Source organism: Corynebacterium sp. LK26 (genome assembly GCF_014335085.1).
GTDB lineage: Bacteria > Actinomycetota > Actinomycetes > Mycobacteriales > Mycobacteriaceae > Corynebacterium > Corynebacterium jeikeium_D.
This window is the reverse complement of sequence record NZ_PDHB01000013.1, coordinates 1-56,910: the sequence shown is the minus strand read 5'-3', so window position 1 is coordinate 56,910 and position 56,910 is coordinate 1. Positions and strand designations below refer to the sequence as shown.

General features: G+C 59.1%; 55 protein-coding genes and 1 riboswitch (1 of these 56 only partly in view). Of the genes, 25 read left to right on the top strand and 30 right to left on the bottom strand.

What is annotated here, in order from left to right:
• The 3 genes from pstC to mshD all read right to left on the bottom strand — a co-directional run.
• A protein-coding gene (pstC, locus tag CRD13_RS08155) for a phosphate ABC transporter permease subunit PstC (RefSeq protein WP_049173061.1) crosses the window boundary here: on the bottom strand, positions 1-311 show its 5' portion. It extends 733 nt beyond the left edge of the window; only the first 311 of its 1,044 coding nucleotides appear in the window; its start codon is at positions 309-311; the stop codon falls past the left edge of the window.
• Between the two features lie 237 nt (positions 312-548).
• Positions 549-1,646 (bottom strand): phosphate ABC transporter substrate-binding protein PstS, encoded by a 1,098-nt coding sequence (gene pstS, locus CRD13_RS08150; RefSeq protein ID WP_016421383.1) that lies wholly within the window; start codon positions 1,644-1,646, stop codon positions 549-551.
• 341 nt (positions 1,647-1,987) lie between these two features.
• Positions 1,988-2,896, bottom strand: a complete 909-nt coding sequence (gene mshD, locus CRD13_RS08145; protein ID WP_088611732.1) for a mycothiol synthase — start codon at positions 2,894-2,896, stop codon at positions 1,988-1,990.
• A gap of 81 nt (positions 2,897-2,977) precedes the next feature.
• On the opposite strand from mshD, the gene CRD13_RS08140 reads away from it, so the two are divergent.
• A complete protein-coding gene (locus CRD13_RS08140; RefSeq protein ID WP_088611733.1) occupies positions 2,978-3,835 on the top strand; it encodes a DUF2993 domain-containing protein in 858 nt (285 codons plus the stop codon).
• Positions 3,836-3,936: 101 nt separating this feature from the next.
• A complete protein-coding gene (locus CRD13_RS08135) occupies positions 3,937-4,617 on the top strand; it encodes an FABP family protein (RefSeq protein ID WP_048732117.1) in 681 nt (226 codons plus the stop codon).
• 77 nt (positions 4,618-4,694) lie between these two features.
• Here the strand turns inward: CRD13_RS08135 and CRD13_RS08130 are convergent, their stop codons facing one another.
• A complete protein-coding gene (locus CRD13_RS08130; RefSeq protein WP_187401508.1) occupies positions 4,695-5,582 on the bottom strand; it encodes an aminodeoxychorismate lyase in 888 nt (295 codons plus the stop codon).
• Between the two features lie 80 nt (positions 5,583-5,662).
• Between CRD13_RS08130 and CRD13_RS08125 the strand changes: the two genes are divergently transcribed.
• Positions 5,663-6,817, top strand: coding sequence for a folate-binding protein YgfZ (locus CRD13_RS08125; RefSeq protein WP_049173066.1), 1,155 nt, complete (start codon positions 5,663-5,665; stop codon positions 6,815-6,817).
• 260 nt (positions 6,818-7,077) lie between these two features.
• Entirely contained in the window at positions 7,078-7,260 is a 183-nt protein-coding gene (locus CRD13_RS08120; protein ID WP_005511943.1) for a DUF3073 domain-containing protein, read from the top strand.
• Between the two features lie 370 nt (positions 7,261-7,630).
• Here the strand turns inward: CRD13_RS08120 and purM are convergent, their stop codons facing one another.
• The 3 genes from purM to CRD13_RS08105 all read right to left on the bottom strand — a co-directional run bounded on the left by purM (position 7,631) and on the right by CRD13_RS08105 (position 10,913).
• Positions 7,631-8,695 (bottom strand): phosphoribosylformylglycinamidine cyclo-ligase, encoded by a 1,065-nt coding sequence (gene purM / locus CRD13_RS08115; RefSeq protein ID WP_016421389.1) that lies wholly within the window; start codon positions 8,693-8,695, stop codon positions 7,631-7,633.
• A gap of 158 nt (positions 8,696-8,853) precedes the next feature.
• On the bottom strand, positions 8,854-10,422 hold the full coding sequence (purF, locus tag CRD13_RS08110) for an amidophosphoribosyltransferase (RefSeq protein WP_370549712.1): 1,569 nt from the start codon (positions 10,420-10,422) through the stop codon (positions 8,854-8,856).
• Positions 10,423-10,472: 50 nt separating this feature from the next.
• Complete coding sequence (locus CRD13_RS08105; RefSeq protein ID WP_070856377.1) at positions 10,473-10,913, bottom strand: sterol carrier family protein; 441 nt, start codon at positions 10,911-10,913, stop codon at positions 10,473-10,475.
• 29 nt (positions 10,914-10,942) lie between these two features.
• On the opposite strand from CRD13_RS08105, the gene CRD13_RS08100 reads away from it, so the two are divergent.
• Complete coding sequence (locus CRD13_RS08100; protein WP_038626488.1) at positions 10,943-11,950, top strand: acyl-CoA thioesterase; 1,008 nt, start codon at positions 10,943-10,945, stop codon at positions 11,948-11,950.
• Here CRD13_RS08100 and CRD13_RS08095 read toward each other — a convergent pair.
• Positions 11,947-12,654 carry a hypothetical protein gene (locus CRD13_RS08095; RefSeq protein ID WP_187401507.1) on the bottom strand — a complete coding sequence of 236 codons (708 nt, stop codon included), beginning with the start codon at positions 12,652-12,654 and terminating at the stop codon, positions 11,947-11,949. The genes CRD13_RS08100 and CRD13_RS08095 overlap by 4 nt on opposite strands.
• A gap of 119 nt (positions 12,655-12,773) precedes the next feature.
• Here CRD13_RS08095 and CRD13_RS08090 point away from each other — a divergent pair, with 119 nt between their 5' ends.
• Positions 12,774-13,787 carry a hypothetical protein gene (locus CRD13_RS08090; RefSeq protein ID WP_187401506.1) on the top strand — a complete coding sequence of 338 codons (1,014 nt, stop codon included), beginning with the start codon at positions 12,774-12,776 and terminating at the stop codon, positions 13,785-13,787.
• 6 nt (positions 13,788-13,793) lie between these two features.
• Here the strand turns inward: CRD13_RS08090 and CRD13_RS08085 are convergent, their stop codons facing one another.
• From CRD13_RS08085 to CRD13_RS08065, 5 genes are all read right to left on the bottom strand, one after another.
• Positions 13,794-14,285 (bottom strand): glutathione peroxidase, encoded by a 492-nt coding sequence (locus CRD13_RS08085; protein WP_187401505.1) that lies wholly within the window; start codon positions 14,283-14,285, stop codon positions 13,794-13,796.
• Between the two features lie 46 nt (positions 14,286-14,331).
• On the bottom strand, positions 14,332-15,141 hold the full coding sequence (locus tag CRD13_RS08080; protein ID WP_222866696.1) for a polysaccharide deacetylase family protein: 810 nt from the start codon (positions 15,139-15,141) through the stop codon (positions 14,332-14,334).
• 132 nt (positions 15,142-15,273) lie between these two features.
• Positions 15,274-15,945: a 5,6-dimethylbenzimidazole synthase gene (bluB, locus tag CRD13_RS08075; protein ID WP_187401504.1), complete on the bottom strand. Its 672-nt coding sequence runs from the start codon at positions 15,943-15,945 to the stop codon at positions 15,274-15,276.
• A gap of 4 nt (positions 15,946-15,949) precedes the next feature.
• Positions 15,950-18,169: a S9 family peptidase gene (locus CRD13_RS08070; RefSeq protein ID WP_370549722.1), complete on the bottom strand. Its 2,220-nt coding sequence runs from the start codon at positions 18,167-18,169 to the stop codon at positions 15,950-15,952.
• Between the two features lie 5 nt (positions 18,170-18,174).
• Positions 18,175-19,068: a phosphoribosylaminoimidazolesuccinocarboxamide synthase gene (locus CRD13_RS08065; protein WP_016421399.1), complete on the bottom strand. Its 894-nt coding sequence runs from the start codon at positions 19,066-19,068 to the stop codon at positions 18,175-18,177.
• Positions 19,069-19,364: 296 nt separating this feature from the next.
• On the opposite strand from CRD13_RS08065, the gene CRD13_RS08060 reads away from it, so the two are divergent.
• From CRD13_RS08060 to CRD13_RS08030, 7 genes are all read left to right on the top strand, one after another.
• The gene (locus tag CRD13_RS08060) at positions 19,365-20,687 is read left to right on the top strand and encodes an acetyl-CoA C-acetyltransferase (RefSeq protein WP_016421400.1); all 1,323 of its coding nucleotides are present in this window, start codon (positions 19,365-19,367) and stop codon (positions 20,685-20,687) included.
• A gap of 47 nt (positions 20,688-20,734) precedes the next feature.
• Positions 20,735-22,093 carry a 3-oxoacyl-ACP reductase gene (locus tag CRD13_RS08055; protein ID WP_049173074.1) on the top strand — a complete coding sequence of 453 codons (1,359 nt, stop codon included), beginning with the start codon at positions 20,735-20,737 and terminating at the stop codon, positions 22,091-22,093.
• Between the two features lie 53 nt (positions 22,094-22,146).
• A complete protein-coding gene (locus tag CRD13_RS08050; protein WP_016421402.1) occupies positions 22,147-23,109 on the top strand; it encodes a MaoC/PaaZ C-terminal domain-containing protein in 963 nt (320 codons plus the stop codon).
• 351 nt (positions 23,110-23,460) lie between these two features.
• Positions 23,461-23,925, top strand: coding sequence for a class Ib ribonucleoside-diphosphate reductase assembly flavoprotein NrdI (gene nrdI / locus CRD13_RS08045; RefSeq protein WP_080971522.1), 465 nt, complete (start codon positions 23,461-23,463; stop codon positions 23,923-23,925).
• Positions 23,922-24,926, top strand: coding sequence for a class 1b ribonucleoside-diphosphate reductase subunit beta (nrdF, locus tag CRD13_RS08040; RefSeq protein ID WP_080971523.1), 1,005 nt, complete (start codon positions 23,922-23,924; stop codon positions 24,924-24,926). Before nrdI ends, nrdF begins: the two co-directional genes overlap by 4 nt.
• Positions 24,927-24,968: 42 nt before the next feature.
• The gene (locus CRD13_RS08035; protein ID WP_016421405.1) at positions 24,969-25,544 is read left to right on the top strand and encodes an NADPH-dependent FMN reductase; all 576 of its coding nucleotides are present in this window, start codon (positions 24,969-24,971) and stop codon (positions 25,542-25,544) included.
• Between the two features lie 120 nt (positions 25,545-25,664).
• A complete protein-coding gene (locus CRD13_RS08030) occupies positions 25,665-26,360 on the top strand; it encodes a VOC family protein (RefSeq protein WP_049173075.1) in 696 nt (231 codons plus the stop codon).
• Positions 26,361-26,362: 2 nt separating this feature from the next.
• Here the strand turns inward: CRD13_RS08030 and CRD13_RS08025 are convergent, their stop codons facing one another.
• The 4 genes from CRD13_RS08025 to CRD13_RS08010 all read right to left on the bottom strand — a co-directional run bounded on the left by CRD13_RS08025 (position 26,363) and on the right by CRD13_RS08010 (position 31,706).
• On the bottom strand, positions 26,363-28,339 hold the full coding sequence (locus CRD13_RS08025; RefSeq protein WP_016421407.1) for a VWA domain-containing protein: 1,977 nt from the start codon (positions 28,337-28,339) through the stop codon (positions 26,363-26,365).
• A 337-nt stretch (positions 28,340-28,676) separates the two neighbouring features.
• On the bottom strand, positions 28,677-29,606 hold the full coding sequence (locus tag CRD13_RS08020; RefSeq protein WP_049193820.1) for an alpha/beta fold hydrolase: 930 nt from the start codon (positions 29,604-29,606) through the stop codon (positions 28,677-28,679).
• Positions 29,607-29,791: 185 nt separating this feature from the next.
• Complete coding sequence (purB, locus tag CRD13_RS08015; protein ID WP_069359129.1) at positions 29,792-31,222, bottom strand: adenylosuccinate lyase; 1,431 nt, start codon at positions 31,220-31,222, stop codon at positions 29,792-29,794.
• A 34-nt stretch (positions 31,223-31,256) separates the two neighbouring features.
• Positions 31,257-31,706 (bottom strand): MarR family winged helix-turn-helix transcriptional regulator, encoded by a 450-nt coding sequence (locus CRD13_RS08010; RefSeq protein ID WP_049172172.1) that lies wholly within the window; start codon positions 31,704-31,706, stop codon positions 31,257-31,259.
• 259 nt (positions 31,707-31,965) lie between these two features.
• Here CRD13_RS08010 and CRD13_RS08005 point away from each other — a divergent pair, with 259 nt between their 5' ends.
• Together CRD13_RS08005 and CRD13_RS08000 are read left to right on the top strand one after the other, a co-directional pair.
• Entirely contained in the window at positions 31,966-33,246 is a 1,281-nt protein-coding gene (locus CRD13_RS08005; protein ID WP_070429294.1) for an MFS transporter, read from the top strand.
• A gap of 120 nt (positions 33,247-33,366) precedes the next feature.
• Positions 33,367-34,095 carry an amino acid ABC transporter ATP-binding protein gene (locus tag CRD13_RS08000; protein WP_042388208.1) on the top strand — a complete coding sequence of 243 codons (729 nt, stop codon included), beginning with the start codon at positions 33,367-33,369 and terminating at the stop codon, positions 34,093-34,095.
• A gap of 30 nt (positions 34,096-34,125) precedes the next feature.
• Here CRD13_RS08000 and CRD13_RS11155 read toward each other — a convergent pair whose 3' ends face one another.
• Positions 34,126-34,284, bottom strand: a complete 159-nt coding sequence (locus CRD13_RS11155; protein ID WP_370545917.1) for a hypothetical protein — start codon at positions 34,282-34,284, stop codon at positions 34,126-34,128.
• Between CRD13_RS11155 and CRD13_RS07995 the strand changes: the two genes are divergently transcribed.
• The 3 genes from CRD13_RS07995 to CRD13_RS07985 are packed head-to-tail and all read left to right on the top strand — an operon-like array spanning position 34,219 to position 36,696.
• Positions 34,219-35,052, top strand: a complete 834-nt coding sequence (locus CRD13_RS07995) for a glutamate ABC transporter substrate-binding protein (RefSeq protein WP_370549719.1) — start codon at positions 34,219-34,221, stop codon at positions 35,050-35,052. The two genes, CRD13_RS11155 and CRD13_RS07995, sit on opposite strands and share 66 nt — an antisense overlap.
• A 19-nt stretch (positions 35,053-35,071) precedes the next feature.
• Entirely contained in the window at positions 35,072-35,758 is a 687-nt protein-coding gene (locus tag CRD13_RS07990) for an amino acid ABC transporter permease (protein WP_042388211.1), read from the top strand.
• Positions 35,758-36,696: an amino acid ABC transporter permease gene (locus CRD13_RS07985; RefSeq protein ID WP_016421416.1), complete on the top strand. Its 939-nt coding sequence runs from the start codon at positions 35,758-35,760 to the stop codon at positions 36,694-36,696. Before CRD13_RS07990 ends, CRD13_RS07985 begins: the two co-directional genes overlap by 1 nt.
• Before the next feature lie 216 nt (positions 36,697-36,912).
• On the opposite strand, the gene CRD13_RS07980 is transcribed toward CRD13_RS07985, so the two are convergent.
• Complete coding sequence (locus tag CRD13_RS07980) at positions 36,913-38,724, bottom strand: BCCT family transporter (protein ID WP_083327222.1); 1,812 nt, start codon at positions 38,722-38,724, stop codon at positions 36,913-36,915.
• 209 nt (positions 38,725-38,933) lie between these two features.
• Here CRD13_RS07980 and CRD13_RS07975 point away from each other — a divergent pair, with 209 nt between their 5' ends.
• On the top strand, positions 38,934-40,520 hold the full coding sequence (locus CRD13_RS07975; protein WP_187401511.1) for an alkaline phosphatase: 1,587 nt from the start codon (positions 38,934-38,936) through the stop codon (positions 40,518-40,520).
• Positions 40,521-40,556: 36 nt separating this feature from the next.
• On the opposite strand, the gene CRD13_RS07970 is transcribed toward CRD13_RS07975, so the two are convergent.
• From CRD13_RS07970 to thiO, 4 genes are read right to left on the bottom strand one after another with little or no spacing between them, the layout of a single operon-like run.
• Positions 40,557-41,756 carry a ThiF family adenylyltransferase gene (locus CRD13_RS07970; protein WP_070653383.1) on the bottom strand — a complete coding sequence of 400 codons (1,200 nt, stop codon included), beginning with the start codon at positions 41,754-41,756 and terminating at the stop codon, positions 40,557-40,559.
• Positions 41,756-42,601 carry a thiazole synthase gene (locus CRD13_RS07965; protein ID WP_049172170.1) on the bottom strand — a complete coding sequence of 282 codons (846 nt, stop codon included), beginning with the start codon at positions 42,599-42,601 and terminating at the stop codon, positions 41,756-41,758. Before CRD13_RS07965 ends, CRD13_RS07970 begins: the two co-directional genes overlap by 1 nt.
• Before the next feature lie 29 nt (positions 42,602-42,630).
• Positions 42,631-42,864, bottom strand: a complete 234-nt coding sequence (gene thiS / locus CRD13_RS07960) for a sulfur carrier protein ThiS (protein WP_049172154.1) — start codon at positions 42,862-42,864, stop codon at positions 42,631-42,633.
• 13 nt (positions 42,865-42,877) lie between these two features.
• A complete protein-coding gene (thiO, locus tag CRD13_RS07955) occupies positions 42,878-44,053 on the bottom strand; it encodes a glycine oxidase ThiO (protein ID WP_070854097.1) in 1,176 nt (391 codons plus the stop codon).
• 7 nt (positions 44,054-44,060) lie between these two features.
• A riboswitch (TPP riboswitch) is annotated at positions 44,061-44,183 on the bottom strand.
• A 70-nt stretch (positions 44,184-44,253) separates the two neighbouring features.
• Here thiO and CRD13_RS07950 point away from each other — a divergent pair.
• Together CRD13_RS07950 and CRD13_RS07945 are read left to right on the top strand one after the other, a co-directional pair.
• Positions 44,254-45,012, top strand: coding sequence for a thiamine phosphate synthase (locus tag CRD13_RS07950; RefSeq protein ID WP_187401503.1), 759 nt, complete (start codon positions 44,254-44,256; stop codon positions 45,010-45,012).
• 6 nt (positions 45,013-45,018) lie between these two features.
• Positions 45,019-45,360, top strand: a complete 342-nt coding sequence (locus CRD13_RS07945) for a cupin (RefSeq protein ID WP_049189687.1) — start codon at positions 45,019-45,021, stop codon at positions 45,358-45,360.
• Positions 45,361-45,370: 10 nt separating this feature from the next.
• Here the strand turns inward: CRD13_RS07945 and CRD13_RS07940 are convergent, their stop codons facing one another.
• Positions 45,371-46,072, bottom strand: coding sequence for a TrkA family potassium uptake protein (locus tag CRD13_RS07940; RefSeq protein ID WP_016421425.1), 702 nt, complete (start codon positions 46,070-46,072; stop codon positions 45,371-45,373).
• On the bottom strand, positions 46,065-47,495 hold the full coding sequence (locus tag CRD13_RS07935) for a TrkH family potassium uptake protein (RefSeq protein ID WP_070560513.1): 1,431 nt from the start codon (positions 47,493-47,495) through the stop codon (positions 46,065-46,067). Before CRD13_RS07935 ends, CRD13_RS07940 begins: the two co-directional genes overlap by 8 nt.
• A 418-nt stretch (positions 47,496-47,913) precedes the next feature.
• Here CRD13_RS07935 and trpB point away from each other — a divergent pair, with 418 nt between their 5' ends.
• The gene (gene trpB, locus CRD13_RS07930) at positions 47,914-49,239 is read left to right on the top strand and encodes a tryptophan synthase subunit beta (protein ID WP_101739082.1); all 1,326 of its coding nucleotides are present in this window, start codon (positions 47,914-47,916) and stop codon (positions 49,237-49,239) included.
• A gap of 66 nt (positions 49,240-49,305) precedes the next feature.
• Here trpB and CRD13_RS07925 read toward each other — a convergent pair whose 3' ends face one another.
• The 3 genes from CRD13_RS07925 to purD form a co-directional block, all read right to left on the bottom strand.
• The gene (locus CRD13_RS07925) at positions 49,306-49,461 is read right to left on the bottom strand and encodes a hypothetical protein (protein WP_016421428.1); all 156 of its coding nucleotides are present in this window, start codon (positions 49,459-49,461) and stop codon (positions 49,306-49,308) included.
• Between the two features lie 816 nt (positions 49,462-50,277).
• Positions 50,278-51,405, bottom strand: coding sequence for an aminotransferase class I/II-fold pyridoxal phosphate-dependent enzyme (locus CRD13_RS07920; protein ID WP_049172167.1), 1,128 nt, complete (start codon positions 51,403-51,405; stop codon positions 50,278-50,280).
• A gap of 239 nt (positions 51,406-51,644) precedes the next feature.
• Entirely contained in the window at positions 51,645-52,919 is a 1,275-nt protein-coding gene (purD, locus tag CRD13_RS07915) for a phosphoribosylamine--glycine ligase (RefSeq protein ID WP_049172166.1), read from the bottom strand.
• A gap of 80 nt (positions 52,920-52,999) precedes the next feature.
• Between purD and CRD13_RS07910 the strand changes: the two genes are divergently transcribed.
• From CRD13_RS07910 to CRD13_RS07900, 3 genes are all read left to right on the top strand, one after another.
• Complete coding sequence (locus tag CRD13_RS07910) at positions 53,000-53,422, top strand: HIT family protein (protein WP_187401502.1); 423 nt, start codon at positions 53,000-53,002, stop codon at positions 53,420-53,422.
• A gap of 122 nt (positions 53,423-53,544) precedes the next feature.
• Entirely contained in the window at positions 53,545-54,312 is a 768-nt protein-coding gene (locus tag CRD13_RS07905; protein WP_370549716.1) for an esterase/lipase family protein, read from the top strand.
• Positions 54,302-55,075, top strand: a complete 774-nt coding sequence (locus CRD13_RS07900) for an alpha/beta fold hydrolase (RefSeq protein WP_076772748.1) — start codon at positions 54,302-54,304, stop codon at positions 55,073-55,075. The genes CRD13_RS07905 and CRD13_RS07900 overlap by 11 nt, the downstream gene beginning before the upstream one ends.
• Before the next feature lie 9 nt (positions 55,076-55,084).
• Here the strand turns inward: CRD13_RS07900 and CRD13_RS07895 are convergent, their stop codons facing one another.
• Together CRD13_RS07895 and CRD13_RS07890 are read right to left on the bottom strand one after the other, a co-directional pair.
• Positions 55,085-55,927 (bottom strand): PaaI family thioesterase, encoded by an 843-nt coding sequence (locus tag CRD13_RS07895; RefSeq protein WP_187401501.1) that lies wholly within the window; start codon positions 55,925-55,927, stop codon positions 55,085-55,087.
• Between the two features lie 126 nt (positions 55,928-56,053).
• Entirely contained in the window at positions 56,054-56,428 is a 375-nt protein-coding gene (locus tag CRD13_RS07890) for a hypothetical protein (RefSeq protein WP_141698013.1), read from the bottom strand.
• Positions 56,429-56,910: the final 482 nt, after the last annotated feature.

The following is a 56,910-nucleotide window of genomic DNA, read 5'->3' as shown; positions in this document are numbered from 1 at the left end:
TACATGGCGGAGGTATCCGCCAGGTTCCATCGTTCGGTGTAGGTGAAGAAGTTCGCTTCGTTACGGGACATTGCCGGAACTGCGCGCAGGAGCAGGAACACTGCAATTGCGATGATGGCAGCAGTCACCAATGCGGAAGATCCTACCGCCAGAATCTTGAAGATTCGGTCACCAGGACGAACAACGCCGGTCTGAATGGCTTGCTCTTCCGAGCTCTCGTCGCCGGAGGAATCCACCTGCGGTGCTGAGGACTGCAACAGACTGCTGTCTACAGCCTCCTGCTTCCCTTCAATGGGAGTCGAGGAACTCATGATCTCATTTCCTAAGTAGAAGTGATTTGTGCTTCAACGCACATGAAGACCGATTGGCCTCAGTACCCCTCTACGAGCGGTACCCAATCAACTGAGGTGTCGATATATAAAGCCAACCGGTCTACGTCAGGTTTTCGGCCTACAGCTCAAATCTGCGTGGCCGGCTGAAGTGACCCTCGCGCCAACTGGGGTAACGACAGAGCTCACTCTGCTTTCACCCGCGTTGCACGCAAAGAATTACTTGATAGCGTCAACCGCTGCGGACAGCTTGTCCTTGAACTCACCTTGAACCGGGATGTAACCCAGCTCTTCGAGCTCTGGGCCCTGGCCCTCTTCCAGAACAACCTTCAGGAAGTTCTTAACCAGGTCACGAGTCTGCTCGTCGTAACCAGCGGAGCAGACGATTTCGTAAGTGGTCAGAACCAGCGGGTAAGCGCCTTCCTCATCCATTGCGAACAGAGCGTCGGTGTCAACAACCATGTTGTGACCCTCAGTCTTGAACGTGACGGAATCCAGAGCCTTACCGACGGTGTCGTTGTTCAGCTCAACCGGACCATGACCGAAGTCCATCTTGGCGATGCCCAGGTCCTTGTCCTCAGCGAAGCCAGCCTCGACGTAGGTGATAGCACCGTCGATGTTGGCGACCTCGTTGACAACACCAGCCGAGCCGTTAGCACCCTGGCCAGTAGCAGTCGGGAAGGACTTGGAAGCCTCGTGCTGCCACTGCTCCGGAGCAGCTGCGCTCAGGAACTTCATGAAGTTATCAGTAGTACCGGACTCCTCAGAGCGGTAGACAACCTTGATGTCCTTCTCCGGAAGATCGACACCCTCGTTGACCTCAGCGATCTTCGGGTCGTTCCACTTGGTGATCTTGCCGTCGAAGATTTCAGCAACCAGAGCCGGGGTCAGAGCGACGTCAACACCCTCGAGGTTGTAGGCAACGGCAACCGGACCGATAACCATCGGCAGGTGCCATGCTTCATTGCCGTCGCAGCGCTTCTTAGCCTCTGCGACCTGGTCCTTGCCGTCCTTCTCCTTCAGCGGGGAGTCAGAGCCAGCGAAAGCAACGGTGCCGGCAATGAACTGAGTCTGACCGGAACCAGAGCCAGATGCGTTGTACGACAGGGTCGAGCCGGTCTCTTCAAACTTGGTGGCAAACAAATCCATGGCGCGCTGCTGCGAGGTAGCGCCCTCGCCCTGCAGCTCACCGGTGACGTCAGCCAGACCCTCAACGTTAGAAGCGCCTTCGCCGCCCTCTTCAGAGCAAGCAGCCAGGGTAAGGCTTGCAACAGCGGCCAAACCAATGACAGATGCCGCACGGTTCTTCTTCAGCACAGTAAATCCTCCGGGGTTTTACACAATGAGTGAAACAGTTCACGTGGAACCGCCACACTCCGGTCCACTGCGCTGAACCTATCTACCGATAGTAACCGGAACCTGTTCAGAACATTAACAATTGGTGAACGGCGCAAGTAATTCTTTATTTATCCTCATTTTCCCTGTAAGAGGCCCTAAAATGCGCCCCTGAAACACTGAGGATTGGACAGCATCTCCTCAAAAACACAAGAATCATTGCCCCCGCGCCAGAGGAAAACCACCTAAAACTGAGATAAAGCTAAGCTCCCCCTTCAACAACTCGCCTTCAATAACTCCCCCAATAAACCGAACCGTCGCATCTACGCGCCGTACATCACATCACGGCGGGCCACCTCGAAACCGACCGCACGGTACGTGCGCACTGCCGGCGCATTGTCGCCTTCCACATAGAGAATTACCTTTTCCGCTCCCCGGTTCCGGAGATAGGAAAGCCCAACGTTGGTCAGCCATCGTCCGAGACCACGCCCGCGTGCCTTCGAGCTCAGTCCAATCACATACACCTCGCCAGTTGGCACAGACTCCTCGGCATGCCACTTCGTCCAGTGGAAACCGCAAATCTCCTCCGCACTGTCGCGCGCCCCGGCCACATCCGCAGCAAAGAACACGCCCTCCGGGTCGAACCACTGCACGTTCCGAGCGCGATCGAGTTGTGGCTGCGACCAACCTCCCTGCTCCGGATGCCAGTCAAACGCCTCATTATTCACAGCCAACCACGCCCGATCCACGGCCGCCTCACCCCACTTCGCGCGTGCCGCAGTCAGGGTTAGCGCTTCAACATCATCGCGCTTATCGACGGCCCCCGCAGCCTTCTCCAACGCTGAGCCCGAAATGGACATCTGCAACAGCTCGCGGATGACCTTGCGTCCCGTCAACTCTGCCAAACGACTGGCACCGGCGACATCACCGTGAGCCCAGACAGGCAGGCGCTCGCCGACCTCAGCATCGATGTGCGCAAGCAGCTTCGCCCCCACTCCTTGCTTACGAAACTCCGGGTCAACAACCATCTCCACAGCATCCGGCGCAACGGCGGCCAGGCCCAAGTAACGGTCGTTCTCAATAATCGCAAAGTGTCGATGCCCGAAAGAGTCGTCGTCAAGCCCTCGGACGAAAGCCTCGCCGAACGCCTCCACGCCGTCGGCGGAGTGGGCGTGCTGCAGTAGCGTATCGGCGGCGGTGGTGTCTACGTCAAGCAGTTCGGTTACGTTCATACGCCCCACCCTATACACAGCAGCGAATTCAACACTTCCCCGATGTCGTCTGAGCCAAAAGCGATGGGGTACTAATAGAGTGTGTCCATTTCCCGACGACAGAAGAAGATCGGTGGCTCCATCCTCGCCGTTGCCGCGCTGGTGATTGCCACCGACATGGGCTTCGCCAGCCATGCGGAGTACAAGCTCTCCGAGCATATTCAGGAGACTGCTCAGCTGGAGATGACCCCATACGTCGCCATTGGTGGCAAGGCCTACTTGTCTTCCTTTGTTACGGGTAAGTGGAGCTCCGTAACCTCGCGCATCCGCGATGTCGAGGTGCCCGACTTCGGCTTGGTATCTCTGGAGTACGGAGCTTCCAACGTTAAGATCCCGGCATCGGCAGTGCTCAGCGGTAATTTCCCAGAATCGCCGACGAAGCAGTACTTCACTAAGCTCTCGCTCGACGGAGTCTCTCTGGGAAACAAGCTGGGACTGACCGATTTGAGCATCCAGAGCCTGAAGGACTCCTCCCCCACCGGCGGCTGGGAGACCGAGGCTATCTTCGAGGCCACGCCAGCCGGATGGCAGGGAAAAACCCAGGTTACGGCGAAGTTGCGCATTGTCAGCCGCGACGTGGTCATTACGCCGATGGAGATTATTTCTGCGCCCTCGTCCCCAACGGATTCTAAAAGCCACATCAAACCTGAGCTGTCTGAGGCTGATACGCAGCACATTATGGACACCTTCGCTCTGACACTGCGGGATTCAGATATACCGATGGGCATGCCGGCGACTCGCGTGTACGTGTCGGGCGGTTCTATCACCATCGAAGGCGAACAGATTCTGTGCACCGTGTCGCCAACAAACTTCATGCCGCCGACATCCCAGCAGGACGCCGAGGCGTCAGCTCAATCCACGGAGAAGCTGCCGGAGAAGAACTGTCGGGTGCGTCGCTAAGGCCGTCGTCAAGCATCGCCGTTAAGCGTCGTTGCAGCGTTGGCACCATGCACCAACAGCCCATACATGGTCACAAGTGCTTCAGCGGTAGAGTGTGAGGCATGACCGAGAACAATGGCAGCAACCAGACAGACGCCGCTGCACAGGAGCCTGCAGCTGCGGAAGCCCCTCGCCTCGACGGCAACGAGGCCATCAACCGCGCGGCCGAGCAGGCCAAGAGCACCGCTACGCGCAACATCACTGAGCTTGAGGGGCTCCCGATCCCCGACGAGACCGCTAACCTGCGCTTCGGCCCGAATATTCACGACGGCCTGCTGGCACTACTGCCGCTGGTCGGCGTGTGGCGCGGTGAGGGGCAGGCGAACACTGTCGTCGACGGCGAGTACAACTTCGGCCAGCAGCTCATTTTCAGCCACGATGGCGAGAACTACCTGAAGTATGAGTCGCGCATCTGGAAGCTGGACGAAGAAGGCAAGCCGACCGGCCCTGACCAGCGCGAAACAGGATTTTGGCGCATTAACAACGAGGACGAGATTGAGTTCATCTGCGTCCACTCCACCGGCGTTACTGAGATTTACTACGGCAAGCCGGTCTCCGAGCGCGCATGGGAGCTGCAGGCAGCCTCCACAATGGTCACTGCTACCGGTCCTGCATCCCTTGGCCCGGGCAAGCGCCTCTACGGTCTGATGCCGAACAACGATCTCGGGTGGGTGGACGAGCGCCTGCGGGATGAGGAATTCGCTCCCCGCATGTCCGCGCAGCTCAAGCGCTACGCGGGCTAGGTTCTCCCCGCTTTACGACGGGCGTTGTGGGGCCCTACTGCGTCGCCCAACTGCATCAAGCCCTACTATTTGGGGCCCTACTGCGTCGCCAGCGCCTTGTCACACAGGTCGCGGAATTCCTTTTCCGCGATTGCATCCGGCTGCCGGATGGGCTCACCATCGATGGACTTAACCACGACCGCGATACGCACCGAAGACACCAGCCATACCGCATCGGCGGTGAATAGGTCCCCGGGCACCAGGACCGTCGGGGTGACTTTCCAGCCGCAGTTGGCGGCTGTTTCAAACAGCGCTGCCTGAGTTGTGCCCGACAGCACTCCTTCACCGGGGTTGGGAGTCAGCAGTTCATTGCCGCGCTGAACGATGATGGTCGATGTTGGGCCTTCCAAGAGCTTGCCCTCTGCGGACGTGAAGATGACATCGTCAAAACCCTTGGACTTGGCATAGCGCAAAGCGGCCATATTAGCTGCGTATGACAACGTTTTCGCGCCGATGAGCGCCCACGGTGCACGGGAGCCAAGGTCGAGCGAGAAACCGCGCTCTGCAAGCATGACCGATACCGGCTTCAGACGGTTTTCCGCCACCTTTTCCGCGGAGCTAGCCAAAACGTAGCCAGTCGGCTCTCCGGTGGACTCGCGACCACGCGAGTACACCCACCGCAACGTCGCATCCCCCTCAATTGACCTATCGCGCAACTCCTGTAGTGCGACCTCGGTAGCCGCCCGCCACTGCTGCAGATCTGGGGTTGGCAAATCCAGCATTAGCGCTGACGATGCGAATCGCTTCTCATGCCGGTCGGTATTACAGGTATGACCACCCCTGACCAGGAGTGTTTCAAAAACTCCGTCGCCGCGAATAGCTCCGAGATCATCCGCGTAGAGGAACGGCTGTCCTGCCTCGACAGCAATCGGGCCGCCGTCTGCGAAGACGTCGATAAGCACTAGAGAAGAAAGCGAATCCGTCATACACACAAGCTTAATCCATGCTTAATTTGAGGATTTCTGGTTAACATGAGGGAGTGAGTGTTGAGTATGTAAGTCCTTTGATGTCTCACGTGGCTGGCGCCGCTGCCCTCGAACTGGGCGGACAGATGGAAGGTTTGGAGAAGGCCTCAGAGAACGCCCCAGACGGAAACTCAGCGAAAAACGTTGAGCAAACCGCAGGGCAAGCTAGCGTGGCATGGCACTACGGCCGTCCGCTGGTAGAGCAACGTCATCTGCAGGAGGACTGCGGCGTAGTAGATCGCTCGTACTACCGCGTTATTGAGGTCACTGGCGAGGATCGCCTGACCTACCTCAACACACTTTTTTCGCAGAAGGTCGACGAAGCCGCTCCCGGCACTGTCACTGAAGCACTGAACCTGGATGCAAACGGTCACGTTCTCCATCACATGACGTTGACTGTTTTGGACGATTCCGTGCTTATCGACGTGCCCCCTGCTGGCTTCGACTCCCTGTTGAAGTACCTGAACATGATGGTGTTCTGGTCCAAGGTGGAAATTGCTGAAGTAGAACGGGCGATTATTTCCGTCATGGGGCCGAATGCCCCTGAGGTACTGGTAGCCGCTGGCCTCGCATTCCCGCAGGTGGGCAAAGCTACGACTGTGGGACATTCCTACGTCCGGCACCTGCCGTGGCCACGCGGCGGGCGTGTGGATGTGCTCGTGCGCCGACAGGATGTAGTCGGCGCTTGGGACGCGTTGGTAGCTGCTGGCGCTTCCCCCGTTGGTCTGATGGGCTGGGAGGCCGAACGCGTAGTCTCCTTGCGCCCAGAGCTGGGAATCGACGTAGACGAGAAGATGATTCCGCATGAGGCTCCGCGCTGGATCGCCTCTGAATTCGACACGGCTGCCGTGCACTTGGACAAGGGCTGCTATCGCGGCCAAGAGACGGTATCACGTGTCCACAATGTTGGTCGCTCCCCACGAGTTTTGGTGATGCTGCAGCTCGACGGCTCGGCCACGCTGCCGGAAACCGGCGATCCAGTGATGATGGGCAAGCGCGCCGTGGGCCGCGTGGGCACCGTCGTGCAACATGCCGATTACGGCCCGATTGCATTGGCGCTGCTTAAACGCTCAGCTCAGGAGCGCGAGGGCCTTGTGGTGGGTGACTGCGCCGTGGCCGTCGACCCCTCCTCCATCGACCGCGTTGAGCAGCTGCCGCCGGGCCGTGTGGCCATCAACCGCCTGCGAGGGAAATAGGTAACAGGAAATAGGTAAAGCCACCAGACAGAGTGGTGAAAAAATAACTTTTTCCATTCTTTTTCAGAAAGGATATTTCCCCAGGTCACTACACATATTGAGTTGCCTGAGCGCGAGGACACAACCCACTATGGGCCTCCCCGCGTAACCCCTTCGTCTAAAAATCGGCTATGGTGTCTTACAGGAATTAACGCAATAAGACATAAGTGGGTCGGCCGTATCCCCGTGCCGTCCCACGGATTACACAAGGGGGTCAGGCCATGGGTCGCGGCCGTGCGAAAGCAAAGCAGGCGAAGGTTGCCCGTCAGCTCAAGTACGATTCACCAGAAATGGATTTGGAACGTCTGCAGCGGGAACTCGTCGGCAAGTCGAACGAGTCCGATCGAGACGACTATTACTCTGACTGGGAGGAATGGGCCTCAGGCGCTGGTCGCGACAGCTAGCGCAAGCTAACCGCTGTCGTATTTTCCGCAAAGCGTTTCTATTTCAATAAAGCAAGCACCCACCAACGATTCCGTTGGTGGGTGCTTGCTTTTGCTTCGTCGACTGCGTTTATGCTCGGCCGATTATGTTCGGCGGTGGCGGATCAATCCGAGTTACTGACTGCGTTTATGACAAAAATCGCCCGAAAAACGGCTCGAAAGTGTCATAAACTCATACAGTTTCACATTTGCAGCCCGTGGTTTTCTGGGATCTCCGTTGTGCAACCCAGAATCTAGACCGCCCCGTCGCATCAGTAGGCCGCCCTCCACGGCAGACCAGCCGGCCCAGTCCCCGGCCGCCCGTCGCAGTAAACCGACGGCCGGCCGACGCTTAGAAGCGCGGGTGGCTGCCGCGCAAAACAGCCCCGTCCTCGCCAGCCTCGCTCTTGCGGACAGTACCCAGCTCCCAAGCGTTGATGTGGCGGGCAGTCAGCAGAGCCAGGGCACGATCGCGGTCCTCTGCGGAAACAATCGCAACCATGCCAACACCCATGTTGAAGGTCTTCTCCATCTCCTCGCGGGAGACGTTGCCGAGCTCAGCAATGGTCTTGAAAATCGGACCCGGGGTCCAAGTTGCGCGGCTCATGTCAGCGGTCAGGCCTTCCGGCATGATGCGGACCATGTTGCCAGCCAATCCACCACCGGTGACGTGGCAGAAAGTGCGAACCTCTGCCTCGTTCATGAGAGCCAGGCAGTCCTTCGCATAGATCTTGGTTGGCTCCAGCAGCTCCTCACCGAGGGTACGTCCGAAGTCTTCGACGTATCCGTCGAGCTCCAGACCGGCCTTCTCCAGGAGAACGTAGCGAGCCAGCGAGTAGCCATTGGAGTGAAGTCCAGAGGATTCCATGGCGATAATGACATCGCCCTCACGCACGCGGTCCGGGCCGAGAAGCTTGTCCTCTTCCACGACACCGACGCCGGTAGCGGAGACATCGTACTCGCCTGGTTCCATCACACCCGGGTGCTCTGCAGTCTCGCCGCCCAGGAGAGCGCAACCCGCCTGGACGCATCCCTCGGCGATGCCGGAAACGATCTCGGCGACGTGCTCCGGCACGACCTTGCCAATTGCGATGTAGTCCTGCAGGAACAGCGGCTCGGCGCCGCACACGACCAGGTCATCGACGACCATGGCGACCAGGTCCAGGCCGATGGTGTCGTGCTTGCCGACGGCCTGCGCCACGGCCAACTTGGTCCCCACACCATCGGAGGATGCGGCCAGCAGCGGCTTTTCGTAGTTTCCCAGTGCAAACAGGCCGGCAAAACCGCCGAGCCCGCCACGGACCTCTGGGCGAGTGGCCTTCTTGGCAATCGGGGCGAATAGTTCAACGGCGCGGTCGCCGGCTTCGATGTCGACGCCGGCTGCAGCGTAGGAAGCACCAGAAACGTTCTCGGTCATTAGAGGCTCTCGCTTTAAACTTTCTCCCCCGGGCGGCGTTACTGCCGTATCCGGGAGTATTGGCGGACCGGGAACAAAGCAACGGCTGCAATCCACAGCACCGCTTGCGCTTCGTTCTCGGTTCAGTTCTCGTAGTTCATTCTAAGGAGGTTTCGAGGCTAATTGCTCGTTGCGGCTTTGGCAGCCTGGGCTGCCTGCATCCTCTCCACAGCTGCCGCATTCGGATTGCCCTCCGGCAGACCCAACGGGTACTTGCCATCGAAGCAGGCACAACAGACTTCGGTCTTTGCCTGCTCGGAAGCGGCAACCATGCCATCGATGGAGACAAATCCCAGGCTGTCGGCGCCAATCGCGGTTGCGATACCGGCGACGATGTCATTTTCATCCACGCCGTTGGCCAACAGCTCGCCCGGAGAGGCGAAGTCAATGCCGTAGAAGCACGGCCATTTCACCGGCGGTGCGGCGATGCGCACGTGCACTTCCTTCGCACCAGCCTCACGCAGCATGCGAATCAGGGCACGCTGAGTGTTGCCGCGGACGATGGAGTCATCGACCACTACCAAGCGCTTACCGGCGATAACTTCCTTCAGCGGGTTCAGCTTCAGTCGAATGCCCAGCTGACGAATCGTCTGCGAAGGCTGAATGAAGGTACGGCCCACGTAACCGTTTTTGGTCAGCCCCTGACCAAACGGAATGCCCGATTCCTGGGCGTAGCCAACAGCGGCCGGGGTACCGGATTCCGGAACCGGCATCACCAGGTCACCGTCAGCCGGGAACTCACGGGCCAACTGGCGGCCCAGCTCAAGACGTACAGCGTTGACGGAGCGACCACGGATGTTGGAGTCCGGGCGCGCCAGGTAGACGTACTCAAAAATGCATCCAGCGTGGGTGGTCTCGGCAAAACGCTGCGAACGCACACCGGAAGCATCAATGGCCACCATCTCGCCTGGCTCGATTTCGCGGACGAACGATGCGCCGACGATATCCAGCGCGCAAGTCTCGGATGCGACTACCCAGCCACCGGACAGGCGGCCCAGGCACAGCGGGCGCACACCGTATGGGTCACGCGCAGCGTACAGCGTCTCGCCATCGGTGAAAGTAAGACAGAAAGCGCCCTTCAAACGTGGCAGCAGTGCCATCGCGGCCGCTTCTACATTGGTGCTGCAGCCGTAATCTTCGGGGTGGTCAATCTTGCCGGTTTCGTCGGCAAGCAATGTGGTCATGATTGCGGAGTCACTGGGCAGCTCGCCGCCATCGCGCAGCAAGCCCTTGTCGACCGCCTCACGGAACAGCGTGAGGTGGTTGGTCAGGTTGCCGTTGTGCCCCAGCGCGATGTCCGTGCCGTCGGAGGCCATCTGGAACATCGGCTGTGCATTCTCCCACGCAGGAGCTCCAGCGGTGGTGTAGCGCGTGTGCCCTACGGCTACGTGCCCCTTCAGAGCGTCGAGCGTCTGCTCATCAAAAACCTGGGAAACAAGCCCGAGATCCTTGAATACGAGAATTTGGTCGCCGTCGCCGACTGCGATACCGGCGGCTTCCTGGCCGCGATGTTGCAGGGCAAACAAGCCATAGTAGGTGAGTTTGGACACGTCTTCGCCAGGTGCCCAAACGCCAAAGACCCCACATTCTTCACGCGGGGATGTCTCCCCCAAATCGTCGTAAGGCGAAATTGGCAAAAGTTTGGTCTTTGGTGCACCTGAAATGTTGGTATCGGCCACGACATTCACACTAATAGCCCCACCCGCCCGGGCACCAATTCAGTATCCCCCCACGGGTTTTAAGAAATGCGCGCCACCGGCAAATGATTCCCGATTTCCGCCGCGCGCGTGCCCGACATATCGATGTGCGCCTGCACCTGCTCTAACGTGATCATTCCGCACGCGAGTCCCAGCCAAATCTCCGGCGACATCTCCACGACATTGGGCGGCGTACCGCGTGTGTGCCTGGGCCCGTCAATGCACTGGACCGCGACGAAGGGCGGTACGCGCACCTCGACGCTATGCCCCGGCGCCTCTTGGGCGAGCATCCGAACGGACAGACGCACCGCTTTGGCTAGGCTCGCACGGCTTAACGACGGCCCCTGCGCCCCATCTGCCCCGGTGAAGGAGACAGCCTCTTGGTCAGATAGCAATTCGCGGCCGAGAAGACGTTGTGCCGCCCAGGGTGCGGCGGTGGAAAGAGCGCTGCGAACGTCGAAAGGCGAGATTTTGGATACCATAACCTCATCCTAGAGTTATGCTTTCATATATGGATACGCAGTCAACTGAAAAAGCTGAACAGGTGCACGCACCAGCGTCACCATCTCTTGTACTCCGTTTTATGGCTTCGCCGACCGATGTCATTATGGCCGGAACCAATTCCGTCCACGGCGGCCGTGTGTTGCAGTGGATTGACAAGGCCGCTTACGCCTGTGCGACCGGCTGGTCGGGACGCTACTGCGTGACTGCGTACTTCGGTCACATTCACTTCACTCGCCCGATTCCCAGCGGCCACATTGTTGAGGTGCGCTCCAAGATTGCGCATACCGGTCGCAGTTCTATGCACATCGTCAACGAGGTGCTCTCAGCTGATCCGCGCGAGGGCAAGTTCACCCGCGCAGCTGACTGCCTGGTGATCTTCGTGGCCATGGATGAAAATGGTAAGTCGACACCGGTTCCGAAGTGGGTGCCGCAAACGGAGGAAGAAGAGCGTGTTGAAAAGGCCGCTCTTTCCCGTTTTGAGCTCCGCCGCGACATCGAGGCCAGCATGCGCGCGCAGACCTATTCCGCGGACTCTTCCGCACCCGAGCTGACCACACGTTTCCTGGCAAAGCCAACCGATGTTAACTGGGGCGGAAACGTCCACGGCGGTACCGCCATGGAGTGGATTGATGAGGCTGCGACGGCAGTTACCACCAACTGGGCAGGGCGCCAGACCATTTCTGTCTACGCAGGTGGTATTCGCTTCTACAACCCAATCCACATTGGCGACCTGGTTGAGGTGCGCGCACGCATCCTGCGCACCGGCACGACCTCGATGCACCTGTCGGTGCAGGTCTACTGCTGTGAGCCCCGCAAGGGTGTCGGCGGGCTGCGCAAGGCTCTGCACTCGACCATGACTTATGTCGCAATTGACGACGATTTCAACCCGCAGCCGGTACCGCACTTCCAGCCGACCACGGATGAGGACAAGCGTCTGCACGCCCACGATCTGTCGCTGAAGGCGCTGCGTGACAAGTACAGCCCGCTACCGCTGATTGAGCGCGAACAGGATTAAGCCGCCTGGCCGCCCGGCCTCCTGTTTTTCCACCAGATAGATAGGAACATCCAGCCAATCAGCGCGAAGGTGATGTAGGTGACGTACCGGTCAATCGTCTGCAGGGAGCCCTGGATACTTGGGCCAAACTTCAGGCCCATGTACAGGTAGAAGCACTTGAGCATTGCGGCACAGAGGAAGAGATACACACCTACTACCCAGCCGCGCACCTTCGCAATACCACCGATGGCCACGACAATCGTGGCCGGAATCGGCGAGAACGGCACAAACGATGCCAGCACACTCAGCCCGATGCGCTCATAGATGAAGTTCTCCATCTTCTTAAACCATCGCGGTGGGTGGCCGCCGAAGCTCATCGTGATGAATTCCGGCCCCCACTTCTTGCCCATCCAGTAGAAGAACGGCATGAACTTGATGGTCGACAGCGCCGCAATCACCACAACAGCGAAGAGGAAGAGCGGCCTATCCTCGTTTTCCGACGCGAGAATCAGCACCGAGAGATTCGAGCCCGTCAGCCACGTATGCAAAAAGGTGTACTTGAGCAGCAAAACCGCGCGGAACGGGATAATTGCAAAGCCGTACACGGCAACCAGCATCAGCGATGCATAGAGAAGCTTGTCTATTTTGTCCGGCTCACGCAGGAAGCTCGGCAGATCCTCACGAGGGTCGTGCTCGGCCTCGTTACGCATGTCGGATGAAGTCATGAACCACAGTCTAACTGCACGACTCCTTCCGCAGCAGGAGCCGCAGACTATGCCATTACGTACGGCTCAGACGCACTCGCCAAGGACGACTGCAGTGCCGCCTACTATCCTGGGAAGATATGACCACCGATTCACCCGCGCCTGTGCCCGCACAGCAGCCTCACGCACCACGGTCTGAGTCTTCCTCACCATCGCTTGACGACGGCCAGGAGATCGCATCCTCACCGAGCATGCTGCAACGTGTTCGCGCCGCTATCCCGCCTGTGTCCATCCTGGTACTGACGGCGGTATTCCTCTTCGCCGGGTGGTTCACGCTCTTCGGTCCTATCAATGTTCTGGCTTGGCGTGGTGGCACGTTCCCCCGCACCGAGGCAGACCGCCCCTACTATCAGCAGGCTCTGAAGGATGTTGCGCGCTATCATTACGAGGAGCAGCCCTCCCCTGAGGTTTACTTCGGCCTGGCGTGTGGCGCTACTGATGCCGACATCCGCAGCGTTATCCCCAAGGTCGGCGAGCACCCGAATTCAGACGCAGACCCAACCGCTGATGAAGATGCCGTCGCCGCCGCTGCTGCCACCAGGCCGGGTTCTGCACCTGCGGCTACGAACCAGACATCGAAGCTGAATCCAAACCTTGACGCATTCGGAGACACGGTCGACTGCTCCGGTTCCTGGACTGCGCCATTCTTGTCATTCCTGCTCGCATCCGCGGGTGTTCCGGTCTTTGATACGCCCGAGAATTCGGCTGCCAATAGTGCCACCGACAACAACAGCACACAGCAGTACAACACTGCGCAGAACAGAACAGCGCAGAACAGCACTGCCACAACCGAGAACCCATGGCTGGTTACGGATGTCGAACAGCTCATGGATGCCTACAAGGCACATGATGCTTTCGTCACCGACAAGGACTTCTCTCCTCAGGTGGGTGACATCATTTTCTACCGCTACCCCGCAGGCCTTGGGGTACACGCCAACATGGTTGTCGCGGTTCAGGGTGACTGGGTCACCATCGGTGGCGATGAGCTTGGCAAGGTCGGTCTAGCTAGCATGACCCTGCGCAACCGAGGTGGCATCGTGGGCTACGGCGCCACGGGCTACTTCGAGCAAGCACCGCTGGACGCCACCAAATAGCCAAGTTTAAATAGGCAGATTTTCCTCAATGAGGTCGCGCAGAGCGTCGTCGTCAGGCGAGACCTTGGAGCGGAAACGGCCGATGACCTCCCCCTCGGGCGAGATAACGAACTTTTCGAAGTTCCACTTCACGTCCCCAGCCTCGCCGTCGGCGTCCGGGGTTTCCTTCAGCAGCTTGTACAGTGGGTGAGCGCTGTCGCCGTTGACCTCCGTCTTTTGGAAGAGCGGGAAGGTAACGCCGAATTCGCGCTGGCAGAACTGCTTGATTTCCTCGGCACTGCCGGGCTCTTGCCCGCCGAACTGGTTGCAGGGGAAGCCGAGGACGAAGAAGCCTCGGGGTGCGAGTTCGTCGAAAAGTCCTTGCAGATCGTCGTACTGATCCGTGAAACCGCACTCCGAGGCGGTGTTGACGATAAGCAGAACGTGGCCTGCCCAGTCGCTCATCGTTGCTTCGTTGCCGTCGATGGTGGTCACTGGGATGTCGAAGAGATTGCTCATAAACCCCACACTAGGGCAGTCCCACGATAGCCGTCAGAGGTGACGACTAGCCGACCTGCTCCATGCCTTCAAAGAACTCGCGGCCCAGCGGCACCGAAGAGTGGTTGACCGGCTGCGCACCCCCATCGACCGCCTGGTCAATGATGCCGACAACATCCTGGCGCAGCTTGTGCTCCCGCAGTTTCGAAGCGTTAACGGAGATACGCACCGCGCGGCCCTTCTCCAGCGAGCGCTGCACTGAGGAGCGCACCGCGCGGCGCCACCAACCGGCGCCGCCGAAGCCCTCGCCGATAGCCAGCACGCGAGTTGGATCAACAGCACCAGTGGTCAGGTCGCGGACCCCATTTCGGTCGGCTGCAACACGGAAGCCCAGCTCCGGCAGCACGTTCATGGTCTCGGGCGACATGGTCCACTTCGGCGGTGCAAAGACATCCGTCTCAAAACCCATCGCACGCATCTGGCGCGTTGCGGCAGTCAGGCGCAAGCGCGCTTCATGTTCGCTTAACGACGCAAATTCCGCGCCTCGGCCTCGAACCGACTGATCGAACCCCGCGAGAACAATCTCGATGCCGTCATCGCTACGACGGCGGAGCCAATCCAGCACCGCCGGAGCTTCCCGCAACGACCAGTTCTTACCCGCATGAGGAGCTACCAGCAGAGACGGCGTAATACCGCGCTGTTCCATCGCTGCCACGAAACGAGCGACATCGAGCAACGTGCCATCGCGCAAACCCGACACCGACACCAAAAGCGGCGAACCGACCACACCGCCGTCAACAGTTACGAGCTCTTTGCCCGCTGGACGAACGACCTGGTCGGTCGTCCGAATCTGTTCTTGCACCCCACTGCCTGCCATGGATTCAACAAAAACAGGCGTATGTAAATTTTTGGTAACGGAGAGGACAAAGCTTGGAGAATACTCAGAGGCCTTTCAAGTAAGAGTTCAGATAGGGGCAGCGCGAGCGTAATTGTGGGCCTGCTGCAGTGATTATCCCCAGTGCACAACCTCATCGAGCGCCAAGCCCCTGCGCCAACCGAACTTCTCCAAGTCACGCTCCGCTGCCAGGTGCGTTACCGGACCAATGCACAGCCAGGCCACCGGGCGCACGGGCGCCTCGACACCGACAAAGTCGGCCAGGAAATCCTCATGGTAGAAACTGACCCAGCCGACGCCGAGCCCCTCTGCCGTGGCAGCCAGCCACAGATTCTGAATAGCCAGCGCGACAGACATTAACCCGGTGTCATCGACGGTGTCGCGGCCGAGAATGTTCTTGCCGCCACGGGTCGGGTCATAAGTGACGACGATGCCCGTTCCCGAGTCCACAATTCCTTCAATCTGAATCGGGTTGAAGGTCTCGCGCCGCTCCCCTTCGAGTTTCGCTGCGAATTCAGCGCGGCGTGCGGCAACGTGGTCTGCGAACCGCTGCAGGCGAGCCGAATCCTGAATGATGTGAAAGTCCCATGGTTGGGACAGCCCCACCGAAGGAGCGGCGTGAGCGGCCGCCAACACGCGCATCAATCGCGTCTTGTCCACCACTTCTCCGGCGAATTCGCGGCGAACATCCCGCCGCCGAAAAAGCGTGTGGTAGACGGCCAACTGATCGTCGGAAAGCGAATCGGTGTCAAAACCCTGCGCGGACAGCAGCGTGCGCATATCCATGCCGTTACTCCACCGCACCAGCAGTGTGGACAATCCAGGCGTACTCGAAGGCAGTCTGACGCCAGCGTTCGTAACGGCCGGAAACACCACCGTGACCAGCGGACATCTCGGTCTTGAGCAGGAACTGGCCCGGTTCGCCGCCGACAACCTCGCGCAGCTTGGCAATCCACTTTGCCGGCTCCACGTAGAGCACGCGAGTGTCGTTCAAACTAGTAATCGCGAGAATCTTCGGGTACTTCACATCGGCCGAGATGTTCTCGTACGGCGCGTAGGAGGCCATGTAGTCATAGACCTCCGGGTCGTGGTACGGATCGCCCCACTCATCCCACTCCACCACGGTCAGCGGCAGCTCTGGCATCAGCATGGACGTCAGGCAGTCGACAAACGGAACCACGGCCTGAATGCCCGCGAACCTATCGCCAGCAATGTTTGCGACCACACCCATCAGCATGCCGCCCGCTGAACCGCCGAGCGCTACCAACTGCTGCCGCGTGGTCCAACCAGAATCCAGCAGGTAGTCAGCGACGGCGACGAAGTCAGTGAATGTGTTCTTCTTCGTGGTTGCGCGACCGTTCTCCCACCAGCCACGGCCCATCTCGCCGCCACCGCGGACGTGTGCAATGACAAAGATCATCCCACGATCCAGCAGCGACAGCCGGGCGATGGAAAAGCCCGGATCCATCGAGGATTCGTAGGAACCGTAGCCGTAGAGCAGCGTCGGATTCGGCGCATCCAAATCCAAATCCGCGCGGTGAATAATCGACACCGGAATCTGGGCACCATCGCTGGCACTCACCCATTCACGCTTGGCGACGTAATCACCGCGATTAAACTCCCCCCGAATCTTCTGCTCCTTGAGCAGCACCCGCTTGTCCGAGGCAATATCAATCTGCCAGAGCTGCGACGGCGTGGTGAAGGAGCCGTAGGCGTAGCGCAACACCGGGGTGTCCCATTCAGCGTTGCCGGTAGTGCCTGCGGAGTAGAGCTCTTCGTCGAATTCGAGCTCGACGAAGTTCACAGCGGACGCTGGCACTGGGTCGGCAGCATCGCCCGTTTCAGCGGAGCCAGCACCATCCTCGTCCTGCGCCAATACCGCCAGCGCCACACGCCCAATACCGCCGCGACGGTACCCAAACGCGATGTGCCCAGCGAAGCAGTCAACGCCCTCGACACGGACGTCATCGCGGTGCGGGACCAGCTCAGTGAGATCCGAAATACTGTCGAAAGACCCCACCGGCACCATGGCCAGTGCGAAGTTCGAGCCAGTCATATTGTGTGTAATCAGCCACATATCCTGGCCACTAATGACGGCGTGGTCGATGTCGTATTCAACACCGGACTCGCGCGGGCGCACGCAGGCGAACTCACTGGTCGGGTCACTGGCGTCCAGGTACCAAACCTCGGAGGTAATCTTCGAGGAGCTCTCAATAATCAGGTACTTTTCGCTGCGTACCGTACCGACTCCGACCCAGTAGGCCTCATCGGGCTCATGGAAGACACAGACGTCATCCTCGGTAGAGGTGCCCACGCGGTGACGCCACACGGAATCCGGCCGCCAGGCTTCGTCGACCTTCTGATAGAAGATCCATTCCGAGCCAACCCAGGTAGCACCTGCGGCGATGCCCGCAATTTCGTCGTCAAGTAGTTCGCCCGTGCGCAAATCCTTTACGCGCAGCGTGTAGCGCTCGTCGCCTGTGACGTCGGTGGAGTAGGCCAGCAGATTGCCGTCCGCGGAGACGCTCGCTGCGCCGAGAGCGAAGAAGTCGTGGCCTTCGGCCAGCTCGTTGGCATCCAGGATGACCTGTTCTCCTGGTGCCGGGGAGTCGTCCGCGATGGTCGGTGGCGTCCACGCGGCAAGACCGTCACCGGCCTCCGCGCGCACGCGACAGCTCATCCCGTAAGACTTGCCCTCCTGCGTGCGTGAGTAGTACCACCAGCCATTAAGGCGAGTTGGGACCGACATGTCGGTCTCCTGCACACGCGACTTGATTTCCTTAAAAATCGCGTCCGCGGCGCCATCAAGATCGGAGGTAAAAGCCTCCGTATAGGCATTTTCAGCCTCTAGGTATTCGATAACCTCGGAGTTTTCCTTATCGCGGAGCCACTCGAAGTTATCGGTGAAGTCCCTTCCGTGGAAGGACCGAGTCACCGGCTTCCGTTGTGCACGGGGTGCAGGCAAATCCTTTTTTGCAGGCTTGCCGACGGATGCCGAGTCCAAGGTCACTTCGCTCACGCAGGTTCTCCAATCCAGTCCGAGAAGCGGCGGCCCGACAGTCGTTCGTAGGCCTCGACGTACCGCTCGCGAGTTGCTTCCACAACACTACCCGGCAGCGCTGGCGGCGGAGTGCCCTCGTCCTTCTTCCAGCCGGACTTGGAGCAGGTCAGCCAGTTTCGTACGTACTGCTTGTCAAAGCTCGGGTTAACCGAACCCTCCTGGTAGGAGTCGGCTGGCCAGTAGCGGGAGGAGTCCGGGGTGAGAACCTCGTCGGCCAGCACCAGATTGCCGTCGGAGTCGAGACCGAACTCGAACTTGGTGTCGGCCAGGATGATGCCGCGCTCAGCAGCCAGTTCAGCAGCCTGGGTGTAGATACGCAGGGTGGCATCGCGCAGCTCTTCGGCGCGCTTCTGCCCCAGGGACTCCACAACGGCGTCGAAGGAGACATTCTCGTCGTGCTCGCCCAGTTCGGCCTTGGTGGCCGGGGTGAAAATCGGTTCTGGCAACTTGGAGCCCTCGACGAGGCCCTCTGGCAGCTCAATGCCACAGACAGTGCCGTTTTCCTTGTACTCGACCAGACCAGAGCCGGTCAGGTAGCCACGTGCGACGCACTCGAATGGCAGCATGTCCAGCTTCTTGCACACCAGCGCACGGCCGAGGCACTCCTCCGGAATGCGCTCATCGTCAGCCGGGCCAGCCATGTGGTTCGGGAAGTCAATCTCATCGAAGAAGAACACGCTCATCGCGGTGAGCACTCGACCCTTGTCAGGAATCGGGGTCTCCAGAATGTGGTCGAAGGCAGAAATACGGTCACTGACCACAAGCAGCAGAGTCTCAGGGTCAATCTCGTAGATTTCCCGGACCTTGCCCGCGGAAAGATGGTTATACGAGGAAAGTTCAGGTCGCATGGCGATAAAGTCTAAACCCCTATACGCCTTTGCACTCTATTGATACCTCCGGCCGCCACCCCAACTAGTGGGGATTGACGCAATTACCGTCGTCAAGCGGGAAAACTTTTGAGATTCCGGAGTGCTGCCCATCGAATTTTTCACAGGTGGACGACGGTGTTTACCCCTCACCTCCCCCGCTCGGTAGATGACTGGGCAAAAATATTTCTAAAAACGTGACAGAAAACACCGATACCAGTATTGTCTAAATTTAGTAATTCACGTCACACTTCAAGGATTTTGAAGGGAACAATCACATGGCAGCTCAGGCCAACAATAACTCTCTGCGCCGCGCAGTCGTCGTCGGCGGTAACCGCATTCCGTTCGCTCGTTCTAACAAGGAATACGCTAACGAGTCGAACCAGGACATGCTGACCGCCGCAATCGACGGTCTCGTCGCTCGCTTCGGTATCGGCGGCGAGCGCCTCGGCGCAGTCTCCGCCGGCGCTGTACTGAAGCACTCCCGTGACTTTAACCTCACCCGTGAGTGTGTCCTCGGCTCCGCACTGGCGCCGGACACCCCGGCTTTCGACATTCAGATGGCATGTGCCACCGGCATGGAAGCCCTCAACTCTGTCTCCAACATGATCAAGCTGGGCCAGATTGACTCCGCCATCGCCGGCGGCGTGGACACCACCTCCGACGCTCCGATTGCTGTCAACGACCGTCTGCGCAAGATCCTGCTGGAGGCCAGCCGCCAGAAGTCCACTCTGGACATGGCAAAGGTCTTCCTGAAGGCTCGTCCGTCCGACCTGGCTCCAGACACTCCGTCGACCGGCGAGCCACGCACTGGCCTGTCCATGGGTGAGCACCAGGCAATCACCACCGCCAAGTGGGGCGTTACCCGCGCCGAGCAGGACGAGCTCGCCGCCGCTTCCCACCAGAACATGGCAAACGCTTACGACGAGGGCTTCTTCACTGACCTCGTCACCCCGTACAAGGGCGTTTCCCGCGACACCAACATGCGCCCGGACTCCACCCCGGAGAAGCTGGCCAAGCTCAAGCCAGTCTTCGGCCGCGGCCTGGAAGCAGAGCCGACCATGACCGCCGGTAACTCCACTCCGCTTACCGACGGCGCCTCCGCCGTCCTCGTCTCCACCCCGGAGTGGGCCGCTGAGCGCGGTCTGCCGGTGCTTGCCGACGTCGTCGATTCCGAGGCGGCCGCAGTTGACTTCGTCCACGGCGACGAGGGCCTGCTGATGGCTCCGGCTTACGCCACCCCGCGCCTGCTGGCCCGCAACGGCTGGACCTTCGACGACTTCGACTTCTTCGAGATCCACGAGGCCTTCGCCGGCACTGTCCTGTCCACCATGAAGGCATGGGAGGACGAGGAGTTCTGCCGCACCAAGCTCGGACTGGAAGGCCCGCTGGGCTCCATCCCGCGCGAGAAGCTCAACGTCAAGGGCTCTTCTCTGGCAGCCGGCCACCCATTCGCCGCTACCGGCGGCCGCATTGTGGCAGCCCTCGCCAAGATGCTGCGCCAGAAGGCAGACGAGACCGGCAAGACCACTCGCGGCCTGATCTCCGTTTGTGCTGCGGGCGGCCAGGGTGTTGTCGCAGTTCTCGAGGCTCGCGTCTAAAAGCGCACCACCGATAAAGACACTTTTACTTTCAAGGAGAATTTTCCATGACCGATAAGTACCAGGAACTCGTCAACGGTGGTCCGCTCACTGGACTGGCTAAGGCCGCTGGCCTGCCGCAGCCACCGTTCCTGCGCCGCCACAAGCCGGGCGGTCCGCTGCTGAACAACGACAAGGTGCTCGTCACCGGCGAGGGTGCAGATGCAGACGCAGTTGCAGCTCAGCTGGCTGAGTGGGGTCTGCAGGTCCGTCGTGGCAACGCCGCTGACGACAAGATTGGTGCCATTGTCCTCGTCGCCACTGAGGCCAAGCGTCCGGCAGAGCTGCAGGGCCCAGTGCTCGCTGCTGCAAAGCACATGCGCAAGCTGGACAAGGGTGGTCGCATCGTCACCGTCTCCCGCGCCAAGGATGCTCACCACAACGCAACCCCGGCCGAGATCGCTGAGAACGCTGTCGCCGGTGGTATCGAGGGCCTGATTCGCTCCCTCGGCCACGAGGTTCGTGGCGGCTCCACCGCCAACGGCATCCTCGTTGCTCCGGGGGTCTCGGTCACCGCGCCATCCGTGATTTCCTCCCTGCACTTCTTCCTCTCCGGCCGCTCGGCCTTCATCGACGGCCAGTTCCTCCGCGTCACCTCCGACGCGGGCGAGATCCCGTCCGACTGGGATAAGCCGCTGGCTGGCAAGGTTGCCGCTGTCACCGGTTCCGCCCGTGGTATCGGTGCCGCTATCGCTCGCCAGCTCAAGGCTGACGGCGCAGAGGTCATCGTCATCGACGTTCCACAGGCGGGCGAGGCTCTGTCCAAGGTTGCCAACGAGCTCGGTGGCCTGGCTCTGCAGCAGGACATCACTGCCGACGACGCCGGCAACGCCATTGCCGATGCCGCTGTGGCCCGCTACGGTCGCCTGGACATCGTCATCCACAACGCAGGCATCACCCGCGACAAGATGTTCGCCAACATGGACGACGCCAAGTGGGGCTCGGTCATCGCCGTCAACATCGAGTCTCAGCTGAAGATGAACGAGCAGCTGCTGAACCACAAGGCCTTCGAGAAGGCTCCGCGTATTGCCACCATGGCTTCCACCTCCGGTATCGCAGGTAACCGCGGCCAGACCAACTACGCCACCTCCAAGGCCGGCGTTATCGCAATGGTCGAGGCTTACGCTGAGGAGTTTGCTAAGCGCGGCGGCAACATCAACGCTGTTGCTCCGGGCTTCATCGAGACCGACATGACCGCTGCTATTCCGTTCGTCAACCGCCAGGTTGCTCGACGCGTGAACTCGCTGCAGCAGGGTGGCCAGCCGGGCGATGTCGCCCAGGCAATCGCCTTCCTGGTCTCCGACCGCGCTCTCGGCGTCAATGGTCACGTCCTGCGCGTCTGCGGTCAGAACATCGTCGGCGCCTAAGCGAAGTCGCGGCTTCCGCATAGGCTCCCGATAAGGAGGAAAGAGGAAAACTTATGGCTAAGACCCTGGATGCCATTCCCAATCTGGTTCCGCTCTACGCCAAGGCAGCTGCTGGTTCGGCGAAGAAACGCCCGAACTCCACCGAAATCAAGGTCGATGAACTAGTGGTCAAGGGCGTCACTGTCGATGCCGACCGTGACCAGGACTTCCGCGACGTCGTTGGCGCCCCGAAGTCTGAACAGGCTTTCTTCGGCCACATCCACGCCCTAATCATGCCCATCCAGATGGAGCTAATGGCTGCGGATGATTTCCCGCTGCCGATGATGGGCCTGGTCCACACCGAGAACACCTACCGCGAAATCTCGCCTGTCACACTCGGTGGCAAAGTTGATATCGCGGTGAAGGTTGCCGCATTCCGCGCTCACCGCTCGGGCACTGAGGTTGTTCTGGAGTCAACTGTTACATCGTCCACATCCGGCGCCACCTTGGTCGAGGAGCAGTCGGTGTATCTGGCCAAGGGCGTTCGCCTGAAGGATGCCGAGGGCTTCGAAGAGGTCCAGGCACAGCGTGAGGCCATCAAGTCCGGCGCCGAGACCATCAAACGCGAGCAGTTCAAGGTTCCCTTCCCCACCGCTCAGTGGAAGCTGGCTGGCAACACCGGCCGCAAGTGGGCCAAGGTTTCCGGTGACTGGAACCCGATTCACATCACCTCTGTCTCCGCGAAGGCTCTGGGCATGCCAGCAGCGATTGCACACGGCATGTACACCGCCTCCCGCGCGCTGGCTGAGGCACAGGTTCTGCCGGGTCAGTCGTACGAGTTCCAGATTTCCTTCGGTGCGCCGGTCGTTCTGCCGACCACCATCAATGTCGCACTCACCCACACCGGTGACGGTGCAGGTGCTGCTCACAACCTGACTGAGGGCAGCTCCAACATCGGCCGCGCAGTCAACATTGTCGCGTGGGATCGCAAGAAGAAGCGTCCGCACTTCACCGGAAGTGTTCGTCCGCTGAAGTAGTTGATGCGAAAGCGCTGTAGAAAACGCCGCGCTTTGGAAAACCAGTCTCCTCATCGACTGGGCCTTTCCAAAGCGCGGCGGTTTTGTTTCCCTGTTGTGCTTTTGCCCGGGGCACGACTGGAGCCCCCTCCGAGAGACACCACCTCCTCCCTCTCCCCCCGGCCGGCAACCCCGCCACTTTCCCGCCTTGAAGATCAGCTGCTGGGTTTTTCCGCCGTTAATGAAGAGTCGCGGCTTTACTTCGCAATTGCGTGACTAAGCACTTTTCAACCGCATGTAGGCAACGCCTTGTTGACACCCCATTCACTCCTCTATTTTATGTTCAATCCATTGAACATAGGAGGTAATCGAGTGTCTTCATCATCGAAGACGCCGCTGACTTTCACGGAACTCCCACCGGAGGAGTCACCCCGAATCGTGTACTTCTCCAGTGCTTCTGAAAACACTCACCGGTTCGTCCAAAAGCTGGCTCAACCAGCAGCACGCATCCCGTTACATCCGCGAAAAGACGGAATGATTCGCGTTTGCAGCCCATTTGTCCTGATCACACCGACTTATGGTGGCGGATGTCGGCGCCGCGCGGTACCTAAGCAAGTCATCGCTTTTCTCAACGACGAAACCAACAGGAGTTTCATCCGCGGTGTCATCACCTCGGGCAACACAAATTTCGGCACCGACTTTTGCATAGCCGGAGCCATCATTTCTGCAAAATGCCAGGTTCCGGAGCTATACCACTATGAGCTACTGGGGACAGACCACGATGTGGAGAACGTCAAAGAGGGCCTGGAAAAATTCTGGAGGAGCGCTACTTCTTGAACATCTACAGCTATTCAACTACGCCACCGTCTTTTCGAAAGGACCCAGCTGCCCGCCTTCGGCCAATCAACTGGAACCGAGTGCAAGATGATAAAGATCTCGAAGTGTGGAATCGCCTAACAGCAAATTTTTGGCTGCCCGAAAAAGTTCCGCTGTCCAATGACCTTGCAGACTGGCGACGTCTCACCGATCTAGAACGCGAGCTGACCATGAAGGTCTTCACCGGACTGACCATGCTCGACACAGTCCAGGCGTCTGTCGGGGAGATTTCCCAAATTCAAGATGCCCGCACCGAACATGAAGAGGCCGTCTACACGAATATCGCTTTCATGCAAGCAGTGCATGCAAAGTCTTATTCTTCAGTATTTTCTACGCTATCCAATACCCCTGACATCGACGCTGCCTACCAATGGGCAGTCGCCAATGACATCCTGCAGGCTCGGTCAAAAGCTGTGCTCAAACACTATTACGGCGACGTTCCACTCAAGCGAAAGGCGGCAGCAACGCTTCTTTCGTCCTTCTCGCTCTACGCCGGCTTCTACCTCCCGCTGCACTTCGCATCACGTGGCATCCTGACCAATACCGCCGACATGGTGCGCCTGATTCTGCGTGACAAAGCTGTTCACGGCTATTACTCCGGCTACAAATTCCAGCGAGGCGTAGAAACCTACGACACCGCCACGCAAACGCAGATGAAGGCTTTCGTCTTCGAACTTCTCGATGATCTATACCAGCTCGAACTGAGGTACTCCGAAGCCCTATACCAACCACTCGGGCTCTACGACGACGTTGCCAACTTCATTCGATACAACGCCAACAAAGCGCTCATGAACTTGGGATACCCGCAGCGGTTTAACCATGAAGAGACCGCCTTCAAGCCCGAAATTCTCGCCGCCCTCACCCCGGGGTCAGATGAAAACCACGACTTTTTCTCCGGTTCCGGCTCCGCATATGTCATCGGAAAAGCCGAAGACACCGCAGATGAAGACTGGGATTTCTAAATCCACGTCTTTCCCCATACATCCTAAGAAAGGAACATTCGCATGACTGCACAGATTTCTATCCTGGTAGGAAGCTTGCGTCGAGCCTCCTATGCACGAAAGATTGCACTCAAGGCAGCCACGTACTTCCCCGATGACTTCAAAGTCGACATCGTCGAGATTCGTGACCTCCCTCTCTACAACTTCGACTACGACGACCCCGCAGTGTCCGATATTGCGACTCCCGCGGAATACACCAGTTTCCGGGAAACCATTAAAGCCAGCGATGGCATCCTATTTGTCACCCCAGAAAACAACCGCACAATTCCTGCAGCTCTGAAGAATGCCGTTGACATCGGATCTAAGCCCAACGGTGATGTGGCATGGAAGAACCTGCCCGCGGGAATTATCAGCCACTCCGTCGGCCGTATGGGCGGTTATAGCTCTCAGAAGAACTTGCGACTCGCGCTGTCGTACTTCGACATGCCGATGCTCGGTCAGCCAGAGGTCTTCCTGGGACAATCGCCAACACTCATTGACGAACAAGGAGAATTCACGTCGTCAAGCACTGAGGACTTTGTTCGCGACTACATCAACAGATTTGCAGACCTAGTTCGCGAGCAGAGCCCACGCCACTAACTGAAATCCCCTAATCAGCGCAGCGTTACTGGGGATATCGCCGTATGAAGATTCTTCACTGACTAGGATCAAACGCTGCGTTCTCTGCGCGGTTAGGCGCTCGTCGTTAGGCTCATTTTCATGACTGTTTCTATCTCGGCCGTGATCGCGCTTAACGACGACCCCCGCGCCGCTGCGCGGTTTTACGCCGAAGGTTTTCACTCCAACATCAAGCCCAACTCCACCACGCTCACCATCGGCGGGATGGACTTTGAACTCATTGAGAACGGGAACCGCCGATTAACCCCCGCTGTGTCTTTTATGGTGCGATTTGCCCCTGGTCAGGAAAACCAGCTGCGCAGACTGTGGGAGCATCTGATGGCGGGTGATGAAACCATCAGCGGTGGTGCTACGCTCATGCCCCTGACCAGCTACGATTTCTCGCCGCTCTTTGGCTGGTTGGTCGACGGCAATGGGGTCAACTGGCAACTGATGATTGATTCCTTAACCAGCGGGGCTGCAAGCACGGACGCTGCCGCAAAGACAGCGAATCCCGCCGTTATTCCCTACTTCATGTGGACAGGCGACGAACCACAGGCTGCCGCCGCCACCGAGGTATACAACCGGCTTTTCGGGTCAGGGAATTTCATGACGCTCGACTCGCCGGGCATGCACAATTTCACCTTCGGCGACGGTGTGGCGATGCGCCTCTCCAGCGATTCGGCCGAAGAGGTCGAAAGCGCCTGCCAAGCGCTTGGCCTAACAGGCGCTGAGGTTGCCGAGGGCACGGAAGCCGTCGTCAAGCCTGACCGATTCGGCGTGTACTGGACGCTCTAGCGTTACTTACGGGTCAACGCGATTGCCGCGCCGACGACGGCTAACAGAACTGCACCAATAGAGAACCACATCATGTTGGAAGAGCCGTCATCCTCGTTTTCTTCGGTGCCCTTCGGATTCTGCTGGCTACTAGTCGGGGCCTCGCTACTTGGCGACTTGTGCGCGACCTGTTCAAAAGCTGGGCCCGGAATCTTCTCGCCGACCAACTCCGTGGTCAGCTGGTAAGTCACCGGGACGTTTTGAACACCCGCGACATCGTGGGATTGACCGGCACCCCAGCTGTTGTTGAAGAAGACAACGATGTACTGGTCGCCATCCAACCAGGCTCTTTCAGCCTCGTAATCGCCCGACTTTTCACTATCTTCGCCGATCCGATTGCGATAGTTAATCCGGGCCGAGTTACCAAATGTAGTCTCTTCACCGATCTGGTGTTCATTGGCCGGACGGTTTTCCTCGCTGCCGGCGAGCTGGCGTGCCGAGTTCAGCGTCTTGATATCCAGGCCGGAGATCTGTGCAAGCTTGTCCGCTTCTGGGGCGTCAATGAGTTTGACGGCGCCGCGGAGCTGCTGCCCATACTCGGACTTGATCTTGTACACGTGCGTCTCACCAGGAACAATGTCGGCCGTGACGCTGCTGATGTTGTCGGCAGTAAGTTCCGTGGCGTCATCGAACCACGAACCTGGGGTGACCTTCTTAGCCTGATCTGCTTCCGGTGTCGCGGGCGGAGGGTTCAAGCTCTCCTTGTCGGACGGGAACGCCTCCGGCACATCAATCAGGTTTTCGTTGGCGAAACGCTTGATGGTTACTTCTGCAGGAATGTCCTGGCCCTCGAAGGAGCCGCCTTTCCGAGCCACGGAGAACACCACATTGCCCGGCTTACAGTCCCCCTCAGCTCCCCCGGACTGCTTGGTTGTTATCGATGCGAAAAAGGGGCCATTGGAGTCGATGATGCCATTGCCGAAATCATTGGCCAGGAAGCAACTGCTGTCATCCAAATGCATAGTGAGCGCGAAGTTACGAACATCTAGGTCCATCAACGTCGCGCCTGACGACGCTCCCGGCACGGTAGCCGCACTAATTGCAAGCCGCTCTCCCTCAGCAACCGGGACGGAGAAGTACTCAGCACCGTCGCCTTCCTGATTACCGATGCTGCGCTCGGACTCAGGAGTCTTTTCCCGCAGCTTGGTCGAGAACGTTTCCACGTCGGCAGGCACCTTGGTAGCGCTCGTAGGAGCGTCGCCGCCCTGTATCTCTTGCGCGCTGGACTGCGCGGTGCGTGCGGTGCGGGTCGCCAGCGTCTTCATGGACTCAGCCAGCGAATCGGAGTCCTGGGCGTCCAGGTACTCACCGCCAGTGGCCTCAGCAATGCACTCCAGTTCAGCACGTGCACCTGCATCAACAAGGAAACCAACTGTGTTGATGACCAGGTCAATGCCCTGCTGCTTGAGTTCCTTGGCTACCTCGCACACCGGTGGCGGAGCACAGGTGTCCTCACCATCGGAGACCAACACAATCGAACGTTGCCCTTCTTTCGGCAACTCATCGGCAGCCTGACGCAGCGCAGGCCCCATCGGGGTGTGGCCGGAGGCTTGGACCTTTCCTACTTCAGCAGGAATCTTCGCCGAGTTACCCGCCTGCACGGGCAGCAGCGTGGTGATGTCCTGACAGCCAGCTTCCCGCTCCTCCGGCGAATTGCCAACTTCCGTGCCGTAGACCATGAACCCAATTTCGGAGTCCTCTGACACCGATCCCGCGAACTTACTCGTGGCAGTCTTCGCTGCCTCCATTCGGGTCTGGCCGCCCGCGTCGTCGGCAAGCATTGACCCTGAAGCATCCAGGATCACCATGGTTGGCGAGATAGTACTCGCGGCCTCTTGCGCCTGTGCACGCCCTGTTGTGATTCCCGCAAAAGAGCCTACGAGCACCAGCAGCATGGAGATGGTGAGCACGACCGCTGAGAGTTGTCTTCTTCTGATCATGTGGTCGGTTCCTTTTCTTCAAGCGTAAATCTTCAAGCGTAAAAAGAACGTTACATGACAAAAGTATGTCTGATTCTCAAGATAATGACTGGGCAGACCCCAAAAATTACGGGCGCCAAATATGATTACGGGCTGCAAATGTGAAACTGTATGAGTTTATGACACTTTCAGGCAATTTTTCAGGCCATTTTTGTCATAAACGCAGTCAGTAACTTGCATCGCCCTGCCGCCGCTGACATAAACGCAGTCAGTAACTCGCATTGGGATAAGTAGCAAAAGATGCCCACCGGTCGACCCCACCGAACGGGCATACTTTTTGTCTATTAACCAGCTCCCCCTAGCGGGACTCCAACCACGCCACAATGTCGGAGTAGACCTCTTCCTTATTCAACTCGTTGAGAATCTCATGGCGACCATCCGGATAGACCTTAAAGCGCACGTCTTTCTTGCCCGCGTTCAGGTATTTGCCCACGACCTCAGTCACACAGGCAGCGCCACCCGCCGGATCAACGGCACCGGAAACCACGAAAAGCGGCAGCTCATCAGGCGCTTTCTCATAGGCTTCAGGCGAGTTCGCGTAGTGCGTGCCGACGAGAAGGTCGCGGAAAAAGGCATTGGTGGGAACGAAACCACACTTGTCGTCCGCAATATAAGCATCGACAATCTTGTGGTCGCGGGTGAGCCAATCAAACTTAGTGCGGCGCTCAAAGTCCTTGTTGTAATCAGCAAAGGTGAGAGTGTTGAGCAGCTTGCCCGGCGCGGTAGGACGAATCTTAGCCAGCAGGTTTGCCACCTTCATTCCCGCGTCGCCCTTAGCCCCTGGCCACGACACAGTGCCCATGATAATGACACCGGTGAGCCCCTCGCCGTACTTGGCGATGTAGTTACGAGTCAGAAGCGACCCCATGGAGTGGCCGAGAATATAGTGCTTGCTACCTGGGAATTCTGCATCAACGTACTGGCGCACCGCGTGGAGGTCTTCGAGAATCAGGTTCCAGCCACCGTAGTCAGCGAAGAAGCCCGGGATGCCAGCATCCGTCTTGGTCATACCGTGGCCGCGATGGTCGTGCGCGACGACGGCATAACCCTGGGATACGAGGTACTCGGCGAACTTGGCGTAGCGGTTGGCGTACTCGACCATGCCGTGGACAATCTGCACCACTCCCTTAGGAGTAATGGGCGCGCCCTTGTCATTTTCTGGAACCCAGCGCAGCACATTCAATGTGGCACCTGGGCGAGAAAGCGAAGTCCTAACAGCCGATGTCACGTCGGGCACCTTTCGAGTAGAGGTTTCGATGCTTATCGCTCATCGTACCGAGGAACTTGGCTGCTCACTGGTGCTTTCGTCAACAAACAAAGAAAAACTCTGCCACCAACGTGACAGAGTTTTTCAAGGGACCTTACGTCTTTACGTTTTTTCGTTTACGTGTTTCGCGCGTGACGCTCGCGAAGCTACAGAATCTCGCCCGGCTTGTAGGCCGCGGCCTCTGGGTACTTGTCCACGACAGCCTGCACACGTGCAACTACGCGGTCAACCTGGGATTCCGCGGCACCGATGAACGCATGGCGGTTCGCCAGAGCGTCGGCAAGCCCTGCGGCATCCAGCGGGAAACGCTCATCTGCAGCGAGACGTTCAGTGAGATTCTGCTCAGCACCCTTTTCGCGCATATCCAGTGCGGTGGCGACGGCGTGCTCCTTGATGATCTCGTGGGCTTCCTCGCGGCCCATACCAGCGCGAACGGCTGCCATGAGGATCTTGGTGGAAGCCAGGAACGGCAGGTAGCGCTCCAGCTCACGGTCGATCATGGCCGGGAATGCACCGAACTCGGACAGGACGGTGAGGAAGGTTTCGAACATGCCGTCCATGGCGAAGAAAGCATCCGGCAGTGCAACGCGGCGAACCACGGAGCAGGAAACGTCGCCTTCGTTCCACTGAGTACCGGCGTATTCGGAGAGCATGGTCATGTAACCACGCAGGATGACCTGGAAACCGTGGACGCGCTCACAGGAGCGGGCGTTCATCTTGTGCGGCATGGCGGAAGAGCCGACCTGGCCTTCCTTGAAGCCCTCGGTGACGGTCTCATTACCGGCCATCAGGCGGATGGTGGTGGCCAGCGACGCCGGGCCTGCGCCCAGCTCGACCAGTGCGGACAGAGCGTCGAAGTCGAGGGTGCGCGGGTAGACCTGACCAACGGAGTCAAAGACGCGGTCGAAGCCGAGGCCTTCAGCGATTTCGTTTTCGAGGGAGGCCAGTGCGGACTCATCACCGTCAAGCAGATCCAGCATGTCCTGGGCGGTACCCATCGGGCCCTTGATGCCACGCAGTGGGTAGCGGGAAATCAGGTCTTCTACGCGCTCGATGCCCAGCAGCATCTCGTCCGCAGCAGAGGCGAAGCGCTTACCCAGGGTTGTTGCCTGTGCGGCGACGTTGTGGGAGCGACCTGCCATCACCAGCGACTGGTACTCGGAGGCCTTTTCCGCAGTGCGGGCGGCAACGGCAACGGCCTTGTCGCGCACGACCTTCAGCGACTGCAGAACCTGCAGCTGCTCAACGTTTTCGGTCAGGTCACGCGAGGTCATACCCTTGTGAATGTGCTCGGTGCCAGCCAGGTCGCAGAACTCTTCAATGCGAGCCTTCACATCGTGGCGAGTAATACGCTCACGGGCGGCAATGGAGTCGAGGTCAACCTGGTCGATGACCTTCTCATACGCCTCGATAGTGCCCTCCGGCACCTCAATTCCGCGAGCGACCTGAGCCTTCAGAACGGCAATCCAGAGCTTGCGCTCGAGGATGATCTTGTACTCAGGGCTCCACAACTCAGCCAGAGTCGCAGAGGCGTATCGGTTAGCAAGGACGTTTGCGATCTTCTTTTTCTCAGCCACGCCCTCAAGTATTCCATGACCACTGCATCCGCGGTTATCTAGGCCATGGATGACCACGCATTTCTTCCACGCCCTCGTTGAATTTGCGCATCAATCGCACGAACTCCGCGAGCTCCGAGTCTTCCCAGCCATGCGTAATGTCATCGACGGTATTCTTACGCGCCTCAATCTCCCGGTGCAGCAGCTCTAGCCCCTTGTCGGTCGCGCTATGCACCTTCGCGCTTGACGACGGCGCGGACCTCTTCGCGATATACCCCTGCCGCATGGCGGCGGCCAGCTGGCGATGCACTGTAGAAATGTCCAGCCCTAGTGCATCGGAGAGCTCGGCGACTGTCATATCCGGCTGTGCTTCCAGCCTAGCCAGCAGTGCTGCGGCGGAGCGATCCAACAGGATGTCCTTACGATGTGGTCGGTAGCCGCTGGAGCTCACCCGGGATAGCAGCATGTTCTCGTAAACGAGCGCGGCCAGGTCGTCGTTTCGCACGGTGGCAGTCAATCCTCTTGTCGCCTTTATGTCGGCCCTTTAATGGGCCTGCGGGATGTATCTGTTTGCTGAACAGCCCCTATTCTAGCGCGCCACGGATGCGGTTAAGGCCGAAAAAGCACATTTGCATCATACAAACCAATTGTTATAATTCGAGCCCTAACTGCATTTTTGCATGATACAAATGCCGGAAAGCAGTTTCGCCAAAGCACTAATTCCACGATCGTTTTCAAACGAGAAAAGAGACCGTATCTTCAGCATGACAACGCATACGACCACACAGAACAGGCACAAACAGAACGAGCAGGACGAGCAGCACGGGCAGGACAAGCTCTTCTCCCCCGCGTTCATCATCAGCTGGCTGATTAACTTCAGCATGTACCTGGTGTTCTACCTTTCAATCACGGTCATGGCGCTCTACGCCGTCCAGCGCTTCTCCGCCTCCGATGCCGCCGGTGGCTTCGCCGCCAGTTCTTTCGTGGTCGGCGCCACCATCGCTCGTCTCTTTTCCGGCTACTTGGTGGACACCTTCGGTGGTCGCAGAATCATGCTTGGCTCGCTCGCTGTCATCGTGGCAGCCTGTGCCGCCTACCTGTGGGCCGCATCCCTGCCGATCCTGATTGCAATCCGCATCATCCACGGCCTGACCTACGCATTCGCTTCCACCGCCGTGATGGCCGCCGCCCAAACCGCTATTCCGGCTTCGCGGCGCGCAGAGGGAACTGGCTACATTTCGCTCGGCACCACCCTGGCCACAGCGATTGGCCCAGCTCTCGGCCTTGCCCTTATTGGTTCGGTCGGCTACGGCGTCCTCTTTGCCACAGCCCTCGGCCTGTCCATTGTCGGACTGGTGCTGGCGCTCGTTCTGCCACAACCCAACGAGCCTGCCACTGTGGCAACCAAGGACGAGGCCACCGAAGACTCGTCGGCAAGCGAGACGAAGCGCACGTTTTCCTTCGATGACATCATGACGCCGAGAGTGGTGCCAATCGGCCTGTTCATGCTGCTCGTCGGCCTGGCGTATGCGGGCGTGATTACATTCCTGAACCGATACTCGCAGCTGAGCGGCCTGACTAGGGGCGCCAGCTTCTTCTTCATCGCCTATGCGGTGGCGATGATGGCGGCGCGTTTCTCACTGGGACGCCTACAAGATCGCCGCGGCGACAACCCCGTCATCGCCATCGGCCTGGTGTGCTTCACCATCTCACTGCTTGTTCTGGCTTTCGCTAGCGCTGACTGGCACGTTATCGCCGCCGGTGCGCTCTGCGGCCTGGGCTACGGCACGCTGATGCCGGCCTGCCAGACCATCTCTGTGCACCTGGCGCCGGCGCACAAGTTGGGCACGGGCATCTCGACGCTGCTCTTGCTTGTCGACGCGGGCATCGGCCTCGGCCCAATCGTGCTTGGTTCGGTAGCCGCCACTATGGGCTTCGACAAGATGTACGCAGGCCTGGCGGTCGTGGTGGTTCTCGCGGCCGTCTTCTACTGGTTCGTGCATGGCCGCAAGCCTGTTGCGAGGCGCCATCGCGTGGATCTTTAGAACTAATTGGTGTGCAGTCACTTTTTACAGGTGAATATCGGACAAGGAACACCGATAGCAGTTATGTGTCGTGAGTCACCTATACTTTCCCCCATGACTGAATCATCCACACCACAGAGCATGATTTCGATTGCCGAGGTGAACAAGCACTACGGCGATTACCACGCTTTGCGCGACATCAACCTGGAAATCCCAGCTGGCCAGGTCGTAGTTATCCTCGGCCCCTCCGGCTCTGGTAAATCCACACTGTGCCGAACCATCAACCGCCTGGAAACCATCGACAGCGGCGAAATTCGCATCAACGGCAAGCTCCTTCCCGAAGAAGGTAAGGAACTCACCCGCCTGCGCGCTGAGGTCGGCATGGTCTTCCAGCAGTTCAACCTCTTCAGCCACATGACCATTCGCGACAATGTCACGTTGGCCCCACTGAAGGTCCGCAAGATCTCCAAAGCCGAGGCCCGCGAGCGTGCGGACAAGCTGCTCGCCCGTGTCGGCATTGCGGAACAGGCTGACAAGTACCCGGCGCAGCTCTCCGGCGGTCAGCAGCAGCGCGTCGCCATCGCACGCGCCCTGGCCATGGACCCGAAGGTCATGCTTTTCGACGAGCCCACCTCCGCGCTCGACCCGGAAATGATCAACGAGGTCCTCGATGTCATGACCGACCTGGCCAAGGGCGGCATGACCATGGTTTGCGTCACCCACGAGATGAGCTTCGCCCGCCGCGTGGCCGACCGCATCCTGTTCATGGCCGACGGTGCGATTGTCGAAGACACCGACCCGGAGACCTTCTTCACCAACCCGCAGAGCGATCGTGCCAAGGACTTCTTGGCCAAGATCGTCGGACACTAGGCGGGGCTGGTCACCATGAAGCTTTCACTATTACGAGGAGGCCGGGGACGCAGTCGCAACCAGGGCCGCCGAGGTGTCGTCGGCAAGCGAGTTGCGGCGGCTGTCGTAGCTGTTGCCACGACAATGAGCCTCGCGGCCTGCGGTAGCAGCGGACCCCGAAACCTGCTGGCCGATATCGAAGCCGGGCACGTGACACTGGGTACGAAGTTTGACCAGCCGGGTCTCGGCGAGCGCACCCCGGACCGTGAGTTCGCGGGCGTCGACAACGATGTTTCCCGCTACGTCATTGAGTACATCGCCAACAAGAACGGTTGGGATGTGCCCGAGATGGAGTGGCGCGAGACCCCGTCCGCTCAGCGCGAGACGCTGATTAACAACGGCGAGGTCAACATGATCGCCGCCACCTACTCCATCAACGCTGGCCGCCTGGCTGCCGTCGACTTCGCCGGCCCGTACCTGGTCACGCACCAGGCACTGTTGGTGCGCGGTTCCGAGGGTATCCAGGGGCTTGACGACGTCGCCCCGGGCACTCGCCTGTGTTCTGTATCCGGCTCCACCCCAGCGCAGAAAGTCAAGGACGCTCTACCGGAGGTGCAGCTGCAGGAGTTCGATACCTACGCCGCGTGCGCGGAAGGTGTGAAGCAGGGTGTCGTCGATGCCCTGACTACCGATGCAACTATTCTCGCGGGCTTCGCCCAGCGCTACAAGGAGCGCTTCGGCGACGACTTCCGCGTGGTCGAGCTGCGCAACCCCGATGGTTCCTACTGGACCAATGAGTACTACGGCATCGGCCTGCCCAAGGGTGATGATGCCAGCCGTGAGGCCATCAATGAGGCGCTGGAGTCGCTGTACGACACCGGTGAGCTTCAGAAGATCCTGAAGAAGCATTTGGGCGACAAGTTCGAGCTCGACGACAAGCCGGCAATCGGCGATCTGTCGTTCGTAGAGAAGAAGTAGGAAGGGGTGCGAGCAAACAATGAATCCAGAACTATGGAGTGAAATGGGGCCGGAACTGCTTCCGGCTTTCTGGGTAACCATCAAACTGACGATTGCTTCGGCAATTGGTTCCCTGATTTTTGGCACGCTTCTCACCGCTATGCGCGTGAGCCCCGTGGGAATCCTACGTACCCTGTCGACCTGGTACATCAGCATTGTCCGCAATACCCCGCTGACGTTGATTGTGCTGCTGGCCTCGATGGGTCTCTACTACAACTTGGGGCTGCTGCTGGCTGCGGAGAATGACTCCTTCATTGTCAAGCAGAACTTCCGTCTCGCGGTGTTGGCGTTTGTTGCCTACACCTCGTGCTTCGTTGCGGAGTCCCTGCGCGCCGGTATTAATACTGTGCCGTTCGGTCAGGCCGAAGCCGCCCGCTCCCTGGGGCTTAGCTTCGGCCAGAGCTTCCGCTACATCATCTTCCCGCAGGCGTTCCGTGGCGCTATCGTGCCGCTCGGCAACACCCTGATCGCGCTGACCAAGAACACCACGATTGCCTCGGTAATCGGTGTGGCTGAAGCGTCGCTGCTGATGAAGACCATGACCGAAAACTACGCCAGCGATATCCTGATTATCTTCGGCATCATCGCTGTCGGCTTTATTATTCTGACTCTGCCGACCGGCCTGTTCTTCGGCTGGGCTGGCAAGCGATGGGCGGTGAAGCGCTAATGGCTACTCGCGCAACAGTTCTTTACGACGCGCCGGGCCCCAAGGCTCAGCGCTTCAACCGAACCCTCACCTGGATCGTGGCCGCAATCACCGTTGCGATTCTCGCCTGGGTGGGAATGAAGCTGGCCGACAAGGGCCAGTTCGAGGCCAATAAATGGTCGTTCTTCCTCGAATCCACAACCTGGACCACATACATTCTGCCCGGTCTGGTCAGCACCATTGTCGCGGCTGTCGTCTCTATTGTGTTGGCACTGGTTATTGGCGCTCTCCTGGGCGTCGGCAGGCTGAGCCCGGTCGCACCGGTGCGCTGGCTGTGCTCGGTGATTGTCGAGTTCTTCCGCGCCATTCCGGTGCTGGTGCTCATGCTGTTTGCCTACTCGGTGTTCGCGCTTTGGCAGCTGTTTCCGTCGAACTACCTCGGCTTTGCCGCCGTTGTGTTTGGCCTGACCATGTACAACGGCTCCGTCATTGGCGAGACACTGCGCTCCGGCATCGAGTCGCTGCCGAAGGGCCAGCGTGAGGCCGCGATTGCGCTGGGTCTCTCCCACCGCCAGACGATGGTCACTATTTTGCTGCCGCAGGCAGTCGCCGCCATGCTGCCGGCGATTATCTCGCAGATGGTCATTGCGCTGAAGGACTCCGCGCTGGGTTACATGATTGGCTACGTCGAGGTTGTCCGCTCTGGCCGCCAGCTTGGCGAGTACTACGGCGCCATGATTCCATCGCTGGTCGTCGTGGCGATCATTCTCATTGCCATCAACTTCGGCCTGGCCAACCTTGCCGAGCGTATCGAAAGCCAGCTCCGCGCCGGCCGCGCCCGCCGCAACATCATTGCGAAGGTCCCGCATCAGCCTGACGTCGGTGTCACCACCAAGGACCAGGCCAACGTGGATTGGCACGATGAGGACTACAAGGACCTCCGAGGCACCTACGAGTAGAGCTAATCACGGCTTAACGCCACACTTGCTTTACGACGAACACAGCGACGCCGCCCACGGAAACTGCTAAAGGTTTCCGCTGGGCGGCGTTTTTATTTGGCTACAGCCTTTGCCTTCGCTCTTATCGATGCACTACTCACTGATGGCCACGCTACAGCGCACCGATAGGTGAATAGCGTGGCCACAAGTGCCGGGCACTACTGCGACCGTGCTCTACTATGACTCAGACTTCGTCCCCGACTCCTCTGGGCTCTCCGATTCCGACTTTTCGCCAGACTCAAACTCACCTTCAACGACCACATCGGACTGAATAACCAGACGTCCCTCTTCATCGTGGGTGTACTCAAAGCGCGGCAGCTCATTGCCCTCTTCGTCGTAGCCCGGCGCGGGTGCGGCTTCGTGCTTCTCCAACTTCTCTGGAGTATCGGTCTTCTCCCACTGGCGGGTAACCGGCTTGCGCACTGCCATGTGGTCATCACTCATGCCTTTGACCAAGGAGTACATCATCACAAAGTGGAGGAAGAAGAACGGTACACCGATGACGATCACCGCAGATTGCAGCGCTTCCAGTGCGGTTTCACCAGAAATCAGCAGCAGAGAAGCTGCCACTGCACCAATCATGACGCCCCACAGCACGCGGTAGAAGGTCGGAGCCTTGTTTTCCTCACCGGTAGACATCATGTCCATCACCATCGAAGCCGAGTCGATGGAAGTGACGAAGAAGATCATAATCACAAAGAGCGCAAACACACTGACAAGCGTTGCCAACGGGAACTGCTCCAGGAGGATAAAGAGCGCCGGTGACGGGTCTCCGCCCTCGACAACTGGTTTGGTCAGAATACCGGGCTGCTCATTTTCCAGTTCGAAGCCAGCGCGGCCGAAGATAGAGAACCACATGATTGACACGATTGTCGGCAGTGCAATCACACCGGCAATGAACTGACGGACTGTACGGCCGCGGGAAATACGGGCGACGAACATGCCCACAAATGGCGACCAGCAGATTGTCCAGGCCCAGTAGAAGACCGTCCAGGCGCCCTGTTTCCAATTCGGGTTGACGTCGTAAGAGTCAGTCCAGAACATGATGCGAGGCAGCGCATCCAAGTAGACACCTGTCGTATCGACGGTCTGGCGCAGCAGCGTCAAAGTCGGCCCCATGAGCAGCACGAAAACCATCAATGCCATGGCGGCCCAAATGTTCGCATTGGACAACACCTTAATACCTTTGTCCAGACCGCGGGCCACGGAAATCGAGGCAATCACAATAATGATGGCAATCAGAATGAGCTGCACCATCGAGTTTTCCGGGGTACCGATTACACGAGCAGCACCGGAGTTAATCTGCAGCGCACCCATGCCCACCGATACCGCGATACCGACGACGGTACCGATGATGGCGACGGCGTCGATAAGCTTGCCCGGCCATGAGTAGATGCGGGTACCGAGCAGCGGCGCGAAGATGGAGGAGACGCGCGGCGGCAGGTGACGCTTGTAAATGAAGTACCCGAGCGCGAGCCCCGGCAGCGCCATGATGACCCACATGTGAATACCCAGGTGGTAGATGGTAAATGCCATCGCAGTGTTCTGAGCTTCGCGGCTCATCGGCTCTTGACCGAACGGCGGGTTGTAAGCGTGGTTGAGCGGTTCAGCCACGCCCCAGAACATCAGCATGGAGCCAGTACCACCGGCGAAGAGCATGCCGAACCACTCGGCGATGGTGTATTCGGGCTCTTCGTCATCATCGCCAAGCTGGATGCGTCCGTAGCGGGACACAAACAAGCCGATGAGGAAGATAAAGCTTGCCGAGACACCACCGATGAACAGCCAGCCCATGTTAGACGTAACCCAATCGGAAGCGGCCGAGTAGGCATCCCGAGCGGTATCCCCCAGCGCTATGGTCACTGCCACAAAGAGGACAATGAAACCCATCGCCGTCGTGAAGATCAACGGGTCGGTCGGCAGGTTCTTAAGAAAACCGCCCGACTTCTTTTCTTGCGTTTTTACTTGTGGCGTTTGTGTAGATCCCATTATCGGGGTCAGCGCCTTTCACTTCTAGATTGTTTGTCTCAGAAAAGACAGCTCGGAAGACACATTCCTCCCAAGTCGGTTATCTACGTTACAAAAGGAAGCCCAGTCATTCTCAATAACTAAGCCTTTGTTCTGTAATTGCGACTTTTTCCTTCGAGTTCACGCTGGTTTAACTGAACGTCAAAGTGGAAAACCTATCGTTCGACTCCATGCAGCTTTCCCGTCGCAGCGCTCTACGTTTAGGCGCATCCACCGCACTTGCCACTTCAGTCACGCTCGCTCATGCCTCTAGAGCTGCGGCTTCAGCTACACCGGGTTCGCCGTCACTGGCCTCCCCAGGGTTACTGCGTTCTCGGCCACAGCTCACCCACGGCGTTGCAAGTGGCGATATCCGCGGCGACGGCGCATTGATTTGGGCTCGCTCAGACCGCCCCGCCCATATGGTGGTTGAAACTGCTGCAACTGAGAGCTTCCAGAATGCCAAGGTATTCCGCAGTAACTCTCTGTTAACTCCAGACACTGACGGCACCGGACGTCTACGTGTCGTCGGTCTCGAACCGGGGCAGGAAATCTTCTATCGTGTCACGCTCGAAGAGGCAGATACTGGAATCTGCTCTGATCCCGTTATCGGCACCTTCCGTACTGCCCCAAACCGCGCATCCAACATCCGCCTGCACTGGTCCGGCGATGTCGCAGGTCAGGGTTGGGGAATTAACGACGAAATCGGTGGATACACCGGCTTTTCCACCATGATGGAGCGCAATCCAGACCTATTCATTCACTCAGGCGATACCTGCTATGCCGACGGTCCGCTGGATGAATCCGTCACGCTTTCCGACGGCACTGTGTGGCGCAACCATGTCACTCCGGCCAAATCCAAGGTTGCTGAAACTCTCGAAGAGTACCGGGGCCAGTACTCCTACAACCTCATGGACAAGAACTACTTGGCCTTCAATGCGCAGGTTCCGCAGCTAGTCCAGTGGGATGACCACGAAACAGTCAACAACTGGTACCCCAACGAAGTCCTAGACGATGATCGCTATACCGAGCGCGATGTCAACACCCTGGCCAAGCGTGCCTACCAGGCCTTCCATGAGTGGCAGCCAATTGATCAACAAATGGCTGTAGATGGGCGCGTCTACCGCAAGGTTTCCTACGGCCCGTTGCTAGACATATTCATTCTGGATATGCGCAGTTACAAGGGAGAAAACACTTCCAATAATCCGCGCTCGACAACTGAAGAACCAATCCTTGGCGAAAAGCAGACCAACTGGTTAATCGACTCCCTCAAGGACTCCCGCGCGACGTGGAAGATTGTTGCTAATGACCTACCGCTTGGCATCATCGTCCCCGACGGCGACGATGGTGACCAAGAAAGCGTATCCAATGGTGCCGCCGGTGCACCTGCAGGACGTGAACGTGAAATCGCCCGCCTGCTCAGCGCCACTAAAGATGTTTCAAATGTCGTCTGGCTCACCGCCGATGTGCACTACACCGCGGCTCACCACTACAGCCCAGAGCGCGCACAGTTCACCGACTTCGCACCCTTCTGGGAATTCGTCTCCGGTCCTCTCCACGCGGGCGCTTTCGGCCCCAACGAAATGGATTCGACCTTCGGGCCGAAGGTGGAGTACGTCCACGCACCGGGTAAAGACAATGCCAACGCCGACCCCACACAGGATTTCCAGCACTTCGGCGAAGTCGATATCGACGGCGACTCACGCGAGATGACCGTCCGCCTGCTCACCACTCGTGGCACCGAGTTGTGGTCGACAACGCTGAAGCCGCAGGCGTAGGCACACTGTTCAACAGCGCGTGGCGGTAGCCACTAATTAGTGCGTTCCGCCACGCTTTACGACGGTCTCCTGCCCTGCAGCCTGCCAGGCCACAATGCCCCCGTCCAGATTGATGAGCTCCGGTATGGCGCCATCAGCCTCGATCTCGCTGGCCAACAGCTCAATTGCCTGTTGCGAGCGGGCACCCGAGTGGCAGTGAATCAGAACTCGTGGGTAGTTCGACTGGAGGTTCCGCTCAGCCCACGCTTCGCGAATCGCAGCCCACCCACGGCTGCGAATGTCGCCGAGTGGCACAAGCACAGATTCGGCAATGGCGACCTCCGCGTGCTCTTCGGGTTCGCGTACATCGATGAGAGGCACCCCCTCGGCAAGAAGCTCGTGCGCCGTGTTGGGACCAATGCTGCGCACGCTCTGCGCCGGGGCCTCCTCATCCTCGGTCCACGAAGCTGCGCACACCTGCGCAATTTCGGTCAAGTCGGAAACGGGTTCGCGCTCCGGGTCGGCCGCAAAGGACAGTGTGCGGGTGGTTGCCTCCAGGGCGTCGATAAGCACGAGTTTGCCGACGGCGACCTTGCCGACACCGGTGAGCACCTTGATAGCTTCGACGACCATCATGGAGCCGATTTGTCCGACCATTGCGCCGAGGACACCGCCTGCGGCGCACGACGGCACGGAGCCGGGGTCGGGGATGTCGGGGTAGAGATCGCGAAGCATGGGGCCGTGGCCAGGCCAGAAGACGGATAGTTGTCCTGCGAACTGCAGGATTGTGGCCCAGACCAGTGGCGTTCCGGTCAGCTCCGCGGCATCGGAGGACAGGTAGCGCGTGGCGAAGTTGTCCGCGCCGTCGAGCACTACATCGTGAGTGGCGAAGAGCTCCTCAGCATTGTCGACGCTTAACCTGCCGACGATTGCGGTCACCGATGCCTCGGAGTCAAGGCGCCGCACGGCATCCGCGGCAGATTCGGCCTTCGGGCGACCAATGTCGGACTCACGGTGAATGACCTGGCGCTGAAGATTGGACTCGTCGACCACGTCATCGTCAATGATGGTGATGTGCCCGACCCCTGCCCCGGCCAGGTACAACAGCGCAGGCGATCCCAAGCCACCAGCTCCGATGACGAGGACGCGGGAGGCTCGCAAAGTTCGCTGCCCCTCGGCACCAAAGCCCGGAAGTGTTAGGTGCCGGGCGTACCGGCGCAGGTCGCGGTCCGAAAGATTGACCCCCTGCTCAGCCATTACAGAGAATCCTGCTCGCGTGCGCCGCTGACGCGCTCAGTGATGATGCCCTCAAACGACGAGCTCGCCTGGGCTAGTCGACGCCGTGGAATGCGGCCGGACTCGCGAGCAGTCAGTCCTGCCTCAACGCCGAAGCGCATCGCCGTGGCCATGCCCACCGGATCATGTGCACGGGTCACTGCGGATGCCAACAGCACTGCATCGCAGCCAAGCTCCATCGCCTGAGCTGCCTCAGACGCGGTACCGATGCCCGCATCCAGGATGATGGGCACATTCGCGCGGTCCACAATCAGCTCGATGTTGTGTGGGTTAAGAATGCCCAGACCAGTGCCAATCGGCGAGCCCGCCGGCATGACAGCTGCACAGCCCAGATCTTCCAGCCGCTTGGCCAGCGCCGGATCGTCGTTGGTGTAGGCGAAAACGACGAAGTCGTCAGCTACCAACTGCTCCGCTGCCGCAACCAGCTCGACCGGGTCCGGCAGCAGCGTGTCCTCGTCGGCGATGACCTCGAGCTTTAGCAGATTGGTCTCCAGCGCCTCGCGGGCCAACTGCGCAGTCAGCACCGCGTCACGAGCGGTATAGCACCCCGCAGTATTCGGCAGCGCCGCAATATTGTTGCGCTGCAGAATCTCAAAAACGTTCTGCTTCGTGCCGGGCGTAAAGCGGCGCATCGCCACCGTAGTCAGCTCGGTGCCCGAAGCCACCAGCGCGCGCTCCAGCGTATCCATGCTGGTCGCACCGCCAGTTCCCATAATCAGACGGGAGTTCAACTCCAGCCCGCCAATGCGCAGCGGTTCGCGTGTAAGTCCGCTCGCCGCCCCAGTTTCATTTTCCTGCGCGGACATGTTTGCTTGTGCGGAATTCGCGGTCATCTCTAGCCTCCCTGAACTGCTGTCACGATGTCGATTGCACCTGTCACGGGCGTGCTCGCCCACTTGGCTCGCGGGATTACCGCACCATCCACGGCTACCGCGATTCCCAGGCGGGTGCCGTCCGCGGCAGTGCCGTCGTCGTTAAGCGCGTGCCCCGTGTGCTTTGCGACGAGATCTGCGACCATCTCCCCCGCAGCCGGTGTGTAGCCTTCGCCATTGAGTGTTGTGGTGGACATAAGCGAGCCTCCTCTAATCGCTGAAGCGGAATGGATTGACGGCGGAAAGAAGCGCCGGGTCGTTGTCAGTTTCCCGACCTGCGACGACATCGGCCGTGAGCTTGGAGCCGATGGCCGTAAGCAGAATGCCGTGACGGAAGTAGCCGGTGGACACGGTCAGTCCTGGAGCCACGCGACCAATCATGGGGACATCGTCTGGGGAACCAGGCCGGGCGCGGGCGGTCATCTCGTAGATTTCGCAGTCGAGAATGCCGGGCACCAGGCGGTATGCGTCGCGGAGTAGCTGGTGGACTCCTTCGGCGGAGACGCCGGTCAGGTCATCTTCACGCGAGGTTGCGCCGAGCACGACGGTGCCGTCGGCACGCGGGACGATATAAACCGGACGCCCCTGAACCACACCGCGAATAGTGCGAGTGACCAGTGGCTGCAGGCGCTCCGGTACACGCAGACGCAGCACATCTCCATAGACCGGGCGCAGCGGCAGATTCAGATTCTCCGGCAGACCGGCCATATCGGCGGTGTTCAGCCCCGCAGCCAGAACGACCTCATCGGCGAGGTAGTCATTTCCGTCCGTGCCGCGCAGCCCAATGGCTTGGCGGGGGTCGGCATCGGAAGCGTAAATAACCTCTTCCGCGCGGGTGCGGATGACGCGGTCTCCCAGAATGGTCAGCAACGCTTCGGCGAGCAGACGCGGATTGACCTGGTGATCTCCCGGAATATCCACCGCACCAACACAGCCCGGCCCCAGTGCCGGTTCTGCCCGGCGCGCCTCGGTGGCGGTGATGCGGTTGATCTCCATGCCCATGTCATGCTGCAGCTCAACGAGCTCGCTGAGTGTCTGCCGGTCAGCGGCATCGCCCGCACAAACAAACGTGGAATTCTCGATATAGCCAACATCGTGGCCCGATTCCTCGGCGATGGCCTGGGCAAAGTCGCGGTAGAGCTTGCCCGATTCCACCATCAGCGGATACAGCGTCGGCTGATCCCACACGACTTCGGCAACCGGCGCCAGCATGCCAGCCGCGGCGAAGGTTGCGCCGGAAACGGGCTCGGCATCGAGGACGGTCACATCGAATCCCTGGCGGAGTAGTCTCCATGCCGTCGCCAAGCCGATAATGCCCGCGCCTGCGATAACAACGCTTGACGACGTATTCCCTGTGCCGCCCTCACTTGTCGAGGCGGCACCCATAGCGGCAGCATTCACTGCCATTCCTCCCTCCGGCGGCATAACCCGCATCAGGTAAAAGCGGTCGGCGTTACTCGCCCTCTCAGCCAGCGGCATCTCATCGATACCGAGTACGGCTCCCGCGGAACGTGGTACTCCCCCATCATATGACTTCGGACTCACCGCCACGACACCGCATCCCCAACCTCGCCTAACATGGGGACATGAACGCCTCATCAGCCGCCACTCGCACAACACGACGCGCCCTGCTTGCCGACGCCCGCCTGTACCTCTGCACCGACTCGCGCGCATCCCGTGGTGATCTGCGCGAGTTCCTGCACGCCTGTTACGAAGGCGGCACCGACATCATCCAGCTGCGCGACAAGAAAGTCGACACCCGCGACGAGATCGCCGCCGTGGAGACCCTCGCCGAGGTCGCCACTGAACACGGCAAGCTCTTCGCCGTCAATGACCGCGCCGACATTGCCGCACTGACCGGCGCAGACATCCTGCATGTGGGCCAGGAAGACCTCAGCACCGAGCAGGCCCGCCAGATCGTTGGCCCCGAGGTTCTCATCGGCCGCTCCAACCGAAATCTGGACATGTTCGCCGCCTCGCTTGCCGACGATGGCATCGATTACGCGGTAATCGGCCCGGTGTATGCCACCCCGACGAAGCCCGACCGTCAACCCGTCGGAGTCGAGATGGTCCGTGAAGCTGCGGCACTCGTGCGGAGGGTGCGTGCACAGGGTTCAGCGGAGTCCCACCAGGATTCCGTGGCCGATATTGTGCGCCCGCACGACCGCGGCGCAAGTGACCCGGTAAAGCCATGGTGGGCAATCGGCGGTATCAACGCCGAGACCGCCGGCGAAGTTATCGCCGCTGGCGCGGAGCGCATTGTGGTGGTTCGCGCACTAACCGAGGCAGCAAATCCGGAAGAGGCAGCGCGTGCTCTGCGCGCTGTGGTTTCACCAAGGAGCTAGGACGCTGTGAATATTAATTCACAACAAGACGACCTTCTGACTCAAGCTAAAGCGAATAGCAATGGCCGCGCTGCGGAAATTGTTGTCCACGACGGTCCGCTGCGCCAGACTCTCATCGCACTGACTGAAGGAACTGAGCTTTCCGCCCATAACTCGCCGCCCGCAGCCTCGATGCTTGTGCTTGTTGGCGAAGTTGAAATCACCGGTGCCGATAAAACCACGATTTCCGAGGGCAATCTCAAAGTGCTCACCCACGTCAAGCACGGAGTGAAGGCTCTAGCGGATTCCGTGTTTTTGCTGACCACGGTCACAGGCGTCGACGGAATCGACAGCCACGGCGACAAGTAGCAATCAGCTCCTACTCCCCGGCGAACGTCTCCAACTGCCGAATGGCACCCGAGACAATCAACAGGTCACCTGCGGTAATGCGGTCGTCGGCAAGCGCGGGGCGGAAGCGCTGACCGCGCTTTTGTACGGCGACGACCGTAATCGGTGCGCTCTGGTTAATCTCCGCCACGGTCTTATCCAGGCAATGGATCGGCGGCGCGACCTTACCGACTGCGTAGTCGCGATCGAACTCCAGGAAGTCCTGGACCTTGCCGCCGATTAGGTGCGCAATACGACGGCCAGTGTCGGCCTCCGGGCGAATGACGTGGTGAACACCGATCTGGCCCAGAATCTTGGCGTGGGCCTGGTTATCGGCCTTTGCCCAAATCAGCGGCACATCCATGTCCACCAGTGCGGACGCGGTCAGCAACGACGCCTCGATATCACTGCCGATTGCAATGACCACACGTTCGGCTTCATCGACGCCGAGCTGCTTCAGTACTTCCGGCATGGTGGTGTCGGCGGTGACCACGTGGTCGAAGGTCGAGGACAGCTCCTGAACCACCTTTTCGCGATGGTCTACGCAGAGAACCTCGATACCGCCAGCGACCAGCTCCTCGCCGAGCGCCTGTCCGAAACGCCCCATGCCAAGGATTACAACAGGAGAAGAGCTGACTTGGTCGGCGAAATGCTCTGCAAAACCAGCAAACGGATTGAATTTCGAGTTAGCCAATGAAGGGCCTTTCTTCTGGATATTCGTAGATGCGCTGGCGTGGGCGGGCGGCCAAGGCCGTCGCCAAGGCGATTGGGCCAACACGTCCGGCGAACATCAGCACGATGAAGATTGCCTGTGCTGCCACCGGCAGGTCAGCGGTGATACCTGTGGAAAGGCCTACCGTGGCGAAGGCACTGACTACTTCAAAAAGGATTTGGTCAGTAGAAAACTGTGGCGCTAGGAAACTGACGGCGATTACTGCCAGAAAAACCTGGCCAATACCGAATGCAAGAACGACGAGGGCCTGACGCAGCACCTTTGGATTGAGGCGCCGCCGAGCCACGGACACGGAGGTGTCACCGCGAATCTCCGCGAGAACGGCGGCGAGAATGACTGCCGACGTCGTGATTTTCACGCCACCTGCAGTACCACCGGTGCCGCCGCCAATGAACATGAGGAAGTCAGTGCCCAGCAGTGTCGATGGGTGGAAGTCCGCGTAATCGAGCGCGTTGAACCCCGCGGTACGCGGGCTCACACTAGCGAAGAATGAGTTGAGTATCTTCTCCCCTGTAGTGAAACCAGACATGGCATTGGACCACTCACCAAATGCCACCATTATTGTGCCCAAAGCAATCAGCAGGATGGTGCCTTTGATAGTGAAGCGAGTAGTCAGAGACCAGCGTTTAGGTAACTGCCCTCGCGTGCAGACACTAAGCCACGCTTTCAGGTGCCGCCAAGCCTCGAGCAGAACAGAAAAACCCAGACCACCAACGATAAGAGAGAAGGCCAGCGGCAAAAGTATCCAGGCATCACTGTGGAACCCAATGACGTTGTCCGTATACAGAGCAAAACCGGCATTGTTGAAGCTTGAGATGGCATGGAACAAGCCCTCCCACGCAGCTCTCCCCCAGCCGTACCCATAACCTAGGTGGAACCGCAGCATAAGTGCCACTGCCACAACAAACTCCACCAACAGCGTGAAGCTAACGGCAGCACGGACAACCCATGAGATCTCGCCCATGTCCATACCGCGGCCCTCAACGCGCGCACCGGCACGGCGGTTAAGGCCGAGTCTTCCCGCAACGAAGAGGCCAAAAAGTGAAGCCAAGGTCATGAACCCAAGGCCACCCAGCTGAATCAACAGCATGATGACAACCTTGCCGAAGGTTGACCAATGGGTAGCCGTATCTACGGTGATCAGGCCGGTCAGGCTTGTTGCCGAGGTGGCTGTGAACAGAGCATCAGACAGCGCCGTGGGCAGGCACAGATTCCCAGGGCTCGGGGCACAGTGCCCCGTGGGGTGGCTATTGGCTGCCGAGATCGGCAGCATTAACAAAACCGTGCCAACGGTTATGAGGGCGACATAGCACCACACCACCAACGTCGTGGGACGAACTCCCCGACGTGATTTAGTGGTCTGCCGCGACAGCGTAATCACCATCGGAACGTTAGTCCTCGTGGCCAGCGGTGTCGAGGGGATCCGAGAATTCTGCCCCTTACGCGTACCCGACTAATAGGGGAACTACCCTACACCCCAGGCACAGTTGCGATATCCCGTACACATTTCGCGCCCAATCCCCGCCCCCACACCCCACCCGCTTTGGCTACTGCGGAAACCTTGAGTTATGGTCAGATTCATGATGACACCCCTGATGAACACACCCGCGCCGTGCGGCGCACAGTGGTGGTGGCTCGCTTAAGTCCGCGAGCAACGTCACGTCATCTCATTAATGTCGACGGCAAACCCGTCAAGTACGAGCTCGCAAGAAGATAAAACTGGCGGGCTCTTTTCTTTTGTCGGCTCGACGAAGAGAACCAGGGCCCGCTGAAATAAACAACAGCAACGAAAGGCCCCCTCAATGACTGATTACAACCCCAGCGCGGATGCCATCGCCAAGGCTTCAGCACCGACTGCAACTAGGGTGCCGTCGGCAAGCGTTAACGGCGCGGGCGAGGTGCGCGAAACCCTCTTACCTGCATTTTTCGGTCGCTTCGGCGGACAGGAAGTGCCAGAGTTCCTGCTGCCAGCTCTCGATGAACTGGAAGCGGCTTACATCGAGGCGATGAGCAATCCGGAGTTCCAGCGCGAGCTGGAAGAACTGCGTCGCGATTTCCTCGGCCGCGCGACCCCGCTGTTCGAATGCCGTCGTCTATCCACGCCGAACACGACGATTGTGCTGAAACGCGAGGACTTGAACCACGGCGGCGCGCACAAGGGCAACAATGTGGTCGGCCAGGCGCTGCTGGCAAAGCGCATGGGAAAAACCCGCCTCATTGCTGAGACAGGTGCAGGCCAGCACGGCACGGCCACCGCGATGGCCGCAGCACTGCTGGGACTTGAGTGCGAGATTTACATGGGCGCACACGATGTCGCCCGCCAGCACCCCAATGTCGAGCGCATGGAGCTCATGGGCGCGAAGGTCGTTCCCGTCACCACCGGCGAGGCCGGTTTGAAGGATGCTATTGACGAGGCACTGGTCGAGTGGAGCAAGACTCTCGACTCCACTTTCTACCTGCTGGGCACCGCCGCCGGTCCGCACCCATTCCCCACTATCGTGCGTGAATTCCAGCAGGTCATCTCGGAGGAATCACGCAGTCAGATGGTCGAGCGTTACGGCAAGCTTCCCGACGCTGTGATCGCAGCCGTCGGTGGCGGCTCCAACGCCATCGGCGCATTTGCTAACTACATTGACGACTCCGATGTCGCCCTCATTGGCGTCGAGCCCGCAGGTGAGGGACTCGACACCGATCGTCACGGCGCGCCCATCAATGCGGGCAAGACTGGCGTCCTTCACGGCATGCGCTCATTTGTCATGCTTTCCGACGACGGCGAGGTGTTGCCATCGCACTCCATCTCGGCGGGCTTGGATTACCCGTCTGTTGGCCCGGAGCACGGCATGCTGAAGGAGAATGGCCGCGCCAGCTATGTCGGGATTACCGACGAGGAGGCGCTGGAAGCGTTCCAGCTGCTCAGCCGCATGGAGGGCATTATTCCGGCGATGGAATCCTCGCATGCGCTGGCGCAGGCCATTAAAATTGCGCGACTCCGTGACACCGACCCTGCCGCTGGTAGCGAGCTCGGGCTGCCGGTTCACGAAGGCGATGAGCCTTTGCTGTTGCTCGTGAACCTGTCGGGTCGCGGCGATAAGGATATGGAACAGGTCCGGGAGTTCCTGAACCAGTAGGGATAACCAGTAGGGATTGCTTTCCCACTAGCTGCCTAGCAGGAATCGGACCAAAGCTAATTCTTGTTAGGCAGCGCGGCGGTCGTCGGCGGCGATGCCCTGGTTCGGGTTCGCCTCCACGATGGCTTCGGCAAGCAGCGATGCCAGCGCATCCTGCTTAGATTCCTTGCCGTCCCGGAAAATCGGGGACACAGTATCCATAATCTCGTTGAATGCGTTCATCAGAGGTCACCTCTCTTAAGATCTCTTTGATCTTTATTGTTGGACTTCTCCAATCGATTCTTTGCGATTCCGCAGTTGAAACAATGTTTCATCGAACCGATTGGAACTTATGACTTGCAACCGTAGACCACAACACAAGGCCTGGCAAGCACTAAACTTTATTTTTAGTTAACCTTTTGTTAACTTTTGGACGTTTTTTAGCTCAATCGCTGCACCACAAACAGCGCCCCTCAGCGCCACCCCAAGCCTCGCTTCACCGCTCCCGACAACGGCTTCAAAAATCACGCTTTTACACAACCAAAAACAGGGCGCGGAAGTCTCTTTTGGTCAGACATAAACTATCCCCACTAAAAGCGCTTGCAGTCAACATTGAATGTGGGTTACACACCGCGCTCAATCGTCACCCCACGCAGGGATAGCCGCCAGTTCCTCAGAGGTCAACCCCATCGACAATTAAAGAAAAAGGGGCCCCTGCCAGCGGAAATAGACCACCGACAGAGCTGCCGGCTGTCAAAGATGCTGCCGCGAAGGCCACCCCACCCCACTATCGACCCAACCCCAGCCTCACTTGATGTGACCGCAGCCACAGAACCCTCAATCTGAGGCAGTTTTTCCGCCTTTACAGCAAACCGGCGATCAAGAAAACAGAGCCCCAACGGCCCCTTCCAGGAATGCCCCCAACATCGGCTCTACCAGCGACCGTCGGTAGAGGGTTTAAAGCAGCGATTCGCCCGTCGAGCACCCTATCTCGCCCGACTGAAAAACACCCCTAAAAGGGTGAGGTAAATCACACCGCGAGCGCCACTAAAAGCCGTTTTAACGACGATCAGTGAACACCCCAATACGCCGAACAGCCTCTTCCATCTCGGACGTCTCACCGGCGAAGCAGAGGCGAACCCACTGATGGCCGTTCTCTGTGTCGAAGTCGATTCCAGGGGCAACGGCCACGCCCGTTGCGGCCAACAGTTCCCGAGCCCAAGTCATGGAGTCGACGGAGTTCGGGTCGTCGTAAAGCCCTGCGATATTGGCGTAGATATAGAAACCGCCGTCGGGTGGGGCGATATTACCGAGACCGACGCGGGGCAGCCCCTCGAGCAAAACGTCGCGGTTGCGTGCGTAACGCGTCACGTGCGAATTGAGCTCGGCAATGGACTCGGGGCTGAACGCTTCCACCGCCGCTGCCTGCGAAATTGCCGGTGGACAGACAGTGAGGTTGGCTTCGAGGCGATCAAGCGGCGCACGCAGCCACTTGGGAACGATTAGCCAGCCAACGCGCCAGCCGGTCATCGAGAAGTACTTACTGACACTGCCGACCACGACCGCCGCGTCGGAGAACTCGCGTGCAGACGCACACTGTCGGCCATAAGTAATGCCGTGATAAATCTCGTCGGAAATGAGCAGGCAATCGTGCTGCTCACACCACTTCGCAATGGCACGCAGCTCGTCGGCATCGATAATGGTGCCAGTGGGGTTGTCCGGGCTGGTGACAATCACGGCCTTGGGCACGCGCGGAAGTGCCTCCAGGTGTTGGGCGGTGAGTTGGAAACGAGTCTCAGGACCACAGTCAATCTCGACAATGTTGGCGCCGAGCGCCTGCAGCGTATTGCGGTATGCGGGATAGCCCGGGCGCGCGAGCACGATGTCGTCGCCAACATCGAGGGCTGCGAGGAAGAGCGCTACGAAACCGCCGGAAGAACCGGTAGTGATGACAACATCAGCGGCTTCCGTGGCCGTGCCGTAGTTTTCACGATGCCAGGCGGCGATGGTTGCACGCAGCTCAGGCGTGCCGACGGCCGCTGTGTAGCCCAGAACCTGATTTTCTAAATCAGCACGCGCACGGGCAATCGCGGCAGCCGGGGCCGCGGTCGCGGGCTGTCCCACGCAGAGGAATAGAGCGTCACCGTGAGTGCGCTGACGCTCCTGTGCGAGCGCGAGAACATCCATCACATGGAAGGGTGCGACCTCACAACGGCGGGATGCTAGGTCGCGCTGGGGCTGGGATGCCTGCGGTGACTGCGAGGAGTTTAACGGCTGCGGTGACTGCGACGACTTTGGCGACTGCGGAGATTCGGCGTGCATACCTTCATCTTTGCAGCCGCCGAGGCCACCCGGGAAATCCAGTTCATCCCGGGTGGGTGCACCAGTGAGGCATCCGAGTGCAGCCGGACCACCTCAAGCATTATTTAGATGGAAATACGGCCCTCAACTGCAGGTAGTGCAATGTCGGTGCGGTAGTGCGAGCCCTCGAGCTTAATGGTCTTGATGGTCTCGTACGCCTTGTCGCGGGCCTCTTCCAGCGTGTCACCAACGCCGATGACGTTGAGCACACGGCCACCAGCGGAGACCAGCTCACCCGCAGCATTGCGGGCAGTACCTGCGTGGAGAATGCCATCTGCCTCACGGCCAGGCTCTGCACCTTCAATGACATCACCCGTGCGCGTCGACACCGGGTAGCCTTCAGCGGCCAGCACAACAGTCAGAGCGTAACCATCACGCCAAGACAGCGGACCGAAGTCCGCCAATGTTCCGGTAGCAGCGGCGTTGAGCAGCTGCGCCACCGGGGACTCCAGCAGCGCCAGCACGGCCTGGGTCTCCGGGTCACCGAAACGGCAGTTGAACTCAATGACAGCCGGGCCGTCCTCGCCCCAGGCCAGACCCGCGTACAGCAGACCCTGGAACGGGCAACCGCGAGCGGCCATCTCACGAGCGACCGGCTCGCAGACCTCGGTGACAATGCGCTCAGTTGCGCCTTCCGGCAGCCAGGACAGCGGGCTGTAAGCACCCATGCCACCGGTGTTCGGCCCCTCGTCGTTATTACCGACGCGCTTGTGGTCCTGAGCCGGCAACAGCGGGACGACGATTTCGCCGTCGACCAGGCAGAACAGGGAAACTTCCGGGCCATCCAGGAAGGACTCCAGCAGCACCGGGTTACCGGCTGCCAGCACCGCCTTTGCGTGTTCGAGAGCCTCAGCGCGGTCCTTAGTGACCACGACTCCCTTGCCAGCAGCCAGACCGTCATCCTTCACGACCCAGTTCGGGCCAAAGCGGTCAATGGCGGCCTCGATGTCTTCGTCGGAAGCCTCCGGTTGGATGGCCTCTGCCGAGGCGGTCTTTACCCCAGCCGCCTTCATGACGTCCTTAGCGAAAGCCTTGGACCCCTCAATCCGAGCTGCATCAGCATTCGGGCCGAAGACTGCGAAACCAGCGTCGCGCAGCGCGTCTGCCACACCCGCGACCAGCGGAACCTCCGGGCCAATAACAACCAAATCGGCCCCAATTTCCTTGGCCAGCGCAACAGCGCCAGCGGGGTCATCCACGACCAGTGGATGCATGGTTGCAATTTCACTCATACCCGCATTACCAGGGGCTACGTGAAGATCAGTAGCCTGCGGGTCCTTACTCATTGCGTACAACAGGGCGTGCTCACGGGCACCGGAGCCAATTACGAGGATGCGCATAGCAATCATCTTACTAAGCAGCCCGGATAACTCTCATCGCACCCAACCCCTCAATCCGCTATTCGGGTTACCCTTGGCACATGAGCACAGTATTTACCAAGATCATCAACGGTGAACTCCCCGGTCGTTTTGTCTACCGCGATGACAAGGTCGTCGCATTTTTGACCATCGAGCCAATTGCGCCTGGTCACACTCTGGTCGTCCCTGTTGAAGAGGTGGACAAGTGGACGGACGCCTCGCCTGAGCTGTGGGCTCACCTCAATGAGGTTGCCCAGAAGGTTGGTCAGGCTGTTGTCTCCGCTTTTGACGCTCCGCGTGCTGGCTACCTCATCGCCGGCTTCGAAGTTCCGCACACCCACATTCATATCTTCCCTGCCCACGATATGTCCGGGTACAACCTGCAGTCGGTGAATCGCAATCCTTCCGCAGAGTCCATGGATGAGGCCGCCGCCAAGCTACGGAAGGCCCTCGGGACTGACGAAGACGGAAAGTTGGTGCGCTAATCGCCGCTTCAAACGAGGATTTTCGGGAAGAACAACTTCCGGTAGTCCCTGCCCCTGAAGCGCAGGAACCGGAGGCGCATAAACCGGCTGTAGCTGAAGGATCAGCATCGCTTCCCTATGCCATCTTCCGTCCGCTGCGCGGTGTTTTCGAAGATAACTGGGGAGCCGAAGTATCCAAGTCTCGGCCGTGGCCGGTCATCCTCCTGCACGGAACAGGCCAGGTCAAGGGCATTTGGGAGACCCTTGGCGGTCAGTTGCGGGAAGATGGCTGGGCTGTCTTCGCGCCAGACTTTGGGCACCGTGCAACAGACCCCATCAATCAGTCCATCGACATGCTCGTGCCTTACATCAAGGCTGTCCTGCACGCCACTGACGCAAAGCACGCCGTTATCGTGGGGCACTCGCAAGGCGGCTTAATCGCCACCCTGCTTTCTCTACGCATTTCCAAGTACATCAAGCATGTTGTCTGTCTTGCCGCCCCCAATCACGGCACCAACCTGGGCGGCATCGCTTCCGGCATCACTAAGATTCCCGGCACGAGGTCGCTGATGAGCAACTTTGTTCAGAGCTACTGGGGCGTTTCCGGCTTGGAACAGCTCACGGGCTCAAAGATGGTTTTGAACTCCAATTCTCACGATATTCTCGGTCCCGGCGTTACTTATACCTGTATTGCCACTAAGTATGACCAGCTCATTTCCCCGCCGCAGTCCTGTTTCTTGGATGACGGTGACACAGGCATGGTCACCAATCTCTATGTGCAGGACACGTTCCCTCAAGCCATCGTTTTGCATGAGCAGATGGCACACGATTGGCGTCCCCGCACTCTTACTCGCGAGGCTCTATTCAGGCTGGTAGGCGAGGATTTTGACCCAACCGAGCATGCGGAATAGACCGCTCCTAACACGGATTTTCCCGCCGACAGCCGCACGTCCGTCCCTGCCAAATCCGAGTCTGGCAGCGGGGAACCTCAGCGACCCCGTTCCGGTTATCGCATTACATGGCACGCTCGATAGTCCCGGCGCGTGGGCACCGCTTGCCGACGGGCTCCGCTCCCTCGGCCGCCGCGTCTATGTACCGGCCTACGGGAACCGCGGCACTGCTGCCCTTGCGGATTCTGTCGCCGAAGTCGAGGCCTACATCAACGGAGTTTGCGCTGAAACGAACTCGGACACGGTCGACATTGTGGCTCACTCTCAGGGTGGGCTATTGGCTTTCCTGTTATTTACACGCCTAGCGGGTCATGAGGACGAGCGCATTTCATTTCGACGTGCCATCAGTGTCTCGGGCTCTGTCGGCGGCGTAAATCTGACTGGAATCTCCCGCATTCTGGGCCGGCGGAATGGGGCTCCTGCCCGCTGGCTAATGGGACAGGCTTTAGCCGATCAAATTGCGGTAGCGGCAGGAAAATATGACCTTCCTGCCGCCAACACTGCCCCACACCTCCGCGGGCGCAAGACAGCTGCACCTGACTGGATTAATGTCATCAGCCACCATGACAGTCTGGTCATTCCGTGGTCCGATACCGCGCAGAGCTTCCTGCCGGACAGTCGAACTGTTTTGCTCGAATCCGAGCTGGAGGGCAGGTCTGTTGCGCATTGGAAGCAGCAAACAGACCCCGAAGTGATCGATCTGATCACTCGGCTATTGGCGTAGAGCTTTGACCTAGAACTTGGTCAGCGACTCGCGCGCGGTGACGACATCCGCAAGCAGCTGCTGCGCGGCCGGCGAAGGGTTATCGGAGGTGAGGGCCTCGATGACGACGTCGGGAAGCCCTGCGACGCGGTAGTCGTCGACAGTGACATCGCCGTACTCAAGGACGCCGTGGAGCCATGCGACTGCACGCGACTCTGGCGAAATGCAGCGTCGTGCGGTGCGTTCCTGCTGGACGAGCACATCGCGGTTTTCCACCCCGCGCATCCCCAGCCGAGCAAGAGTGCGAGCAGCAGAGATGAGGTTCTCACCGGCAACACGATCCTGCTGATTCGGGTTGGCCGGCGGCTTCTTGCGGCCACGACGGCGCACGTAGAGCTCCTGCTGGCCGATACCAACCAGGGAACCATCGCGGTTTCGGATTACAGAGGTGTATGGAACGACCGTCGAATAGCCGCCTTCGGTTTCGGCCTTAAGCTTTTCGACCATCTCATCCGGCACCTCTACCTCGAGGTACGCACCGTTCTTACCTGGGCGGATAAATTCAAACGACCCAGTTCGGGTCCATGCCTCGTACTTCTTGACGTCCAGGCGCTGCATAACCAGCGTGCCAAACAGCACATCCGTCATCGAAAACAGCGCACCGCCGAATGCCGCGCCGTGCATATTCGCAGTCAGAGCGTTCAGGCGCAGCTCCAGCCGACCTGCCGACCAGTCATCCGCAATCTCGGTGATACGGATGCCGGTGCCAAACAGCGGCGGCCAAATGTTCAGCAAGAACTTTGCCTTAGCCGGGGACATCTCTTTCTCAGCAAGCTTGTACAGGGTGCGTCGCAGCGAGGGACCAATAGACATAACTACTTACATTAGGTGCTGACCGGACGGACGCGGGTATTATTGTCCGAAAACAAAAGTGTGTCGGCTTCAGCACATGCTTTACGACGGTTCCCGCGCCCCACCTTTTATGAAGTCAGCGACTATTTAGGCAGCAAACCGTTCCGCCAGCGTATTGACGCGCCGAGTGAAGAAATCCCGCAATTGCGCGTAGCGGGGATAACCATAAATGCCGCGGTCAGCTGGGTCATCATATTCCCAGCGCTCAGTCTCTACATCTGGCGCAATGTAGTCCGAAACGTCGATTTTCCCCACGACAATGACCACATCCGCACTGTCTGCGAGAGATGGCGTGAGCTGATGAGGATCCCCATCACACCGTGCCCCCACCTCACAGAGTGCACGCCGCGCGTCTTCATCCAGACCGCGGTCATCATCATCGATGCTGATACCTGCTGACAAAACTGTCAGGCCCGGGGCAGCTTGCCGCAGCAGCCCTTCTAGTACGCGTGAGAGTCCCATGTTTGAACTACTGACAAAGAGCACCTCTGACATGGCTCTATCGTAGAATATTTTTCTCAGAGAAATCACCCCAGCTTGTGGGGTTTTCTGGAAGGTTTTACAGAAAAATGCCAAAAGCGCCCATAGCGCAGGCCCTTCCCCGAGACCAGCCCTATCGACGCTTATGACTTAAAAACAAAGCCCACTTTACATACGCGTGTAACTCCTGTGAAGCATGGGGCTGGAGTTACAGATGTGAATACTCCGCGACCTGTGATTTTCGGCTGTCGGTGTTGCGTTGTCCCACTGTCGGCGTTGCGTTGTTCTGCTGTCGGTGTTGCGTTGTCCCGCTGTCGGTGTTGCGTTGTCTTATCGATGCCCTATTCACCTATCGATACGCAGCAGCGTGGCCATAAGTGAATAGCTCATCCATATGTTGACCGGGACTTCCGACAGCGTGGCCATAAGTGACAGAGAACTGCCCGACACCCAGCCCCGACAGG

Excerpts from the sequence above, each read along its gene's own strand:
- mshD (WP_088611732.1), bottom strand. The coding sequence starts at position 2,896 with ATGAACGTAACCGAACTGCTTGACGTAGACACCACCGCCGCCGATACG.
- CRD13_RS08135 (WP_048732117.1), top strand. The coding sequence starts at position 3,937 with ATGACCGAGAACAATGGCAGCAACCAGACAGACGCCGCTGCACAGGAG.
- CRD13_RS08130 (WP_187401508.1), bottom strand. The coding sequence starts at position 5,582 with ATGACGGATTCGCTTTCTTCTCTAGTGCTTATCGACGTCTTCGCAGAC.
- CRD13_RS08125 (WP_049173066.1), top strand. The coding sequence starts at position 5,663 with ATGTCTCACGTGGCTGGCGCCGCTGCCCTCGAACTGGGCGGACAGATG.
- CRD13_RS08120 (WP_005511943.1), top strand. The coding sequence starts at position 7,078 with ATGGGTCGCGGCCGTGCGAAAGCAAAGCAGGCGAAGGTTGCCCGTCAG.
- purM (WP_016421389.1), bottom strand. The coding sequence starts at position 8,695 with ATGACCGAGAACGTTTCTGGTGCTTCCTACGCTGCAGCCGGCGTCGAC.
- CRD13_RS08105 (WP_070856377.1), bottom strand. The coding sequence starts at position 10,913 with ATGGTATCCAAAATCTCGCCTTTCGACGTTCGCAGCGCTCTTTCCACC.
- CRD13_RS08100 (WP_038626488.1), top strand. The coding sequence starts at position 10,943 with ATGGATACGCAGTCAACTGAAAAAGCTGAACAGGTGCACGCACCAGCG.
- CRD13_RS08095 (WP_187401507.1), bottom strand. The coding sequence starts at position 12,654 with ATGACTTCATCCGACATGCGTAACGAGGCCGAGCACGACCCTCGTGAG.
- CRD13_RS08090 (WP_187401506.1), top strand. The coding sequence starts at position 12,774 with ATGACCACCGATTCACCCGCGCCTGTGCCCGCACAGCAGCCTCACGCA.
- CRD13_RS08085 (WP_187401505.1), bottom strand. The coding sequence starts at position 14,285 with ATGAGCAATCTCTTCGACATCCCAGTGACCACCATCGACGGCAACGAA.
- CRD13_RS08080 (WP_222866696.1), bottom strand. The coding sequence starts at position 15,141 with ATGGCAGGCAGTGGGGTGCAAGAACAGATTCGGACGACCGACCAGGTC.
- bluB (WP_187401504.1), bottom strand. The coding sequence starts at position 15,945 with ATGGATATGCGCACGCTGCTGTCCGCGCAGGGTTTTGACACCGATTCG.
- CRD13_RS08065 (WP_016421399.1), bottom strand. The coding sequence starts at position 19,068 with ATGCGACCTGAACTTTCCTCGTATAACCATCTTTCCGCGGGCAAGGTC.
- CRD13_RS08060 (WP_016421400.1), top strand. The coding sequence starts at position 19,365 with ATGGCAGCTCAGGCCAACAATAACTCTCTGCGCCGCGCAGTCGTCGTC.
- CRD13_RS08055 (WP_049173074.1), top strand. The coding sequence starts at position 20,735 with ATGACCGATAAGTACCAGGAACTCGTCAACGGTGGTCCGCTCACTGGA.
- CRD13_RS08050 (WP_016421402.1), top strand. The coding sequence starts at position 22,147 with ATGGCTAAGACCCTGGATGCCATTCCCAATCTGGTTCCGCTCTACGCC.
- CRD13_RS08035 (WP_016421405.1), top strand. The coding sequence starts at position 24,969 with ATGACTGCACAGATTTCTATCCTGGTAGGAAGCTTGCGTCGAGCCTCC.
- CRD13_RS08030 (WP_049173075.1), top strand. The coding sequence starts at position 25,665 with ATGACTGTTTCTATCTCGGCCGTGATCGCGCTTAACGACGACCCCCGC.
- CRD13_RS08025 (WP_016421407.1), bottom strand. The coding sequence starts at position 28,339 with ATGATCAGAAGAAGACAACTCTCAGCGGTCGTGCTCACCATCTCCATG.
- CRD13_RS08005 (WP_070429294.1), top strand. The coding sequence starts at position 31,966 with ATGACAACGCATACGACCACACAGAACAGGCACAAACAGAACGAGCAG.
- CRD13_RS08000 (WP_042388208.1), top strand. The coding sequence starts at position 33,367 with ATGATTTCGATTGCCGAGGTGAACAAGCACTACGGCGATTACCACGCT.
- CRD13_RS07995 (WP_370549719.1), top strand. The coding sequence starts at position 34,219 with ATGAGCCTCGCGGCCTGCGGTAGCAGCGGACCCCGAAACCTGCTGGCC.
- CRD13_RS07990 (WP_042388211.1), top strand. The coding sequence starts at position 35,072 with ATGAATCCAGAACTATGGAGTGAAATGGGGCCGGAACTGCTTCCGGCT.
- CRD13_RS07985 (WP_016421416.1), top strand. The coding sequence starts at position 35,758 with ATGGCTACTCGCGCAACAGTTCTTTACGACGCGCCGGGCCCCAAGGCT.
- CRD13_RS07980 (WP_083327222.1), bottom strand. The coding sequence starts at position 38,724 with ATGGGATCTACACAAACGCCACAAGTAAAAACGCAAGAAAAGAAGTCG.
- CRD13_RS07975 (WP_187401511.1), top strand. The coding sequence starts at position 38,934 with ATGCAGCTTTCCCGTCGCAGCGCTCTACGTTTAGGCGCATCCACCGCA.
- CRD13_RS07970 (WP_070653383.1), bottom strand. The coding sequence starts at position 41,756 with ATGGCTGAGCAGGGGGTCAATCTTTCGGACCGCGACCTGCGCCGGTAC.
- CRD13_RS07965 (WP_049172170.1), bottom strand. The coding sequence starts at position 42,601 with ATGTCCGCGCAGGAAAATGAAACTGGGGCGGCGAGCGGACTTACACGC.
- thiS (WP_049172154.1), bottom strand. The coding sequence starts at position 42,864 with ATGTCCACCACAACACTCAATGGCGAAGGCTACACACCGGCTGCGGGG.
- thiO (WP_070854097.1), bottom strand. The coding sequence starts at position 44,053 with ATGGGTGCCGCCTCGACAAGTGAGGGCGGCACAGGGAATACGTCGTCA.
- CRD13_RS07950 (WP_187401503.1), top strand. The coding sequence starts at position 44,254 with ATGAACGCCTCATCAGCCGCCACTCGCACAACACGACGCGCCCTGCTT.
- CRD13_RS07935 (WP_070560513.1), bottom strand. The coding sequence starts at position 47,495 with ATGGTGATTACGCTGTCGCGGCAGACCACTAAATCACGTCGGGGAGTT.
- trpB (WP_101739082.1), top strand. The coding sequence starts at position 47,914 with ATGACTGATTACAACCCCAGCGCGGATGCCATCGCCAAGGCTTCAGCA.
- CRD13_RS07925 (WP_016421428.1), bottom strand. The coding sequence starts at position 49,461 with ATGAACGCATTCAACGAGATTATGGATACTGTGTCCCCGATTTTCCGG.
- CRD13_RS07920 (WP_049172167.1), bottom strand. The coding sequence starts at position 51,405 with ATGGATGTTCTCGCGCTCGCACAGGAGCGTCAGCGCACTCACGGTGAC.
- purD (WP_049172166.1), bottom strand. The coding sequence starts at position 52,919 with ATGCGCATCCTCGTAATTGGCTCCGGTGCCCGTGAGCACGCCCTGTTG.
- CRD13_RS07910 (WP_187401502.1), top strand. The coding sequence starts at position 53,000 with ATGAGCACAGTATTTACCAAGATCATCAACGGTGAACTCCCCGGTCGT.
- CRD13_RS07900 (WP_076772748.1), top strand. The coding sequence starts at position 54,302 with ATGCGGAATAGACCGCTCCTAACACGGATTTTCCCGCCGACAGCCGCA.
- CRD13_RS07895 (WP_187401501.1), bottom strand. The coding sequence starts at position 55,927 with ATGTCTATTGGTCCCTCGCTGCGACGCACCCTGTACAAGCTTGCTGAG.
- CRD13_RS07890 (WP_141698013.1), bottom strand. The coding sequence starts at position 56,428 with ATGGGACTCTCACGCGTACTAGAAGGGCTGCTGCGGCAAGCTGCCCCG.